This window comes from Nitratidesulfovibrio sp., from assembly GCF_040373385.1.
Classification (GTDB): Bacteria; Desulfobacterota; Desulfovibrionia; order Desulfovibrionales; family Desulfovibrionaceae; genus Cupidesulfovibrio.
In genome coordinates this window covers 666,926-724,596 of sequence record NZ_JBDXXH010000001.1, presented here as the reverse complement: position 1 = coordinate 724,596, position 57,671 = coordinate 666,926, and the positions used below count along the sequence as shown (strand labels likewise).

The following is a 57,671-nucleotide window of genomic DNA, read 5'->3' as shown; positions in this document are numbered from 1 at the left end:
GTCCTTGCCCAGGCGTTTCTTGCGGTCTTCTTCGTATTCCGAGTAGTTGCCGTCAAAGAACACCACCTTGGAATCACCCTCGAAGGCCATGATGTGCGTGACGATGCGGTCGAGGAACCAGCGGTCGTGGCTGATCACCAGCACGCAACCCGCAAAGTTCTCTATGCCGTCTTCCAGCGCCCGCATGGTGTTCACGTCAAGGTCGTTGGTGGGTTCGTCAAGCATGATGACGTTGGCGCCCGACTTCAGCATGCGCGCAAGGTGCACCCGGCTGCGCTCGCCGCCGGACAGCACGTCCACCTTCTTCTGCTGGTCCTGGCCCATCAGGTTGAAGCGCGAGCAGTAGGCGCGGGCGTTCACCTCGCGGTTGCCGAGCTTGACCGTTTCGTAGCCTTCGCTGATCACCTCGTACACGGTCTTGCCGGGGGTCAGCGATTCGCGGTTCTGGTCCACGAAGGCGAACTGCACCGTCTCGCCCACCTTCAGTTCGCCCGCGTCGGGCGCTTCCAGGCCCGCCAGCATCTTGAACAGGGTGGTCTTGCCCGCGCCGTTGGGGCCGATGATGCCCACGATGGCCCCGGCGGGGATGATGAAGTTCATGTCCTCCACCAGCAGCTTGTCGCCCATGGACTTGCTGATGCCCTTGGCCTCGGCCACCACCTTGCCCAGGCGGGGTCCCGGCGGAATGTAGATTTCAAGGTCGGCGGCGCGCTTTTCGCTTTCGTGGCTCAGCATGGCCTCGTAGGCGTTGATGCGCGCCTTGCCCTTGGCGTGGCGGCCCTTGGGCGACATACGGATCCACTCCAGTTCGCGCTGGAGGGTCTTCTGGCGTTCCACCTCGGACTTTTCTTCCTGTTGCAGGCGCTTTTCCTTCTGCTCCAGCCACGAGGAATAGTTGCCCTTCCACGGAATGCCGCGCCCGCGATCCAGTTCAAGAATCCAGCCCGCCACGTTGTCGAGGAAGTAGCGGTCGTGGGTGACGGCAATGACCGTGCCGGGGAAGGTCTGGAGAAAGCGTTCCAGCCAGGCCACCGATTCGGCGTCCAGATGGTTGGTGGGTTCGTCCAGCAGCAGGATGTCGGGGCTTTGCAGCAGCAGGCGGCACAGGGCCACGCGGCGGCGCTCGCCGCCGGAGATGACCGACACGGGCGTGTCGCCGGGGGGGCAGCGCAGGGCGTCCATGGCCATTTCGAGGCGGGCGTCCAGATCCCAGGCGCCCTTGGCGTCCATCTGTTCCTGCACCTTGCCCTGGCGCTCGATAAGCGCGTCCATCTCGTCCGGCTCCATGGGCTCGGCGAACTTGGCGTTGATCTCCTCGAATTCCTTCACGAGGTCGACCACGTCCTGCACGCCCTGCTCCACCACTTCGCGCACGGTGCGGGTTTCGTCCACCAGCGGCTCCTGCTCCAGGTAGCCGATGGTGTGCCCCGGCGCGAGCACGGTCTTGCCGTCGAAGTTGGTGTCCACCCCGGCCAGGATCTTCAGCAGCGACGACTTGCCCGAGCCGTTCAGGCCCAGCACGCCGATCTTGGCGCCGTAGAAATAGGAAAGGGAAATGTCCTTCAGCACCTCGCGCTGGCCGTGGCGCTTGGTGACGCGGATCATCGAATAGATGATCTTGTCCGGTTCGTTGCTCATTGGTCCACCTTTCGGGGTTGTTCTCTGGTCGGAGTTGTTGTCTTGCTTGGGGTTTCCGGGCCGGGGCCTGGCCGCCGGGCAGTTGGCCGGGGGCGCGCCGCGCACGGGGTGCGCCGATCGTGGCGTCGCGTGCTGCGCGGGGCACCGCGCGGGCGGTGCGGCACTGGCGTACGGAAACGGCTCCACTGCCGTGTTCGGGGATATGCCGACGAAACGCGGCCCTTGTGCTTTTGCAGACCGCAGGCATTTTGTCCAGTGTGCGAAACGCCGGACGGGACACGCATGCGCTCGGCACCGCATGCCGGGGCTGCCCGGCACCGCCGCGCGCCCTGCCCCCCTGCCGCTTCGGAAACATCCGTGCTATGCTGTCCGGCGTGACGCCCGTCACGGCACATGGCCGCGTCCGGTCCTACACTATCTACATATCCGGCCCTGACGGCAGTTCCGGCCCAACAACAGTCCCGGTCATGACGACAGTCCCGGCCCAACAACAGTCCCGGCCCTGACGGCACATCCGGCCACGCCTTTCCGGCCAGCCGCCACGTGCGCGCCGGATGCAGACAGACACACGAAACCCCACGGGAGGCCCCATGCATCTCGCCCCGTCCACGTCCATACACGACCTTGTTGCCGAACATCCCTACATCATCGACGTGCTGGCCGACTTCGCCCCCGCCTTCGCCAAGCTGAAGAACCCGCTCCTGCGCAACACGCTGGGCCGGGTGGCCACGTTGCAGCAGGCGGCGGACATCGCCGGGCTGGAGGTCAACGGGCTGATGTTGCACATCGCGCGCGGCGTGCTGGACCATTCCGTCGAAGCGGTGACCATCGTGCCCAAGGGCGCGCCCGGCACGGGCGCAAAGCCCGCCATCCAGGCACAGGCATCGCCCTGCGCCACCGCCTGCGGCACGCCGTGCGATGCCGGACAGCCAACCGCGTCCGCCGCCGCGCCCCTTTCCGACACCGCCCGCATGGGCACCCTGAAGGACCTCATCCGCGAACTGCACGCCGGGGCGGACCCGGCGGCGCTGAAGGCGCGTTTTGCCGCCGCCGTGGGCGACATTTCCGGAGGGGACATTGCCCGGCTGGAACAGGCGCTGGTGGCCGAGGGCCTGCCCGAAGCCGAGATAAAGCGCCTGTGCTCGCTGCACGTGGACCTGTTCAAGGGGGCGCTGGACGAGGCCCCGGCGGTGTCCGCGCCCGCCGGGCACCCGGTGCGCACCTACATGGACGAGAACGCCAAGGCCATGGAACTGGCCGACGAGATCATCGCCCAGGTGGACCGCATGCACCGCACCCCCGGCGACCGCACCTCGCCCATCGACGAGATGGCCTGGTCGTTCAGCAGCCGCTACGTAAAGGAACTGCTGGAAGACCTGGGCCACATCGAAGTGCACTACACCCGCAAGGAAAACCAGCTGTTCCCCCTGCTGGAGGAAAACGGCATCGAAGCGCCGCCCAAGGTCATGTGGGAAGTGCACGACGACATCCGCAGGCTGTTCAAGGCCGCCCGCGCGGCCATGGAAAACCTGGCCGCCACCACGGCCGCCCTGGCCGCGCGCGACGCGGCGGAAGCCGTGCAGGACATGGTCTACAAGGAAGAGAAGGTGCTCTTTCCCATGGCCCTGGAATCGCTGACCGAAGCCCAGTGGGCGCGGGTGCGCCACGGCGAGGACGAAATCGGCTACGCCTGGGTGACGCCCGGCGACCAATGGACCCCGCAGACGACCGATCTGACCGATGTGGCCAGCGCCACCGCCGCCAGCCAGACGCAGGGCGCCCGACTGGTGCACCTGGATACCGGCGCGCTGGCCCCCAACGTGCTCAACCAGATGCTGCGCAGTCTGCCCGTGGACCTGAGCTTCGTGGATGCCGACGACCGGGTGGCCTACTATTCCGACGTGCCGCACCGCATCTTTCCGCGCAGCGCGGCGGTTATCGGGCGCAACGTGCGCAACTGCCACCCGCCGAAATCGGTGCACATGGTCGAGGACATCCTGGCCAAATTCAAGGCAGGCGAGCGGGACACGGCGGAGTTCTGGATAGAGATGGGCGGGCGGTTCCTGCACATCCGCTACTTTGCGGTGCGCGACACAGACTCCACCTACCTTGGCTGCCTGGAAGTGTCGCAGGACGTCACGGACATTCGCGCCCTGACCGGCCAGCGCCGCCTGCTGGAATGGAGCTGACCGCACACCTCGTGCCGGCTCGCCGCCCGACTTCAGCAACTGGCGAAACGGCCAAGAACTGACGGGAATTGGCATAGCATCAGGAAGGCCCGGCGGGAAACCACCGGGCCTTTTTCGCGCCCCGCCATGAAGAATCCTTGCGCATCGGCTAAAGTTGTGCCCTAGTTTACCGAAAAAGTCCTGTACACTCGTATGGTGCCCGCCGTCTGCCCTCACCCCGCAACGCACCGTCACAAACCTATCCTCATCCCTGGGGGGACCGCCCGATGACCATACGCCAGAAACTGATCTACGGACTCGGCACGCTGACCCTGCTCAACCTGGTCATGGGCGTGGCCATGGTACTGGCCCTCGGCAACATCAACAGGCTGGTGGACGAACTGGTCTCCGAGCATGTGGAACTGGAAGAAACCGTGTACGCCATGCGACACGACGTAAGCCAGCTGCGCCGCTACGAAAAGGACGCCCTGCTCAACATCGCCAATGCCGAACGGCTGCGCGGTTACCTGCCCCGGCACGAAAAGGCCGCCACCGACCTCGCCGCCCACACCGAAGCCGCCGAGCGCATGTTGCGCGTCATGCCGGAGTTGACCGACCTGCTGCGCCAGGTGACCGCCATCCGCTCGCTGAGCGGGCCGTACCTATCCTCCTTTGCCAGCCTGACGCGCGAGGCCCCGGCGGCCGGGCTTTCCGCCGAGCAGGCCAACATCCGCTTCGACGCCGGGCGCGAACAGGCTCACAAGCTGGAACAGGCCCTCGACGAACTGACCAAGGTCACCATCGAGGCCACCCGTGAACACGCGGAAGAAACCAACGACACCGGGTCCATGCTGCGCACCGGCGCGGCCGTGGCGTTCTCCTTGGCCGTGCTGCTGGGCGGACTGATGGCCGTGGGGCTGTACCGCTCCATCCAGGCCCCGCTGGCGGCACTGACAGACTTCGGCACGCGCATCGCGGACGGGGACTTCGAATACAAGAGCTCGTACCGCTTCACGGCGGAAATGGGGCAACTGCACGAAACCATCACCCACATGGTGGACGCCATCCGCGAGCGGGTGGCCTACAACCGGGCCATCATCAACCGCGTGCCCGACCCCATCATCGTCACCGGCCCGCGCCGCAACATCCGCGCCCTGAACAGCGCCGCCTGCACCCTGCTGGGCCATGCCGAAAACGACCTGATCGGCAAGCCGCTGGGCAGCTACCAGGGGACCGAAATCTACGGCACCGAGCCTCCCATCGACCGGCTGGCCCGCACCGGCGAATCCGAAACGCAACTGGACTTCACCCGGCAGATGGGCGGCGAGACGCGCTACTTCCATTCCCGCGCGGCCACGGTGCGCAAGCCCGACGGCACGCTGGTGGGGTACATGGAAATCCGGCAGGACATCACCGCCGTGAAGCGCGGCGAGACGGAGGCACTGGAACGCAGTGAACGCATTGCCGGGGTGGCCCGCGATGCCGACGCCATTGCCACCACGGTGGCCGATGCGGCCAACCAGCTTTCCGACCGGGTGGGCGAGGCCGCGCGCGGGGCCGACAGGCAGTTGCAACGCAGTTCCGAATCCGCCACCGCCATGGATGAAATGGCCGCCACGGTGCGCGAGGTGGCCCGCAATGCCTCGGACACCAACCGCACCACGACGGAAATGTCCGAACGCGCCAAACAGGGCGCGAACATCGTGGAAAAGGTGGCCGCCGCCATCGAAGGACTGGGCAGCCATTCGCGCGAACTGCGCAACGAAATGGAAAAACTGGGCACCCAGGCCAGCGACATCGGCAACGTGCTGGGGGTCATCAGCGACATTGCCGACCAGACCAACCTGCTGGCGCTGAACGCGGCCATCGAGGCGGCCCGCGCCGGTGACGCCGGGCGCGGCTTTGCCGTGGTGGCCGACGAGGTGCGCAAACTGGCCGAAAAGACCATGAACGCCACCCGCGAGGTGGAGGCGGCCATCGGGGCCATCCAGCAGTCCGCCCGGCGCAGTGCCGAGGCCACCGACGTTGCCGTGCGCGGCGTGACCGACAGCCAGTCCCTGGCCAACGAGGCGGGCGGCATGCTGCAAGAGATCGTGCAGGCGGTGCAGCAGGCATCCGACCAGGTGAACTCCATCGCCACCGCCGCCGAGCAACAGGCCGCCACCGGCGACGAACTGAACCGCATCATCGCCGAGGTGAACGAAATCTCCGGTTCCACGGCCACGCGCATGTCCGAGGCGGAAGCCGCCATCGCCGAGCTTTCATCGCAGGCAGCCGCCCTGCGGCGGCTGATGGATTCCATGAAGTGATGCAGGCCGCGTGACCAACGGGTGCGGGCGCGGATGAGCGCGCGGCCCCCGGAGGCATTCGGGACATCCGGCACCCGCAGGCATCTGGATACGATCCCGGACGATGCCAGACGATGGCATACGGCGACGGACGGAGACGGACGGAGACCACTCCCACAAGAAAAGACACAAGGCCCCCGGCACACGCCGGGGGCCTTGCCGTTTGGAGGGGCGGCACCGCCACCCGCTATCCCGTCCCGCATACCGCTCTTCCGAAATTTCGCGCGGTGCCGTATAGAGGCGACACCGTTCTCCGCACCATCGGCAACCACTGGTGCGCGCGCTTTCGGACGGCCCGCGCCTCTTCCCGTGTCCGCCCTCCGGCCAAAGGACTCCGCATGCGCCGCATCGTCATCCTTGTGCTGTTTCTGCTTGCTGGCTGCGCCTACGTGCACCTGCTGCGCGTTCCGGAATGGACGGCCAGCCTGGCCGTCACGCTATGCGCGCCTGTTTTCGAACTGACTGCCGGACACATCTCGCCGCGCACGGCCAGCCTCTTTCTGACCGGGGCGCAGGCGCTGATCGTCCTCGCGCTGCTTGCGGGGCTGACGCTGGCGTGGCGGCACGCGTGGAGCCGGGCGTGGACATGGGCGGGGCTGCCGGACGGGGTTGGTGTTGCCGTGGGCAACCTGCTTAGACAACCGTCATTTTGGCTTGCCTTCTGCGGGGTTGTCCTGCTCTGCACCATCATCGCCGTAACCCTGTTCTGGACGTCCGTCAGCGACTTTCTCGGCGGACCGCTTGCACCGGGCGACGATGCGAGCAGCACCAGAACCACCCCGCTGGAAATCATCTACAAGCTGTCGCTGATCATCGGCGGTGCAACGGCCTTCGGCCTTGCCGCGTGGCGCGGCTGGTGCCACGACGTGCAGACCCGCACCACTGCGCAGGGGCACATTACCGACCGCTTCATCGAGGCCGCAAAGCTGCTCGGCAGCGAGCAGATGGCCTCGCGCCTGGGCGGCATCTTCATGCTCTGGCGCACCGGCAAGGATTCCAAAAATGCAGACGACAAGCGCGCCGTGCTGGACATGCTCTGCGCCTTCATCCGCGAACCCACGCCGGATGCTTCGTGCGATGGATATTCCCGGACTGGGGGTGAAGATGGGAGCAAATCCGCCCCGGCCACTCACGAACGCGCCACCATGCGCAATGACGTACGGGCCGCCGTGACATTGCTTTCCAAAGAATCCACGGACGCCTTCCCGCTCCCTTCCGGCTACCGGTTCGACCTCACCAGCGCGCAACTGCCTGGGGCTATACTTTTCCAAGCTAAATTCATTACCGCCAACATGGCAGAGACCAATCTCATCGGTGCCAGCCTTGTCGGCGCCGACTTCACAGCTGCCAACCTTGCGCGGACCAACTTTGAAAGAGCAAGACTAACAGGGGCGATTCTCCGAGGAGCTTACCTCAAAAAGACAAAATTCAACCAAGCAAACCTTGAAGACGCCGATTTAACTCTAGCAATTCTAGCCGAGGCCGATCTTTCGGAAGCAGAAATGTCTGAGGCTAAGCTTGTTCAAGCCACTCTCACTAACGCCAATCTGGCACGGACAAATTTCACCCAAGCGGACCTCATGTCCGCAAAGCTTACGCGCGCCGATCTTACTGCCGCAATACTTACGAAGGCTGTGCTCACCGCTGCAAACTTAGTAGAGGCCACGCTCATAAATGCAGATCTTACCGAAGCACGACTCACGTTTGCAAACCTCAAGCGCGCAAACCTTGAAGGGGCCGACCTTCTAGAGGCAAATCTTTCACAATCAGATTGCAGGCAAGCGGACTTCAGAGAAGCTTTTCTCACTCATGTCAATCTTGAGACAACAAACCTCGCACAGGCTCAATTTGTAGCGACCGACCTCACGCAATCCACACTCAACGAGGCAAACCTCACGCGCGCCAATCTTACAAGCGCCAACCTCACGGAAACCACCTTCAGAAGGGCCAACCTCACTGCCGCCAACCTCACCACCGCCAACCTCTCACGCGCCTACCTCTGCAACACCAACCTCACTAATGCCAACTTCATCGGCGCATTCATATATGGCGACATCGACGCTGCTGGCCGCCCCTCCCCTATCCCCTTCACCCGCGAACACTGCGCCGATGCCGCCACCATAGAAGGCGCCATCTTCACCGGCGATTTCTCCGACTGGCCACGCCCCGAAACCGCATCCGACGGCACACCACCCGCGCCCCCGGCGCCCCCCACATCCCCCGCGACCCCGCCCCCCGGCAAGGACTAGCACACCTCTCTCCCTCAACCTTTACGCCCATGCAAAGGCCCCCGGCATGCCGGGGGCCTTGTCATTCCGCGCCACGCGCGCCACTCGCGCTGGGCATCACCGCCCGCATCCATCATCCACGCGCGGTGCCGTGCCTTAACGAAACCCGGTCCAGCGGTGCCCTTGCACTCCTCTGTTCCGTGTCCTCTGCTCTTCCGTGTCCGCCGCTGCCCCTGTGTTCAACGGCTTCTTGCCAGCCGTAGCCCCTGCCTGCCGCTGCCTCTTGTCCTCTTTCCTTCGCCCCTCCCCTACAACCCCAGCACGTCCAGCATTGCCAGCCGCAAATCCTCCACGCTTTCGGCGCGGATGATGGCATCGGCCTGGGCATAGGTGATGGCATTCAGGTCCAGCGCTTCCGGTTCGGGCGGGCGAGGGGTAGCCTCTTCCTGCGCCAGTTGCGCGTACACCGCGTCCAGCGCCGCCTGCGCGGGCTGCGCCTCTTCCAGCCTCCACTCCGAAATCATCACGTCCCAATCCGTCTCCGGGCCGCACGCCAGTTCCCACGCGCCTTCCGGGGCATCGGGGTACAGGCGGCACAAGGCCTCGTGCATGCGTTCGTTGTGCATTGCTCTACCTCACGCGCTGTAGGGTCAACGTCGCCGTCCCGCCTGAGCCGCTCTGCGTCGTGGCCGTGGATTGCGTCACGATGCGCACGATGTCGCCCGCTGCAAGCGTCCGCACCACACGGGGATGCAAAAAAGTCCAGTATGTCGTGGGGGCATAGGCTATCGACGCGGAAAGGAGGCTGCCGTTCACGGAAATCCACGCGAATGCCGAACTGTTCGTCCCGCTGAGAAGGGTAAGCTTGGCCTCGATCTCGTACGTCCCAGCCTCGGGAACGATGATGGACAGCGAACCGTCGCCCGCGTCGGGCCATGCTTCCCCCCCGAACTGAACTCTTCCGCCAAGGGCGGCGACAGTGGTGTTCACATTGGCGGGAAACGACTGGCCACTGGTGGTCGCACCAACAAGGCAGAATCGCCCCACTTCGGGGCTGACAACCGCCGCCATGGCATCCAGCCGGTCCATCACTTCCGCAATATCCACCGGTTCCGCGCCCATGGGCGCGTGATACGCCTTGATGCAGCGCACCACGCCGTAGCTCTTGCCGCGTGTTTCCGCCGCCACGCGCGGCGTGCCGTTCACGCCGTCGGCAACGGCACCACGCACCACGCCATTGCCCACAAGCACGGGAATTGTGGGGTTGTTGACCGTGAGATATTGCCCGCCGCCGGACGGCACCTGGTCATTCTGGTGCCGATAGAACGAATGCCAGTGCCCCTGAAAGGCATCGGCAAGGTAGCCGCCCACGACCACGTCGGGGGCCAGCCCGCGCCCAAGGTCCGCCGCGCGGCTCAGCGTGCCCCGGTAATCGGGCAGGGTGGCGGAAAGGGCTTCCGGCCCCCCGGTCAGGTAGGTGACCAGTTCCGGATACGCCGCCCGCGTCACCACCTGCCCGGCGCACACCAGAAAGCCCGCAGGCACCGTGTTCACCGGAAAGTCGAGGATGGCCCCGATGGGCACGAACGCGGCGGACCCCGCCACATCTTCCCGCGCATCCGCCACGGCCTGGATCACCTCGCCATGCAGTTGCTGCACACCGGTCAGCGCGGCATCGGCGCTGGTGGCGGCGGTTTCCGCCCGTTCCGCGCAATCCGTGGCAAGTGCCGCCTGATCTTGCGCGGCCAGCGCCGCCAGTTCCGCACGGCCCACGTTGGCGGTAATGCCCTCCAGCAGGGCGTCGGGCCGTGTGGACTGGTCGGTCAGGGGCACCTTGACGCAGCGCCCCACTTCCTCGCGCAGTTGCTGGGCCATCAGGGTCAGCCGGTCAAAGCCGTGCTCCAGCATTTCCGCGTCCAGCACGCCGGTGTTGCGCAGGTCCATCTCCTGCGTGAAGGGCTGGTCCAGCCACAGCGTCAGGTGTTCGCCCGCGCCCACCACGCCGGGCGCGCCCGGTGCGCCCGGCATGGTAATCACGCTGCCCCCGCCACCCGGCAGCGCGGCGGCCACGTAGTCGGTGCCGTACGCCAGCACCCTGTCGCCGCCGGTCCCGCTCACCACGGCCCGCACGTCCTCGGGCCGCAGGAACGGGAAGGTCACCGGCCACTCCGTCTGCGTGCCGTTGCCGGTGTACTGTTCGACGGTGTTCGTCGATACGATGGTCATTGTCCGCTCCTTTGCGTTCCTGATGGCACTGCCCTGGGGGCAGTTTCCAACCCCGGATACCGCCCGGGGCCGGTACCATGGCAGGAAGGCCTACATCAGAAGGTTGCCCGCGCCCTGCACGGTGTTGCCGATGATCATGCCGCTGCGCCAGCCCTGGCGCACCCGCGACCACGGGTCGTTGGCCATGCCCATCAGCAGCGAGGCACTGCTGTCCGCCCCCGCCGCCTGATATTCCAGGGCCCGCTGCCGCCGTTCCGACTGCCGCCGCACGTCCAGCACGTCGACCTCGGCGGCCAGCGACTGGTCCTGCAACACGTCCAGCGCACTGCCCGACCCGGCGTCCATGCCCGACGCCGCCAGCAGCGAGCGCACCCCCGCCTGCTGCGAACGTGCCTGACGCTTCAGTGCCCGTTCGGTGCGCTCGGCGTCGCGCTGGGTCTCCTCGATCTGGTAATTGGCCTGCAAGGCCGCGTTGCGCTGGGTGGCCGCCTGGTATTCCTGCTGCGCCTTGGTGGCGCTGGCGGTCCGGTTCGAATCCATCAGGGTGTAGCCGCCCTGCAGAATGGCCGCTGCCACCAGGGCCTGGGGCAATCCGCACATGTCATCCTCCCGTGTTGGTCGGTTGTTCCGGCGCAACGCTGGCCGCAGGGAAATCGCCGGAAGTAAAGGGATGGAACGGCGCGCCGCCATGCCCCAGCGGCATGGGGTGCGCTGCCACGGCAAATCCGCACCGGGCCAGCCAGCGCGCCGTGGCCGGGCGCCCCGCCAGGGCCGGGGCGTGGATCATGTTCACCAGCCGGGGCCATGCCGCGCGCATGCGTGCGGCAAACAGCGGCCCCAGCCGGGCCAGCGCCCGGCCTTCCGCATCCAGGTCCGGGGTGCCGAACAGCCACGGTGCCGCCGTGTCCGGCATGCCGGGAAAGGGCCGCGCGCCGAACAGGGCCACGCACCGCCCGCCGCGCAACACCGCCCAGCGCAGGGGCGACAGGGCGAAGGCCCGCGCCGCCTCGGCCACGGCGCCGCGCGGGCCAAGGGCCTCCAGTTCCGCCCGGTCGCGCGGGCGCAAGCGGGGCAGCACCTGGCGCAGGTGCTGGCGACGCGCCGGGACCACGTGCAGCCGGGTGCGCCCATTCGCGCCGGGCCGGGCAAAGCCCGTGCGCACCGTGCCCGCCGGGCGCCTTGCGGGCACGGGGGCCGGGGATGCCGGGACTGCCGGGGCTGGGGGGGGCGGAACAGCCGGGGAATCCGCAACGGCGTGGGCGGAGCGAGTGACGTGAACGGGGCGAGTGGCGTGGACAGGGCGAGTGACATGGGCGGGGCGAGTGACGTGGACAGGATGCGCGCTCATGCCTCGCCCACCTCCACTTCGCTGATCACCGCCAGCACCGTCAGCGGCAGCGGGTCGTCCTGCCGCACGTGCAGGCTGCCCTGCGTGCCCAGCCGCGCATCCAGGGTCACCTCGCGGTCGCCGTCGAACAGCGGCAGCGCCTGCCCCGGCGGGTCCTGTGCGGTGCGGAACAGCACCTCGCGCAGGTGGTCCGCGTCCGGCCCGGCCTTGAACCCCGACGAGCGATACAGCCGCACCCGCGCCCGGCCCACCCGGCGCACCCGGCCCTGGGTGGGACCATCGCCCGCCACGAACTCCTGCGTTACCGGGGCAAGGTCGCTGGCATAGCCGAGCCCGGCGTGGATCACCGAGGCCGGACGGTCCAGTTCGATGTGCCCGCCCGCCACGGTGCGCGGCGGATGCACCCAGCCATCGGCCAGTATGGACACCTCGCGCCCTTCCAGGTGTTCCAGCCCGCCCAGCGCGGCCACGGGCGGCCCCTGATACGACAGCCCGGAATCCACGAAAAACGCCGGGGCCGGGGTATCCGACTCGAAGGCCGGGTCCAGCCGCTCGATGTACCGCCGCGGCGCGCCGTTAACGTCGCGGCGCACCACCAGCCACAACTCGTCGCCCCCTGCGGGGTCGGAAGGCGGGCCGGGCACCACGCACAGCGCCTCCACCGCGCCGCCGGTATCGTGGCGATGCCAGCCCGCCACCTGATGCTCGGCGATAAGGGTAAGCCCGGCCATGGTGCCGTCGTCCATGGCGCACCACACCACAGAATGGGGCGACTGCTGGTAGGCCCAGTCCACGATGTTGCGGCCCCGCAGCATGTGTTCGGCCAGAATGGTCTGGTCCGCGCCGGAATAGCCGTCCACGTCCAGGCTGTAGCGAAAGTCGCGCACAGCCCGGCCCCCGCGCTGCACGGCCAGCACCCCGTCGCCCACGGCCAGGGGCGGCAGTTCCGCCGAGCCGCGCGCCGACTGGAATTCCAGCAGGCACGACAAGGGCGAGAACGGCTCGCTGCCCTGCCCGGAAAGGGTCCATTCGCCGCCGCCGGTGCCCACCAGCAGCTTGCGGGCGGGCATCATCCAGCGCACGGCGCTGACCGTTTCCGAGGCGATGGTGACGGTGACCGCGTCGTCGGTCTGGAGCGGACGCGAGACGTCCATGTTCTCGTAGCAGCCGGTACGGCTGGCCCAGATGGTTTGCGGATGGCTGCGCGACCCGGCGAAGCACAGCCGCTGTTGCCAGAACTGCACCGACGAGGGGTAGTCGTCCGCCCCTTCGAAGGGGTTGCGGTGCTCGGGCGGGCCTTCGGCAAAGTCCGGCGTGCGGCCCGTATCGGCATAGGTTTCGCCCGTGGCTGCGGTGCCCAGCAAGCCGTACACCGAGGCCCCGCCCCCGGCCTTGTACACCCGGTATTCGCTGGCCCCTTCCACGGCGTCCCAGGCCAGGTTGACGGCGGAACCTTCCGCAGGAGTCCCGGCGGTGACGCCCAGTTCCGCTGTGGGCAGGCTTTCCTCGCCGGTGTCCACGGACACGGCGGTGATCACGTAGCGGTGCAGGCGGGTGCCGGACGGCGCCCCCGTGGAGCGCAACCCCGTGGGCGTGGCCACGCGCGGGCCGAAATCCACCGTCACCAGCCGCCAGTCGGCGTGGCCGTGGCGCTCCAGCTTGCGCGGGGCGGCATGGGGCGTGACCAGGTAGAGCACGTCGGCGGACTGGCACCAGCGCAACGTGGGCAGGTGTCCCGCCGCGTAGGGGGTAGGCACCGTCAGCGGCGCGCCGTCACCCCCCAGCACCAGCCCCCCGCGCCACCACACCCGCAGCCGTTCCGGGGCGAACTCCAGCACGTAGGCCTGTTCCTCGTTGAATACGAAGGGCACCAGCCGGGGCGGTGTCGTTTCGTCGGCGCACGGCCCCATGAAGCGCAGGCCGGGCCGCCGGAAAGCCGGGCCATGCGGGTGCAGCAGCATGTTGCGCAGCACGCGGCAGCCGCTGGCGTATCGGGCCTGATCGCCCCGCGCGGCCATGAGGGGCGACAGTTCGCCCGCGTTGAAGCTGTTCTGGATCAGGGTGGTGCGCGCCATGGGTTACCTCGCCAGAAGCCAGGGGTTGATCTCCACGGGGTCGGACGCGCCCTCGGCGGCGTCGGCCACGCGGGCGGCCTCCAGGGCATCCCCGAAACGCTGGAGCATGGCCTGCTCGGTGCGCGAGCTGTTCATGAGCGGCACGGCCAGCGCGGCGGCCAGACGGCGGGCCAGCGCCTCGACGAACAGGGCCGGGAAGCGGGCCGGGTCGGTGACGCGCACGGTCAGCACCGCTTCTGCCGGGGCCGCGTCGGTGTACAGGGTGCGCGCCTCCACCACCTCGAAGGGCGGCTCGCTGCGCAGGCGGCGCACCCGCAGGCAGTCGCCGGGCAGGCGGTAGGCGCAGGCAAAGCCGAAGGGCGGCACCGCAGCCAGCGGGGCCAGCGAGGTGTAGCGGGTGGCGAAGTTCCAGTGGTGGTGTTCCAGCAATTCGTCGCGGGCTTCCGCGTAATAGCGGGAGCACAGGTCCGCCTCGCGCGAGGGCTGGTCCAGGGCCACGATTTCCGGGGCGCCCAGGTAGCGCAGGGCCTTGTTGCAGATGGACACCTCGCTGGTCTGGGGGGAACTGGCGACCGCATTGGGGGTAAAACCGGCGCTCATGACCGCCCCCTGCCGCGCGGGCGGCCCCCGACGGTTCTGCCAGTTCCGTCAGTTCTGGGGGTTCTGGGGGACCCGGTTACTCCGCTGACTCCGGTATCCTCCGCCGCCACGCGCTGGCGTTCGCGCAGGTGGCGGGCCGTGGCCCGGCGCATGGCGGCGCTGGGCGGCAGGTCGGGCACCGCCGGGGCGGGGTCGGCGGCACCTGTTGTGCCAGACGCGCCAGACGCACCGGACGCACCGGACGCATCGGGCGAACCGGACACATCGGGCGCATTGGGCGCGCCCATCACGGGAGCTTCGTCCCTCTGGCCCTCCGCTGCGCGCAGCATGCGCCGCAGGGTGGCCTCGTCGGTGGACGGGTCAAAGGCCACCCCCAGCAGGGCCAGCCGGGCGCGCAGGGTCGCCAGGCGGAAGCGGCGCACGTCCGCGCGGGTGGGCGGTTCGGCGGGTTCGGACGTTTCCGCCACATCCGGGGAGCCGGGCAAGGCGGGCGAAGCGGGGGCCGCCGCCGCACCGGGGACGCACCCTGCCGGTTCCTCGTGTACCGCCGGTTCCTCGTGCACCGCCGGGACGTGGCCCGGCGCTCCATCCTTGGTCATGTCATTGGTCATGGTGGGGCACCTCCGTGCCATGTTCCCCGCCCGACCCGCCGTGGTATGGCGGGTGCGGGCGGGGGTTGCGGTCCGTGGCCGCGCTAGCGCGGCAGGTAGTCGAAGACGACGTCCACGGTGCCGGAGGCCCCGGCGTCGTCGGTGCCGATCACCACGCGCACGTGGCGGCGGCAGTCGGAGGGCAGGGGCAGGCGGCCCAGCACCTCGCCCCCGGCCCAGGTGCGCCCGCCGGGGGTGCTGCGCCGGAACGACACGGGCAACGCGGCAAAGGCGGTGCCGTCGTCGCTGTCTTCCAGCATCAGGGTAAGGCTCTTGCCGTCACCCAGGGTGACTGGCGTGGCGGCCACGGCGGCGACCTCGGCTGCGCCCATCATCGAACCCGCGCGCTGCGGGCCGCCGTTGCCCACGGCCTGGGCGTTCCTGGGCAGTTCCTGCCCCTTGGCCAGATGTTCGCCATGCACACGCAGCATGTGTCCGTACATGCGTCTCTCCTTGTTCATCGGCACCGCCGGGCGGTTGCCGTCATGGTGTTGCGGAAGTGGAAGGGGAACGGCGCGGTGCCGCTACAGGGCAAGCACCTGTTCGGTGCCATCCTTGAAGTTGTAGGAAGTGACGATCTCGATGCCGTTCCAGTGGGTGATCTGGCGGTCCATGTCCTTGCCGCCCGGCACGATCTGCAAGGCACCGGCCTTGTAGCGGTACAGCAGGTTGCGGGCGCGCTCGTGCATGAACAGGTAGGTGGAACCGGAGGTGGCGCGCACCTGGGCCAGCATGTCGTCGATCATGGCCTCGGTGGGCACGTTGTCGCGGTTCACGTTGACGATGGCCGCCACGCTGTGGGGGTTGGCGATCTGGATGCCCAGGTACGACTTCAGCCGCAGGCCGAAGACCAGCACGCCCTGGTACTGGCCGCTGGTGGCCTTGTAGAGTTCGCCGCCGTTGATGGACTGCACGTCCAGCACGGTGCCCTGCTTGAAGCATTCCGGGCTGTACAGGCCGCAGGTTTCGCCTTCGACGAAGCGCACGGCCAGCATGGAATAGCAGCCGCCCGCCTCGGCCCCGGCGTCGGTGACCTTGCCGTGGTCCAGGGCGAAGGCGCGGAAGTTGTCGTAGATGATGCGCTGTTCCGCCGACATGCCCGAGCGGCGCAGCACCTTGGGCATCTTCTTGGAGAAGTACTTCTCCTTGCCGCCGAACATGCGGGCGGTGTCTTCCGGCACCTCGATCTCGCCGCCAAGGATGGACAGATCCACCTTGCGCAGGTTGCTGGTCACCTCCACCGAGGGCAAGGGCGCGTTCATCTCCACCCAGCCCGCGCCCTGCACCTCTTCCACGTCCTCGTACATGTTCCACAGGCCGTGGCTGGCCTCTTCGAAGGGAACGATGCCCAGGATGGGGGCCTCCTCGGTCAGCCCGTCCACCTGCTGCGGCTGCGTGGATGCCTGTTCGTTGCTCAGTTCCTTCAGCGTCTTGCCCATGCCGGATGCCTCCTGGCGGTTAACGTTTGGCGAACACGACGGTCCGCAGGAAATCCTCGGTGCTCATGGCCTCGCCGCGCGCGCCCGCCGGGCCGGTGCCCGCGCCCAGCGAATCCTCGCCCATGCGCTCGCCCACCAGGGCCATCAGTTCGGCAAAGGCGGGATGGTTGCCGAGCCCGGCGCGCACCAGCGGGGCCAGCCGCCCCTCCATGCGGGCGTCCAGGCCGCGCACGGCGCGGCGGGCGGTATCGATGCGCTCGTCGTAGCGGCCCTTCCACAGGGTGCGCAGGCCCGCCTCGCAGCCGTCGGCGGCCAGGCCCCCCGCCGCCTCGTGCTCGGCCACGTAGAAGTTCACGGCGGCGCGGGCCTGTTCCGGGGTCAGCCCCTGGGCGGCGCACAGTGCGCGGAAACGGTCCGCCGCAGCCGTATCCACCGTGAGGTGGTCCGGCAGGTCGAAGGCGTAGTCTGCGGCGTTGCGCGGGGCGGCGGGGCTGCCGGGCGCAGCAGGCGAATCGGGGGAATCGGACGGGCCGGGCACGCCGGGCAGGCCGGGCAGGCCGGGGACGGTGCCGGAATCGGCGGGAATGGCGGGGGCCACCGATGCGGTAGCCGGGTTCGCCGGGGCGGAAGGGCCGGACATGCCAGATGGGCCGGATGCGCCCGATGCGCCGGATGCGCCGCCCGCCATGATGGGTGATGGTGCCGGGGCCAGTGTCTGTTCCATGGTGTTCTCCGTTGCTGGGTTGCAGGCGTGCGTGGTGAAAGCGCGTCTGTTGAAGATGCGCCCGTTGAACGCGTACCGATGCGGCGCGGGCGGAATCAGTCCCGCCGCCCGCCGGTGTTCAGTTGTTCCCCGGCCCAGCGCCGCGCCCCTTCCAACTGGATGCGCAGCAGGCTGGCCGGGTCGGCCATGGCGATTTCCGCCGTGCGGTCGCGGGCATAGTCGTACAGGGCCGCTGCCCCGTGGATGGCGGGCTCTGGCCGGGACAGGCGGTCGTTGGCGCAGGCGGCATCCAGCCAGTGGCGCAGCACGCGCACCCCGACCCCGCCCTGCGTGCGCAGCACCGCCGCAAGGTCGTCGAGATAGGCGGCAAGACGGGTGGTTTCCTCGCGCCGGGCACGGCGGGCCTCTTCCACCTCCGGCCCCAGCAGGTCGGTCAGCAGGCCGTCCGCTCCATCGGGGCCATTGAGGACACCGGGGCCTTCGGCATCCGCCATGGCGGTGCGGGCCAGCAGGTCGGCCAGGATCATGTCGGGCTGCGGAATGGGGTCGGCCTGCGGCGCAGAGGCGGCCCGCTGCACGGAATCAGGGTGACGCCCGCCGTCCGCCGTACGGGAAGGAATGGGGGAGGAATGGCGGCTCATGCGAGCGCCTCCGTGCCCCGGCCCGCCGGGACAGGCGGGACAGAAGGCCGGGAGGGCGCAGAAGGCGTGACCGATGCGGCGGCACCGACACCCCCAGTTGACGCCCCGCTCCCGCCACTGCCGACGCCCCCGCTCGACGCGCCGTCCCCTCCGTCCACGCCCAGCACCCTTGCCAGTGCACTGGCGGCACCCGCCGCACCGCGCGCCACGGCAGCCCCCTGCGCCGCCTGCACGGCCTCGCGTTCCGCGCGCAGCCGCAGCACCTCGGCATCGGAGCGCACCACCCGCGCGGGCACCCCGCCGATGGCGGCCAACTCGTCCACGGCCTGCTCGAAGTCGATCTTGTCCAGCACGCCGGGCGCGGTGGCCGACAGGGCCGTGACCTCCGCCGCGAACTGGCGGATGGACTGCGCCGCCCCCATCCGCTGGGCCTGGGCCAGCGCCGAGACGTATTCCACGCGCATCTCCAGCCCTTCCAGCTCCGGCGGGTTGGGCGGCAACGCCCCGGCCCGGCGCAGGATGCCGTAGGTGCGCGTCAGCAGCGGATCGAGCAGTTCCGTCTGGTGCCGCTCGATGACCGGGCCGAGCATGAGCAGCTTTTCCTGCCCGCGTTCGGCCACCTCCGCCGCCGTGACGTTGGAGCGGCCATCCGCCGTGAACATCAGGAACAGGTCGTTGAAGAACCCCTCGCGCACGGCCTTGCGCACGTCGTCGATCTTGCGCGTCACCGCCGCGATGTCCGGGTTGATCTGGTAAAGCGGGGCCACCGCCTCGGGCTGGCCCGGCGCCACGTAGTTCTGCGCGCCGGGAATCAGGTTGAGGCGCTGCTTGAAGCCGGTGGGCACGCGCATGGGCGGGTTGACCACCTTGTGGATGGCCAACAGTTGGCTGCGGGCCATTTCCTGCAACATCTTGACGTCGGGCAGCACGTCCATGCCGGGCGAGCGCCCGTACACGTCGCTGCCGGTAACGTCCCAGCGCGCGGCCAGATGCGGGAATTCCTCGAAGCCGCCCTCGTGCAGCAGGTCTCCGGCGGCACCGTCCGCCTCGAACACCAGCGACTCGAAGGGCATGTGCAGGTTGCCGTCATGGCCGGGGGTGCGCACGGCGCGGGGCCGCACCAGATGCACCACCTCCACGTGGCGGTTGGGTTCCTTGCGCAGCATGCGCCGCGTGCCGCTGGACAGCCGCGCCTCGCCGTAGCGTTCCGCCAGTTGGCGGGCGGTCATCAGCATGCGCCGCGCCACGGTGTCCACGCGGCCCGCCGCATCGCAGGCCCAGGCGAATTCGCCGCAGGTCAGCGCGGCGAAGCGGGTCAGCCGTTCCGGGTCCACCTCATGGTACAGGTCGGCGGAACCGAAGGCGGCCAATTCCGTATAGAGCGCATGCGATGCCTGGTAGAAGTTGCTGCGGGCCAGCGCCCAGTACAGCCGCTGTTCCACCGCATCCAGCCAACGGCGGGCCGGGCCGGATTCCGCGTCGGCCCCGTCGGCCAGCCGCAGGCGGAACCAGGGCCGCGCGGGCGAGGTAAGCCCCCCCTGCATGCCCGCCGCCAGAATGCGCACGGCGCGGGTGGCCGTGGCGTCGATGACCCGCCCGCCGCGCGTGTCGGCCGAGCCGGTGGAGCCGCCCGTCACGCCGGACGAGCCAGCCCCGGCGCCGGAAGCGGGAGCGCCCAGCGGGTCGCGCCCGTGCATGCGCCCGCGCCGGGGCAGGACGTAGGCGGCGATGTCGCGCCACGCCTCTTCCCACGGCGCGCGCTGCCGTTCCAGAAAGTCCACCGCCTCGCGGGCGTCGCGCAGTCGTTGGCTGGTCATGCCAGGCTCCTCACAATCCCAGCAGCGTCTTGCGCTGGGTATCGGGCGTGCCGGGCACGCCCAGCGCCCCGGTCAGGATGGTGCCCTGCCTGCCCCGCGCACGCAGCGCGGCGCGGCGGGCATCCTCGCGCGCGTCCTCAACGGCCTTGGCCTCCTGCTCGGCCACCTCGTCGGCGGCGGGGGGAGCGGGGGGAGCCGGGGGTTCCGGGGCCTTGTACGATTTGCCGCCACCACCCATGGCATTGCCTCCTTGCTTCGGTGTGCGGACGTCTCGCGGGGCCGGACCACCCGACCACCACGGCCGCGCCGCGTGAACCGGTGGTACACCCCGCTTTTCGGGCGGATGCGACCGGAAGGGGGTTGGAAGGGGGGCGTAGCGGTGTACGAAGCATGCGCGGGCATGACGCAAAAAAAACGCACGGCCCGCCCAGCGTGAAAAATGCCGGGAATGCCCGGCAGGAAAGGAGGGGAAAGAGGGGCAAGGAAAGGCAACAGCCCGAAACAATGGGGGGAATGCAGGCAGCGATGCGCTTGCGAACGGATACGGCACGTGGCGCCGAAAAGGCGGGACATGTGCGGCGGCATGCACCCGTGGGTTAAGAAGAACCGCTTCCCTACCGATACAGATGGATGGCGCAGCGGCTCCGGTCACGCACGGGTACGTGCGGATCGGGGACGCATTGGCCGGGCTGCGCATTGGCTGCGGTACGCGTTGGCCGGGCACATGCGGACCGTGGCCGCAACGCAGGAAAAACGGCCAGGAAGCACGCATCATGCGGGGTGCCGTACCCAGGTAGGGGGCTTTCCCGCCTTGGCCGCACTGCCGATCCCTGCTAGCTGTATTTGTTTTCCGTAGACATCCGCGTACTTCAGAGGCTGGAATGCCCATCCGCCACGCGGTCCTGGCCGCGCTTTTCGCCGTTTTCGTCCTGCCTGCGTTTCCTGCCCCGGTCACGGGAGCCGGGACACGGTACGAACAGGTGGGCGAACACTACGACGTTTCCATCAGTTACCCCGTGCTGCACCACCCCGCCGTGGATGCAGACATCGGGCGCATCGTCTGGAAACTTACCGACGCCTTCCGCCGCGTGGCCGGGCACGGCCTGCCCCCGCAGTCCGCCGCAGGGCCGCGCCCTCTTCGGCCCGGCCTGCCAGCCGAGGCGAACGGACCAGAAGAGGCGGACGGGGCCACACCATCGCATGGCGGCACGTCCAACGCCGCGCCGCAGGGCGCCCCGCCGGCAATCGCGGACATCTACACCCCGGCCCGACGCGACTGGCTTAGCGCCACCCACCGCATTTCCCGGCCATCGGCCAACGCCGTGTCGGTGATCTTCGAGGTGCAGACCGGCCTGTGGGGCCGGGAAAACGCCACCGTACAGCATGACCTGCTGGCCGTTAGCTACGACCTGGCGGCAGGGCGGCGCATCGAACTCGACGACCTGTTCGGCGACGACGACTGCGCCGACGCCGTGCTGATCGCCCATCTGCGGCGGCGGATCGGCGGTGCCCCTCACGTTGGGGAAGACGGTGGGACCGCCCCGTCCGGGACCCGACCCGGCACGTCTGGCCGGGCGTCTGGCCTGGCATCTGGCCTGGCGTCTGGCCTGGCATCTGGCCTGGCGTCTGGCCTGGCATCTGGCACCGTGGCCGAAGGCAGGCAATTGCTCATGATGTCGACGGGCGCGAGGGGTTTGGGCAACGCGAGCCCGGACAATGCGCAAACCCCGGTCGTCTTCTGGCTCACCCCTCGGGGTCTCATGGTGCTGCCCGGCTCGTGCTGCTGGCAGAACGCCTCCGTCGGCGGTACCTCCAGCGTGCCAGGCAATTTTCCCATGGACGGCCACAGGACTCCGGCAGATCCGCCACTGGAGGTGGAGGTGCCCATCGAGCCGCTGTTGCAGTGCGCGCCGCACCTCTCCTACTGGGGCAGGGCGCGCTGACGCGGCGCGCGTCCGGTCGCACAGGGTCGCACAGGGTCGCGCCCGATCGCGTCCGATCGCATGGGGCCTTGCCGGGTGGGGGCGCATGCGGTATCTCGCTCGTGGACATACCGGAGGTCTCCCATGCCGCGCGGCCACGCGCCCCGTACCCCGATCCCCACCCGTCTCCACGCGTCCGGCCCCGCCCGGAGCGTGCCGCGCACCCTGCTGGCCGCGTCGCTGGCCGCCGCCCTGCTGCTGCCCGTGGGCATGCCCCAAAGCATCCCCCCAACCCTGACGGCAGGCGTATCCGGCTGCTTCCTGCCCATCGCGAAAGACGCCCGCGCGGACGAGTCCGCCTCGTACCAGCCCGGCTTCCGCACCATGGGTATCTGGATTCCCGAAACCGGCGAACGGCTCGACGTGGCCGTGTGGTACCCTTCCGTCCGCGCCCCATCCGAAATCCACCTCGGCGACTGGACGCTGGACGTGGCGCGCGGCGGCAAGGAAGTGCCGGGCCGCTTCCCGCTGCTGGTCATCTCGCACTGCACCGCAGGTTCGCGCCTAGCCCACCACGACACGGCAGAAGCCCTGGCCCGTGCGGGCTTTGTGGTGGCGGCACCCACCCACCCCGGCGACAACAGCAACGACACCTCGTCCCTTTTCCTGCCCGAGCAGCTCACGGCCCGGCCCAGGCACATCAGCACCACCATCAGCAGGCTGTTGCGCGCCCCGGAAACCGCCCCCATGATCGATCCCACCCGCATCGGGGTCATCGGCTTCGGCACTGGCGGGGCCACCGCCCTGTTGCTGGCGGGCGCCCGTCCCGACGGCGGCCGCTATGCGGGCTATTGCGAACGCACCACCCCCGGAGACCCCTACTGCACCAAGTGGGCCTCCGAACGGCTGGCCCGCCTGCCGGAGGCCCTGCGCCCGCTGCAATCCGGCCCCGGGGCCACGGAATCCGCCGTCCCCCCCGCAACGCCATTCCCGCCCAGCCAGACCTCACAACCCTCGCAGGCCCCCCAGGCCCCCCAGGCATTGATGACGGACGTCCGGGTACGTGCCGTGGCGCTGGTGGCCCCCGGCTACGGCATGCTCTTTCCCCGTGCATCGCTGACCAGGGTCACCGTTCCCGTGGCCATCCTGAAGGCCGATGAGGATGAGGTGAACCGCGCCCCCCTGCACGCCGACGCCCTGCGCGCCGCCCTGCCCCGCCCGCCGGAATTCACCGTGCTGGCCGGTGCGGACCACTACGCGCTCATGGCCGCCTGCCCCCCCACCCTGCAACGCGACCTGCCGGAACTGTGCGGCGGGGTGGACGAGGACACCCGTCAAACCATCCACCGCATCCTCAACGCCCGCCTGGTGCGCTTTTTCCTGTCCACCCTGGGCGAGGCTGGCCCCCCCCTGCCCGCGCCGCCCCCGGAGCCGGAACCCCAAGCATTGCAGGTGCAACAGCCCCCCCTCCCGGCAACCAACGCCACCTCGGCCAAAAGCAAGGCCAAGGGCGACAGGGACGAAAAACGGAAAAAGGACGGCAAGCCGCGCAAGCAGGACGCCCCCGCACCACGCTGATCTGTTCCGGGAACACGACCGGACACCCCAAGCCGGTGAATATTCGGCCAGCGCAACGCCGGGCCAGGGCAAAAAACGGCCCGAAACGGCCTTGGCAGGGCCAATTCTCTAGAGTTCCCAACATCAGCTAATCGCCTTGAAAAGCTGCTGTTTTACCAAAATCGCGCAAGGCCCGGCCACAGGTCGCGCCACGGGGGGCCTCGCAGGGGCACCCCACCATCGTGCACACTTTGCAACATACTGAAATGTAAGCGCTAAAAAAATATTTCTGCGTACCATTCCGCACCCTTGACAGGGGCCGCCCGAATCAATAAAGCCTGCACACGTGGCGATACGCCATACAACACCATCCGAAGGACTCACGGTAAACATCACCATGCGCGGCGACAACGTTCGGCGTGTACCTTGCCCCTCCATATATTTCCGCAATGTAACCACATCCCGGCTGCTGGCATCGCTGCTGGCGCTGCTCGTGTTTGCCGTACCCACCGTCACCGAGGCGGAGCGCGGCGACATGCCCGATTCCCTGTCCGGCCATGGCCGGGCCGCAGTGAATGGCGCTGGCGATGCCCGCCGCGTGGCCCTGCACTCTTCCGAGGTGCAGGCCCAGGCGGATGACGACGGCTGGATCGACATGCCCGGCGGCTCGCGCCCGGCCTACATCGGCATCCACGGTGGCACCGTGCCGGTCAGCCTGCTGGCCACGCGCGGCGGCAGCACCATGGTGGCCATGGTGGGCGAAACCGGCAGCGACTTCCTGTACGTGCTGCGCGGTGGACGCAACCAGTCCGCCGCCAACGGCAGCGACCAGGCCGATGCCGCGTCCGAACTGCTGGCCGCAGCCAAGGCTTCCGACGGCGCCACCGCCTCCACCGTGACACTGGATGCCTCGCGTCCGGCCAACATCCCCGGCCCCCACACCGCCGCCATGCCCGAGCCCGGCGCCAACGGCACCGTGCTGTTCGCCTCCACTCCAGAAGGCAGCGTGCCGGTCATCTACGCATCGGGCCGCTCGTTCGAGTCGCTGGACATCGCCCTGGCCGACTGGACCCCTTTCGGCCTGACCGAAGACCACGTGGGCAGTGACGGCAAGGGCAAGATCGTGGCGAACAAGAAGGCCGCCAAGAAAGCCAAGGGCAAGCAGGTGGCCCGCTCGACCAAGCCCGAGCAGGCGGACAAGGCCCGCGTCGGCAAGGCCAAATCCGGCAAGGCCGACGGGACGGAACCGGGCAAGTCCGACAAGGCCCCGCGCCTGCCCCGCAACGAGAAGGGTCCGGTGAGCATTCAGGACGCCTCCGACAGCTTCATCGCCGCGTAAACACCCCATCCCCGCACTTCCGACGCCCCCGCCCAGCGGGGGCGTCTTCGTTTGCGCGCCCACCTCTCCTTGTCCCCCGCCGCTACGCAGCCCCCCGTCCAGCCCTGTCCGCACCGACATGTCCGCGCACCCTCGGGACGGCCATGCGCCCCCTTTGCCACCCCGCTGCGGTCCGCACCGCCCCGCATGGCAGGTGTATGCACATCCTCTCGCGCATGGCGGGTCGGGCATGCCGCCCGACGGCCCAGGCGCGGAAGGAGCATGGCATGGACTGGAATGGCATAGGCACCACGGTGGCCCGGGTGGCCCCGTTACTGGGCGCGGCACTGGGCGGCCCCGTGGGTGCGGTGGCGGGCGCGGCGGGGGCGCTGCTGGGATCGGCGCTGGGCGTGGCTCCGGAACCGGCCAGCGTGGCCGCTGCCCTGGGCGACCCGCAAGCGCTGGCCACCCTGCGAGAACTGGAGGTGCGCGAACGGACACGCCTGCTGGATTGGCAGGCCGAGCAACTGCGGGCCGAACTGGACAACACCCGCGATGCCCGCGCGCGAGAGGTGGCCCTGGCCCGTGCCGGGCACGGCGGCGCGTGGGTAACCGGGCTGGTGGCACTGGTGGTGGTGGCCGGATTCTTCGGCATGCTGCGGGTGGTGCTGGAGCAGCCATCGGTAAGCGAACCGGCCCTGCTGCTGCTCGGCTCGCTGGGCACGGCCTTCGGCGCGGTGGTCAACTACTACATGGGCTCGTCGCTGGGATCCTTCCGCAAGGACGAGTTGCGTTCCCGCGCCGGGGAGGGCGCCCCGAGATGACCACTCCGGATGACACCGCCGAGCAGTGTGCCGAGCGCCGGGGCGAAGGCTGGCGGCTGGACCGCCGGGTGGGCGTGCAGGCGCTGGCGGCTGCGGCCACGGCCTTTGCGGGGGCGGTGATGCTGGCGGGTACGGTGCAGGCCCGGCTGGATGCCATGGAGGCCCGCGCGGCAGTTCTTGACGGCGATATGCGGGCCGCCCGCGAAACCGCCATCTGCGTTGCCCGCATGGACGAACGGCTGGTCGCCGTGCAGCGCGCGCTGGAAGAAATGCGCACCGATCTGCGCCACCTGCGCGCCGAGGCCCGCGTGCCCGCCGCCACGGAAAGGGAGGCCCGATGAAGACCCCGGAATGCGACGGCGCGGACACCGCCCCCCGGACCACCGGAACTGCCGTGGCTTCGCGGCGACCTGCGGATGCGCAGAGGGAAGGCGAAGAGCGCTCTCCCCGGCTGGGGGTGCGCCAACGCCGCTTCGTGGAGGAATACCTGGTGGACATGTCGCCCGTGCGGGCCGCCGAACGGGCGGGATACGCCCCGGTACGCGCCGCGCGCACGGCCGCCCGGCTGCTGGGCGCCCCCGCCGTGCAACAGGCGGTGGAGCAGGCCATGGACCGCCGCGCCGCACGCACCGGGGTAACCCAGGACCGCGTGGTGCGCGAACTGGCCGCCGTTGGGTTCGCGGTGATGACCGACCTGTGCCACTGGTCCGACGAGGGGGTGCGACTGCGCGATTCCGTGGAACTGACCCGCGCGCAGGCCGCCGCCGTGGCCGAGGTGCGCGAGGCGTCCACGGCGCGCACCGCACGGGGCGCACGCGCCACGCGCCCGGCACGCACCACGGAGGAAGAACAGCCCGAAGCGCCGGTGCGCGGCGGGGTGCAGGTGAAGCTGCATTCCAAGCTCAAGGCCCTGGAAATGCTGGCCCGTCATCTTGGCATGTTCGGGACGGCCACGGGCGCTGATGGTGATGCGCCCCCTGGCGGCGGCGCGCGTCCCGAACTTCCGGGGGAATTGCGTGCCCGCATCGACGAACTGTACCCGCTCCGGGCCGCCGGTTCCGTCCAGGGCCACGGCGGAGACTGCGTGGATGGCGGAGAGGGCGCGGGCGGTACGGATGATGGGGACGAGGAAGACACGGAAGACAGGGAGGACGACGGCTTCGACGGTGACGGCTGGGGCTCCGCATAGACAGTGCGGGCGGCAGGGACGCCGGAGGCATTGCGACGGCGGAATGGCGGGACGCCGGGAAAGGCGATGGGACGGTACCGCGCGAAGGCCGCCCGAATGACGCGCTCCGCATGATGCGCGTCATGCCCGGATGGACCGACCTTGCCCGTGGCGGAAACTTTTCCGTCACGGGCAACCCGGCGTCACCATGCGCACCTTTCGGCGCTACCCGGCGGCGCGGGTCCGAGCCCCCGGAAAAATAATGGAGGGTTGACGAGGGCAGCCGTACCAAAAGTATAGTCGGCCATGCGTCACCGGCGTTCCGCTGGGTGAATGCCGGACGCAACCGCAAGGAGCGACCCATGAAGGACCCCATGCCCGACCAGGTAACCTGTACCTTCTGCGGACGCAGCTTCGATGCGTCTCCGGAACAACCCCAACGCGAACTGCGTACCCTGCACGACGAACACTTCTGCCTCGACTGCGCCTGCCATGCCGACCCCGCCATCCTGGCCGTGGTCGGCGAAGACCGCCTGCTGGACATCATCGAAAACTGGTACGGATAGCGGGCCCACCCGCCAGCCGGTTAGCACCGGCCCGCAGCCCGCGCCACTCCGTCGGGGCGCGGGCGGGTCTTGCCGCACGCCTGGGTTGCTGGCGCACCCGAACGCATGCTTGCGCATGGCGCAGCAGGAAAATGACCGGGTGTCCGACGGCGGATACCGCGCGGGCAACAGCGCCGGATTCAGAACGGACTCAGCGCCGGGGTTCCAGTCGCAGCCCCACGGGTTCGCCCACGCTGGCCAGCAGGCAGGTTATCCGCACGGGCCGGGGCACCCCGTCCGGGGTGGTCAACACGCCATCCATGCGCAGGATGGTGGACACGTAATGCCCGTCCACCATGCCGTCGTACCGTTCCATGGTGGCGCGTCCGTCATTGATGAAGGTCAGGCTGGAAGGCGAACCGTACTGGCTGGCCAGTTCGATCTGGGCGTAGGCAAGGCAGACCTCCAGATCCTGGTCCGACACCTCCGCGCGGGCGGCAGGCACGATCATGCCCCACAGCGCGGCGGCCAGGGCCAGAACACGCACCAGCCGGGCCAACGTGCCCCCCGGCGCGCCGAACGCGCGTTGCGCCCCCCAAAAAAGGGGGGACTTGCCGCTCGCGGCGGCGGTTGCCGCCGAGGGTCTTGCCGTGATGTCTCGCATGGCAGCCTCGCGCTGGGGAGATGACACGCGGGACCGGCGTTTCCGACCGGGCCCCGTTCGCCATGGACAGGATGTGATGCCCTGGATGATGCACGGACACCGTCGGTCCATTCCGCGTGCCTGTTACTGTACCATGCCCTGATGATGGGGCGCGACCGCGTCCAGGTCAACCCGCATTTTCGGCATGACGGGCCACGGCTACTTGCAGATGCCTTCCCGCCGGGCGGACTCCATGCCCGTGCAGTCGCCGTTGGAACAGCCCGTGGCAAAGTCCGCGCAGGCGGCGACAATCTCGTCTTCCGCCAGTTCCACGGCCGCCCGATAGTTCCATGCCCGGTGCTGGGCGGAATCCAGTTCAATGGACCGGGCCAGGTCCTTGCGCGCGCCCAACTGGTTGCCCATGCGAAAGGCCACCAGCCCCCGCCAGGCATAGTTCTCTGCCGAGGGGTGCTGGCGCACGGCGCGGGTAAGGTCGTCGAAGGCCTCGTCCCACAGGCCCATTTCGCTGTAGGCAAGCCCGCGCCGGGCAAAGGCCTGCCAGTAGTCGGGCTGGAGTTCGATGGCCTTGTTCAGGTAGGCCACGGCCTTTTCCGGCTCGGTGCAGGTTTCGCCGCCCTTCCACAACACATGGGCCATGGCGAAGTACTTTTCCGCCTCTGGGGTGACCTTTCCGGAAATTCCCATGGGGTTGTAAGGCTTCAGCGGTTCTTGCGAGGCGCAACCCGTCAGGGAGAACGCCAGCAGCAACAGCGCCGCCAGCAGCAGCGAACGGCCCGTGGCATGGGTACGCGCCCTGGAAAATGGTGCGGTGGTGGCGGTGCGGAACAACGTGAACGGCATGTCCGTCTCCTGTATGCGGTGGGCCGTGCGGCCCGACGGTGATGAGGGGATCATGGATGGCTGGAAGGAAGATCGTTGTACAAGGGCACGCCCGCGCGCGATTCGCAATGGCGCCTTGCGACCGGGAATGTACTGATGCCGCTTGCGGGCCAATCGCTTTCGCCCGACTGGCAAAACTGACCGGCAAAACTGACCGGCAAAACTGGCTGGCCGTGTAGGTCGACAACGTCGCGAATACCCGCCCATCCCCCAAAGAGCAAGCGGGGCGGACCACCCGGCCCGCCCCGCACGAAAGAACGATGTCCGCGCCTGCGCGCGAGCCCCTAATACACCACGTTGTACGACATCACCTCTGGCCGGTGGAAGTGAAATTCCACGCGCCGGTTCTTGCTGCGGCTTTCGGGGCTGGTGTTGGGCTCCATGGGCCGCGTGTCGGCATAGGCGATACCGCGCAGCCGGGTGGGCTTGATGCCGCCGTGCTCGATCACGTAGCGCACGGCAGCCGCCGCGCGCGCGCCGGAAAGTTCCCAGTTCGAGGGGTACGGGCTGCCTGCGGCCACTTCGCCGCTGTCGCTGTGGCCGCGCACCATCAGGTACAGGTTGTATTCGCGCAGGATCTTGATGACCTCGTCCAGCACCTTGCTGCCTTCCGGCATCAGTTCCGCCGAACCGGCCTTGAACATCACATCGCTGTTCACCCGCAGCAGCACGCCCACGTCGTCGGCGCTGATGCCGCTGGCATTCTGCGGAATGGCGTCGGCCATCATCATCTGCTTCAGCTTCTGGGCGATGGCGTAGTGCGATTTTTCGGTTTCCGACACCTTGAAATCGCGCGTGTCCAACTTGTCCACCCCCTGCACGAAGGGGTTGTTGGCCACCGGAGAAACGTTGCTCGAATCGAACAGGGCCCGCTCCGTGGAAAAATACCCCGCCAGCGCCTGCTTGGTCTCCGGCGGGGTCATGTTCAGAATCCACATCAGCAGGAAGAAGGCCATCATCGCCGTCACGAAGTCGGCGTAGGCAACTTTCCATGATCCACCGCCAGCCATGGCGTTCCTCCCTGTATGGCGCGCCGTGCGCGGCGAGCGGAATTTCCGCCGCCGGACACGCGGTACGTCAGCTCTTCAGCTTTTCTTCCATCTCGGCAAACGTGGGCCGGAAGGTGTGCGGAATGGCCCGGCGCCCGTACTCCACCGCGATGATCGGCGTGGACCCCCGGATGGCGGCAGCCACCGCCTCCTTGATCACCGCAAAATACATGTGGTGCTCGTGGTTGGTCTGCTCGATCTTGGCGCCCATGGGGCCGAACACGCCGTAACAGAACAGGATACCGATGAAGGTACCCACCAGCGCGGCGCCGATGTGGTGACCGAGCACCTCGGGGGGTTCGCTGATCTTGCCCATGGTCAGCACGACGCCAAGCACCGCCGCCACAATCCCCATGCCGGGCATGGATTCGGCCATGCGGCCGATGGAGTGGGGTGCGATGGATTCCTCCTCGTGCATGGACTTCATGTCCACTTCCATCAGGCTGTCGATCTCGTTGGGATCGCCGGTGGTCAGGTATACCCGCAGCGTGTCGCCGATGAAATGCACGGTGTGCTTGTCTTTGGCTATGGAGGGGTACTTGTTGAAGATGGAGCTGCCTTCCGGCTTTTCGATGTCCTGTTCGATGCTGATCACCCCTTCGCGGTGCATCTTGACGAACAGCGAATTGAGCAGGCCAAGGATTTCCAGATACTTGGCCTTGCTCATGCCGGGGTCGCCCATGATCACCTTCATGCTCTTCATCACCAATCCCAATGAATACTTGGTATTGGAGATGATGAACGCGCCAAAGGCCGCGCCAAGGATGATGATCATTTCCGCAGGCTGGAACAGCACGTGCAGAACGCCGTGCGACATCAGGTAGCCGCCGATGATCGAGCCGAAGACGACAACGAAACCGATTATGACGAACATGGCGTGGTGTCAGTTCCTGTTGGCCTGCATGGCGCCGCACGAATGCGCGGCATCAAGTTCCGCAAGCAGATGCTCAAGGTCAAGGCCGGGCGAGGGCGCGGGCTGTAGGCCCCGGCCCATGCGGGCCACCTCGTCGCACCAGCGGGTCAGTTCCTTTACGCCGTAACGTCCCACATCAAACATGCGGAAGGCCTTTTCGGCCTTTTCCGGCACGCCGCGCGACGTAATGTGCAGCCCCAGCAATACCGCGCCGGGCACATGTTCCCCATGCGTCACGCGCGCACCCAGGAAAAGCGTATAATTTCGGTCCGGCGCGCCAACGATGGGGGACAGCAGCTTGAGATACACGTGCAACCCCACGGTGGGCAGATCAACGCGCATCCGCCCTTCCGACGTCAGGCCCAGACATTGCGCGACATCCATCGAAAGGCGCAGGCGCATCCCCCGCGTGCTCACGTCCGTCAGGGCAATACCACCCGCACCAGCCAGCCCCAGCACGTCGGGCGCACCCAGGTCTTCCAGCGTCAGGCGGCCATCGGCACCATTCCGACCGGACCACAGGGCCACTTCGCGCAGAAAGCCCGGCGGGGCGTCCACCCTGTAGTTGTTCCTGCGCTCGGGCTCGTCCATTCCGCCTGTCCCGGCTGACACGTCTGGGTTGACTGGACCACTGCCGACCAGGCTCCAGCCGGTTGCCGGTCGGACTCCGGCCATGCTTCGGACATGCCGTGCCCGATTCGGAATGCCGTGCCCGGTTCGGACATGCCGTGCCCGGATGCGAACGGCTGGCCAGTTGCCGACGTCGTCCATTCCACGGCTCCGCACCCGGTGCCCGGATGGCACGAACCCGATGCGGGCAGGCAGACGCCGGTCCGCACACTGTGCATTTACGCAATTGTAGCCGAGAACGCACCACATGGAAAGTGGGGGAGGCCCCAATGCCACCATACTCCGGCGGGGCACTGCGCATCGCACCCGCTGACCTTGCCCCGGCGCGACAGACGCCCCCCTGCCGCACATTTGCAGTTGCATGGTTATATATAAAAAGCTATAACGCTTTCCATGAATACCACTCCCGCCCATTCCTTCGTGCGCCTGCGCGATGCAATGCTGGCCCTGGCGGCGTGGCTGGACTCTTCGCCATGCGCGTCCGGGCAGGCAACCTGCGCCGCTGGTACGACTGGCCCCCACGCCCTGCGCGCGCTGTGCGCCACCGGACTGCGCAGCCTTGCCGCCAACGCCGAGCAGTACGACCGGCTCATCGTCCGGCCCAACGCCTTTGCCGCGCACTTCGCCGCCACGGTGGCCATGCTGGCTTCCACGGCAGCCCAGGCGAACCCACCGGCCGGGCCAGCGGACGGTCAACTGGACGATGCCGCCTTCATGCTGGTGGAGGACATGGCCGCCCTGTTCCGTGAACGCAGCCTGCGCGCGCCGGAAGACCCCCCGCACGATGCCGAACAGGCCCTGCTCGACCATTTCGAGCGGAGCGGCGAATGGTTGCCCGCCGATGGCACCACCATCACCGACTGGTACTACGTCCGCCTGCCCGCCCTGGTGCTTGCCCAACTGCTGCGCCGGGCAGAGGCCGCCGCACGTGCCACCTGCCCCCCAGGCAGCTAGAAGCAGCACCCCGCCGTCATCCTCTCCCTCCCCCGCCCCCGCGCACCGGCTGTCGTCCATGGCCGCCCCCCCCTGCCCGACGGGTTGCACGCTGCCCGTGCCCGTCGGGCGGTACTCCATTCGACCACGCAGCACCCCGGCGCATCCACCGGGGCCGTGCGCCGCCATATCCGTTCGGCTCGTTCGCCCGCACCTCCCCCCCTCACGGGTTCGCCCACACCTCCCCCCTCTCGCGGGCTCGCCCTTTGTGGCGTTACCCGTTGCGTTCGCCAGCGCGTTCTGCCAATACTGGATGAAGTTCCACGTTCACCCCATGCAGCACGAGTGCACTCCATGCCCGCTTCGCGCCACGCTCAGCCCGGGCGTTTCCAGACCCACGACTCCGCCACCGGCAGCGAACCGTCGCCGGGCTGCGAGACAGGCCACGACCCGGCCCTGGCAGGCACGGTGCCCGAGACGGCATCGGAAGCGGCATCCGACCGGGGAACGGGCCGCACCGCTCCGCGCGGATTCCGGCCCGGCTCGTTGCGCTGGCTGCTCCCCGCCTTGCTGCTTGGCGGCTGCGCCCTGCTGGGCGCCATCACCTTCGCCGATCCCTATGCCCTGCCCGCCACCCCGCCGGTGCAGGCCCTGCTCATCAACTCCTACGACCAGCGCATGCACTGGGTGCGCGAACTCACCGCCGAGGTGGAGGCCGACCTGGCACCGCCGGGCGGCAACGTGCTTTTGCGGGTGGAGAACATGGATGCCAAGGCGGTGCACGACGATGCCTACTTCGCCGCCTATGCCGCCATGCTACGCGCCAAGTACGCCACGGTGCGCCCCGCGCTGCTGCTGTGTTCCGACGACCATGCCCTGAACTTCCTGCGCCGCTACCGCGACGCGCTCTTTCCCGGCGTACCCGTGGTTTTCGGCGGCGCCAACAACTTCACGCAGGCGCGCGTGCAGGGCATGACCGGGGTGACCGGCGTCACCGAGGAACACTATCCTTACGAGACCGCGCAATTCCTGCTGCGCGCCCACACCGGCGTGGAAGAAATCTTCGTCATCAACGACTACACGGAAAGCGGCCGCTCCACGGCGGCGGAACTGGCCGAAGCGTTGCGCCCGCTGGAAGGGCGCGTTCGGCTGCGCTGGAATTCCGACGTACCCATGGACGACCTGCTGCGGCAGGTGGCCGCCCTGGGACCGGAAACCGTGGTGCTGCTCGGCGTGTACTATTCCGACGCATCCGAACGCATCGTGACCTACGAGGAGGCGGGCCTGCGCATTGCCGCTGCGGCCAGGGTGCCGGTGTACTGCACCATGGGCTTCAACCTTGGCGGCAACATGGTGGGGGGCAAGCTGATCACCGGCCAGTCGCAGGGGCGCATCATGGCTGAACTGGGGCGGCGCATCCTGGCGGGCGAAGACCCGGGGGCCATCCCCGTCCGGCGCGGGCCGGGCGAATTCCGCTTCGACTACACCCAGTTGCGGCGCTGGCGCATCAGCGAAGCCTCGCTCCCCCCCGACAGCGAGGTGGTGGAACGCCCCTTCTCCGCCTATCGTGCCTATTCCCGCGAAATCCATGTGGCCGGGTTCTTCGTGGCGGCCATGCTCGTCACCATCGCGGCGCTGGTGATCGTCATGCGGCACAGGGCACGAACAGAGGCGGAACTGCGCAAGCTGCGCAACCTGCTCGGCAACATTCTTGATTCCATGCCCTCGGTGGTGGTGGGCGTCTCGCCAGAGGGGCGCATCATCCAGTGGAACCGCCAGGCGGTGCTGATGTCCGGCGTGGAACCTGCCGAGGCCCTGGGGCGCAGCCTTGAAGATGTCTTTCCACGCCTAGCCCCGCAACTGCCGCGCGTGCATGAAGCCCTGGACAAGCAGACACCCGTGCGCGGTGAACGGATGACCCGCACCGACAACGGCGTGCCCCGGTACGAGGACGTCACCGTGTTCCCCCTGGCCGCCAACGGCATGGAGGGCGCGGTAATCCGCCTGGACGACGTGACCGAGCGCGAACGGGTGCGCGAAATGATGATCCAGACCGAGCGCATGCTGTCGGTGGGCGGGCTGGCGGCGGGCATGGCCCACGAAATCAACAACCCCCTCGGGGGCATCCTGCAGGCAGTGCAGAACGTGCTGCGCCGCGTAGAACCGGGGCGCGCCGCCAACGACGAGGCGGCCCAGGCCCTGGGCTGCACCGTGGAGCAGGTGCGCGATTACCTGGAACGGCGCGGCGTGCTGCGCATGGCCGCCGGGGTGCGCGAAGCGGGGCTGCGGGCCGCCCGCATCGTGGCCAACATGCTCAATTTCAGCCGCCGCAGCACCTCGTCGCACATGGAATGCGACATCGGCACGCTGGTGACCACCGCCGTGGACCTTGCCGCCAATGACTACAGCTTTCGCAAGAATCACGATTTCCGCAGGCTGAGGGTGGACGTCCGGATCCCGCCCGACCTGCCACGGCCCGCCTGCCTGGCCACCGAGGTGGAGCAGGTGCTGCTGAACCTGCTGCGCAACGCCGCCCAGGCCCTGGCAGGCTTCATCCCGCCGGACGGCGCGCCCCCCACCATCACCATACGGGCCGAACAGCACCCGGAAGGGGTGGCCATTTCCGTCGCCGACAACGGCCCCGGCATGCCACCGGAGGTGCGCACCAGAGTCTTCGACCCGTTCTACACCACCCGCCCGCCCGGAGAAGGCACCGGGCTCGGGCTGTCAGTGGCGTTCTTCATCATCACCCAGAACCACAAGGGCACGTTCAGCGTGGCTTCCGAACCCGGCCAGGGTGCCACCTTCACCTTCACGCTGCCGCTGGGGGGCACGTCATGAGCGCCGCCATCCCTCGCGCCCGAAGGTGGCCCCGGCTGGCACGCGCCCTGTCGTGCGCCTGCCTTTTGGCCTGCATGCTCGCCTGCCTGTGCGCAACCCCGGCGATTCCCGTTGCCCGCGCCGCCGATGCCGGGACGGGGACGGAGCCCCGTCACGCCGATGCCGCGCCACTAACCGCCCCACTGGCCGCCCCACTGGCCGCCCCACTGACCGGGACGCTGACCGGGACGCGGGGCACCGTACAGGACAATGTTCAGGCCAACGCCACGCCGGAAGCCGTGGCCCGTTCGGTGGCCGATTCCGTGGTCCAGACCCTGGCCGATGCCATCACCGCACGCGGCGTACAGGATGGCCGACACCTGGTACTGTTGCTGCATTCCTACGAGCAGGGCATGGGCCGGGTGCGCGAAATCACCGACACGGTGGAACGCATGTTGGCCCCCACGGAGAACCACATCGCCCTGCGCGTGGAAAACCTGGACTCCAAGCGCGTGCACACCCCGGAATACCTTGGGGCCTTTGCCGCCGTGCTGGCCCTGAAATACGCCGGGCGCACCCCCACCCTCATCCTGACCAGCGACGACGATGCCCTCGACTTTCTGGAGGCGCACCACGCCGCGCTGTTTCCCGGCGTGCCCGTGCTGTTCTGCGGAGTGAACCATTTCCACGACAGCCTGGTGGCGGCCATTCCCCGCCTTTCGGGCGTGCTGAGCACCTTTTCCGCGCGCGAGACCGCGCTGGCCCTGCTGGGGATGCACCCCGGCACGCGCAACCTCTTTCTCGTCAACGACCACACGGAGACCGGGCAGGCCGTGGCCCGCGACATGCGGGGGCAACTTGCGGACCTGCCCGGCGGCGTGCAGGTGCACGAATTCCCGCCGCTGCCCTTCGACGACCTGCTCTCGCGACTGGCCACCCTGCCGCCGGACGCGGCCGTGCTGCTGGGCGTCTATTTTACCGACAGCGTGGGGTATGCCACCACCTTCGAGGACATGGGCGAACGCATCGCCGCTGCCGCCCACGTGCCCGTGCACTGCCTTGTCGATTTCAACCTGAACGGCGCCACCGTGGGCGGCAAGGTATCCGGGGCGGCCTTTCAGGCAGAGGCGCTGGGCCGCATGGCCTTGCGGGTCATTTCCGGCTCGCGCGTCGAAGACATTCCCGTGCAGGCGGAAGGGGTGAACCGCTTCGTGTACCGTGCCCCCGCGCTGGCGCGGTGGGGCATATCCGAAAGCAGCCTGCCCGCTGGCAGCACCGTGGTGGACCGCCCCTTCTCGCTCTACCGAACCTACCGCGTCCACATCAACGTATTGATCCTGTTCGTGGTTTCGCTGGCGTCCACCATCCTCGTGCTGGCCCACATGATGCGTCGCCGGGCCGCCTCGGAACGGCAGTTGCGGCGGTTGCGCAACCTGCTGGCCAACACCCTGGATTCCATGCCCTCGGTCATCGTCGGCGTATCACCGGAAGGACTGGTCACCCACTGGAACCGCCACGCTGCGGACGCCACCGGCCAGGCTGCCGGCGAGGCCGTGGGGCGCCCCCTGGGCGAGGTGTTTCCCCGGCTGGAAAAGCTGAAGCCGCTGGTGTTCGAGGCGCTGGAAGACGGCCAGGTGCGCGACGGACAGCGCCTGCTGCACCCAGATGGCGACATGGTGCGCTACGAGGACGTGACGGTCTTTCCCCTGGTGGCCAACGGCACGCAGGGCGCCGTCATCCGCGTTGACGACGTGACCGAGCGCGAACGCATCCGCGAGATGATGATCCAGACGGAAAAGATGCTGACCGTGGGCGGCCTTGCCGCGGGCATGGCGCACGAGATCAACAACCCTCTCGGCGGCATCCTGCAGGCGGTGCAGAACATGCGCCGCCGGGTGGAAACGGGACGGCCCGACAACGAATCCGCCGCCCGCGAGGCCGGGCTGACCCTGGGCCAGGTGCGCGGCTACCTGGAGCGGCGCGAGATATTGCGCATGCTCGACGACATCGCCGCTTCTGGCGCGCGGGCCGCGCACATCGTGGCCAACATGCTCGACTTCAGTCGCCGCACCGACGGCGCATTCATGCCGCAGGACCTGCACCGGCTCATCGAGAACACCCTGGAACTGGCCGCCAACGATTACGACCTGAAAAAGCTCTACGACTTCTGCACCATGCGCATAGTGCGCCAGTACTCCCCCATGCTGCCGCCGGTGCCCTGCCTGCCCACCGAGGTGGAGCAGGTACTGCTGAACCTGTTCAAGAACGCCGCCCAGGCCCTTGCCACCATGCCGCCGCCCGACGGCGCGCCGCCCACCCTGACCATCCGCACCGAACGTCACCACGACCTGGTGGCGGTGACCGTGAGCGACAACGGGCCGGGCATGACGCCCGAGGTGCGCGCCCGCGTCTTCGATCCCTTCTACACCACCAAGCCCCCCGGTGAAGGCACAGGCCTTGGCCTGTCGGTGTCGTACTTCCTGATCACCCACAACCATGGCGGCAGCTTTGCCCTGCACTCCGAACCGGGCAAGGGGGCGCATTTCACGTTCACCCTGCCCCTGCGGCAGCGCTAGGACCGTTGCTAAGGGCGTAGTCGGCATGGGAGGGGTGCGACCTGGATGGCCAGGAACGGCGGACGGCGCGGCAAAGGCCCACGCGCGCGCTATCTCCAGTGCCCCCGTGCCCGCATGCATGCGGAATCCGCGCAGAATCTCCCATCCCCCCACACACCGACAGGGCCTGGACACGCCCCATCATGCCGCGCCGCGCCTGCGGGGCGTCCCCCAACGCATCCTCCGCCCCCCACCTTCCGGCGGCAGGTGCATGGACAGCCCCCGCTTGCATGCACATATTCCGGAAAGCAGAGGTCCATTCGACCGTCGCGTGGCCGCGACACATTGAGTCCGAGGCCCATGCCCCTTCCGGGAACAGGGCGAGCGACCTGCCCCCCTACGCAACGGACACTTCGGGCCTCAGCGACGGACATCACCTGCCGCATGGCAAAGGACATCCCATGATCGCCCAGATCGCCCCGACTGGCCGAACCGGCCGAACCGGCCGAACCGGCTGGACCGACTGGACCGGCGGGACCGGCGGGACCGGCCTGACCGGCCAAAACGCCCGCTTTGCCCTCCGCCCGCCGGACATCCCGCGCCTGCGGATCTGCCTTCTCGTCTGCCTGCTCCTCATGGGCGTGCTGCTGGTCACAGGGTGCGCCCCGCGCATGAAGGCAGACGTGCAGGCCGTGTCGGCCCCCGGCTTTCGCAAGGCCGGACAAAGCTACGTGCTGGTGCCCGGCACCGCGCTTTCCACGCTGAACGCCATCAACGCCGACATGTTTCGCCAGTCCACCCAGCGGCTGCGCGCCGTGCTCACAGGGCACGGCTACCGCGAGGCCGCCAGCCCGGAGGCGGCGGACATGGCCGTGGTGGTGGAATGGAAGGTGGACGGCCCGCACGAGGTGCCGGACCCGTCGTATTCCTCACGACCGACCGTGGGCATCGGCGTCGGTTACGGTTCGTGGCCATGGTACGGCGGGGCCTACGGCAGCCGCTACGGCGGCTGGGGCTACGGCGGCTATCGCGGGTTCGGCACCGGCTACGGCTACCCACCGCCCATGACGGTGGTGCATACCCGCACCCTGTCCATAGAGGCCCGCGACCTGCGCTCCGGCCATGGCGCCGTCCAGGAAACGCCATCTTCGAGCCGGGCCGGGCAGGACATGATCGGACAAGACATGATCGGGCAGGACACGACCGGTTCAGGTGCAACCGTGCGGAAGGCACCGGGGCCTGTGGCCCCTGGCCAGCAGGGCGCACCACCGCCCGCCCCCCTCATGCCGCCGGGCAGCGCGGATCCCGCTGGCGAAGCCGCACGCCCGGCACCCCCCGCAGGCACTGCTTCCGCCCCCCCCACGGACCTGCCCGAGTACGCCCGCCCGCCCTACGGCACCCCCTTGGGCACGATGGAGGGCCTGCCCTCTCCGAGCGAACTTACCGGCCCCGTGCTGTGGAAGGTGGTGGTGACCAGCACCGGCAGTTCGCGTGACATCCAGAGTGCCCTGCCCGCGCTTACCGTGGCGGCCTCGCGCTGGATCGGCATCACGGCCAACGTCAAGGTGGCCGTGGACGACGAATTCAACGTGACCATTCAGGGGCAATAAAGGCTGCCGTCACCGGGGCAAAAGCAATGCAGCGTGGCCGGGCGGCAATCTGCCGCCCGGCCACGCAAGTTCCGGAAGTCCGGGCACTGCCACACCGGCTTCCGGTGCCGCACGGGCCGGGCTTCCGGCTAGTGCCCGCGCCCCGGCCCGTCGCCACGGGCGCTATGGGCAATGCCGTCCCCGACCGTTCCGGAAGAATTTTCTGCTGCGCTGCCGGGATGGTATACTCCGCACGGGGTTGCTTCATGCCCTCCCCAAAACCATCGCCGTACCGCGTCGGGATCGGCCCGGTAGGTACCGTCCGAGCATCTGCGGGCAGGAAATCCATCCTCGCGAATCCAACGCTTCACCGCGCCCTGCCCCGCGCCCACGGCGCGGCCAATGGCGTCCAGCCCCACCAGCACGAACGGCTGCCCGTGCATCCCCCCCCGCCCCTGTCCCGGGACGGAATCGCGCGCCGTCTCCCGGCCCGCAACCGCCCGGTGGATACCTGTCCGGCATCCCCAGGGCAGCGAGGCCTCCGGCCGGCCCCCCAAGACCCCGGATTCCTCGCATCCGCAGATGCCGCGAGGCATCCGGGCCACCTCCGGAACGTGATCGTGCAAAGACAGTTGTCGCTGTTGCTGCGCGCCCTGCATGCGTCCTTCCTCTCTGTTTCGCGGCACCTCGACCGCGTCTGACGTTGCTTCACGGGCGCCCGACACCGGCCGCCTCCACCACGCACCGGCCCGCTTACCTCAATGCATGCGCCATGACGGCATGCCCGGCACGCCACCGGCCATATCCGGAGCACGCCGCCACGGCAGCGACAATGCGCCAGCATCGCCACCGGCATGTTCATCGGTCCCGCGATCAAGGGGTTCCGACCGGGCGCAGTGCGCACCGGGCAGTGGGGCATCGTCCCGCACGCCGGGAAACGCGGCGGAAAATACGGCGGGTTGCAGAGCCGCACGCACGGGCCGATGTGCAGGCGGATGTGCAGGCGGATGTACGGGCGCCCCCGAACGCTGGTCGTTCTCCACGGCCTGGACCAGCCACGCCGCCACCACGGCGCAGGCTTCCCCCCCCTGCGCGCAGGCCAGCAATTCTCCCTCCACGTGCACCAGCATGCCGCGCCGCAACCGCGCAAGGCACCATGCGGCCTGGTCGCCGGTGACGCGCACCCGGTGCCGCTGGCCCGCGTCGTCCTGTCCGGCGCCCTCGGTGCTGACGGAAAACAGCACGCAATCACCCGATGTACCGGCTACGGGCCGGGGCGCGGCCATCACGCGCCCGAGCAGCATCACTCTGTTCACAGCCGCCATGCGGCATCCTCCTCTGCGACGGTCCACGTCGCACCAGCCGCGTCGCGTTGCTCACGCGGGTCGGCATATCCCGTACCGGCGCGGGGCGCGCCGGACGGCGTGCTCGCCGTGTGGCGGCCAACCGGCATGAATCCCCTCGCCGGTAACGACCGTTCGCCCTTCGGCGGGCCTCAGAATCCAAGCACCATGTCCGGCATGCGGAACAGGTCGCGGCCATAGCAATCCGGCGGAATGTCCCCCGAGGCCCACGGGTCCTCGAACAACCCGTGATCCATGCCATGCGCCGCCGCCTCGCAGCCGGGTCCGCAAAACCTGTCCCGCAGCGTGGCGGGGGTGAACCTGCGCCCGCACACCGCGCAGTCGCGTGGCTGCGGCCGGGCCTGCCCGGCGGCGGCCAGCGATACGCACTCCCGCGAGCAGTAGCGGCGATGGGCGCGCCCCGGCGGCATGGCTCCCCCGCACAACTGGCAACGTTCGGGGCGTTCCAGGGTCCGCGCCGCCGCATGGCAGGCCCGGCTGCAATACCGCCCCCGACCGTGCAGCAGCCGAGCCGGATTGACGGAAAACGGAGTACCGCAATGCAGGCAAGTCACTATCGGCATGACGCACCTCCTTCAAAAAAACGGTTGCACGCCTCCAGTGCGCGCAGCCGGGCGCGCGCAGTCTCGGGCGTGGGGTGGCGGGCCTCGTCGTGGCTTGCATGGTACAGACCAAGCAGTCGCCGGTGCTCGTCAACCTCGATGAACATCATGGGCAGCCGCCGGTCATGCAGGCTGCATCCCTCGGCACAAGCCGGGCACAGCACCACGCCAGCCACCACCGCGGCATCTTCCATGCCGGACGAGCTACCGCATACGGCGCACCGGCCACCGCGTGACATCGCGTACATTCCCAACCCTCTCGTTGCCCCAGAACCGGAACCATCCACGTGGAAACCTCCCGGTCGGACGACAGCTGTATCAGTTATCCTATTGAATCGCCGTTTCGCCGCTCCCGCTGGCAACCGGCCCGATCTCCCACCCGCTTCACCACCCAGATCGGCAGGCCACACGGCGCCGCACAAGGACATCAAGGGTCGCGACCTGTCGTGCGCACAGATATTTCATACTTCGCACACAAACGTCAAGAGTATCGGTACACCGATGGCAATTTTTCATGGACATCCGCACAGAATGTGCTAACATCACATGCATGAACGAGTACGATTCCACGGGAACCGACTGGGACGAGCTTCGGGAGTACGTCATCGACGCGCTGCACAGCGTGGGTGGCGTGAAGCGCCTTGCGGAAATCGCGGGGGTCAGCGAGCGCACCGTCTACGCTTGGAAGAACGGCGAGCGGTTTCCCAGCCGCACCAATCTCGCGCGGCTCACCGAGCACCTGGACCGCATTTCCGTCACCGGCGGGCCGTCGCACCGGCGCGGCCTGCACGAACGCATGCTGCGCCCCTACGGGGAGACCCCGCGCCCGTCCGCCGGGCAACCGGAGGCGCCGGAAGAAGCCCGGCGTCTGGCCGAAGAATTCGTCCTGGTGGACAGGGCGGAGGCACGCCCCAGCGCGGGCGGCGGCTCGTTGCAGACCGGCGGGCGCCCACAGGAGCAGCATGCCTTCCGGCTGGACTGGGTGCTGGGTCGGGCACGGTCCACCACCGGCCTGTGTCTCATGGAGGTCATGGGCCGTTCCATGGAACGCACCCTGCACGACGGCGACCTGGTGCTGGTCAACCAGCACGACCATGCACTGGCGGAAGACCGTATTTACGTGCTGCGCGTGCAGGACGAGATCTACATCAAACGGTTTTCCCGCACGCCGGGGCGCTATCACTTCCGGGGGGACAACCCGGAATTCGCCTATCAGGACATCGAGATCGACCCGCGCGACGACACCCTGCAATGGGAAGTCATCGGTCGGGTCATCTGGGCGGGCAAGGAACTGTAGCCCAGCGTCCAATCTTGCCGCCCGTCCGGTACCGGCATGCCCACAGCGGTTGGTCGTGCCCGTCGCGCCCCCTGCCACCCGTCACGCCCCGGCCACAGCCCCCGGATACCACTCCCGGTGGCCTCGTTCCCCATCCCTTGCGGCGCACTCTGCTGGACCACTCGCACATTTTGTGCGAATACGTTTTCCACATCGGAACACGGAGGTCCCATGCACGCCACCCCCATTCTGCCCGCGCCGCATTCGCCTGCGCCCCAGGCGCTTCCCTGCCCGGCACAATCCGCCGTCTCCACGGATTCCTGCGCGCACGCCAGCACCTGGCGGACCGAGCCGCCGCAGTCCCACCGCCACCGCCCCAATGTCGGCGACCGCCCCGTGTGGTCCGAAGGGCGCGGCCCCAACCCCGCGCCGTCGTTCCTGATCCGCTGGCACCCCGTGGACGGTGCCACGCGCCACGACCCCGCCGCCACAAACGCCGAGGCCCTGGCCCTGGCCCGTGACGCGCGCGATGCGACAGCGGCGGAAGCCGCCGTGTATCGCCTGTGGAGCGTCCTGCCCGAATGATCTGGCGCCCCGGCCAGCCGGACTGTCCCCCGGGTTCATCTGGCCGACGCGGCGTTGTCTGCCCCCCATCGCCCCCCCCGGCTTCCACCGGACACCCACCGGGTATTCACCGCCCACGGGGCCACCACCACTGCCAGCCATCCCTGGCACGTCATCGGCCAGCGTATCCCTGCGCAGGGCCAGCCCCGCCCCTGCATGGCTCCCCAGGCCCGGATTTCCGCGCCGCCATCCCCCGTCGCCATCGCCCCCCCTTACCGTGCCCCCCACCTCGTTATTTCCCTCCTTCTGGACAATATTCCCCGCACTCGCCTATACTGCCCCACGTATCCCCGCCCGGCCTCGCGGGCATCCCTACGGCCGGAAGGAGCCCCGCCATGCCCACCCCCTCGGGCCCCATGCTGTTCCGCCATCTTTCCGTCTTCCAGCGGCTGCTCATCGGCACGTTGCTCATCGTCGCCTTCAGCATCGTGCTCGGCTACAGCACCCTGAGCCTTATGCGCGACATGGCCGAAGACGCCAACACCGTCTATCGGCACACCTTCATCGCCACCAGCAGCCTGCAACAGGCCAAGGAAAGCGTGGAGCGCATGCGTGCGGCCATGCGCGAGCAGATCATCGAGGTGGATGAGTCCATCAAGGCCGAACAGATGACCACCCTGCGGCGCGAGGAACGCCTGTTCCACGACTGCATGGAGGCCGTGCGCGTCAACTTCCGGGGCAACCCGGCCCTCATCGACGCCATGGCAAGCCGTTACGACGACTTCCTGTCCATGCGCGACAGAGCCATGGCCCTGGCCGAAAACCGCGAGATACAGGAAGCGTGGCGGCTTACCGAATCCTCGCCCGAGAACCCGGCCGATCGGCTGGTGCACGCCATCGACGACCTGATGCACGCGGCCCGATCCACGGCGGAACATTTCTTCCAGTCCTCGGTGGCGGAAAACCATACCATGCAGCTCAAGGCCACTGCGGCGTACGGGCTGTTCTGCGCCATGGTCATCGCCATCACCTATCTTGTCAGTTGGAGCATCCGGCGACGCCTGCTGGCCCTGACCAGCTGCGTCAAGGCACTGGCCGACGGCGACCTGGACGTGCAGGTACCCTACGGCGAGGAACGCAACGAAATGGGGGCCATGGCCCGCTCGCTGGAAGTCTTGCGGGGCGTTTCACGCCAGATGGAACAGCAGCGCTGGATCAAGGCCCAGATGTCCGAAACGGCCACCGCCCTGCAACAGGCGGGTGACCTGGATTCCTTCGGCCAGCGCCTGTCCGCCGTGGTCGCGCAAGTTTCCGGCGCCCCCTACGCGGCGCTGTACGTGCCCAACGACGATGGCGTGCACCTGGACCTTGTGGCCTCGCTGGGGGGCATCGTCGGCGGTCCGCCCGCCAGCATTGCCAAGGACGATGGGCTGGTTGGCCGTTGCGCGGCCATGCGCGTGCCGGTGGAACTCACGCCGCCGGAAGGGGAAACCCTGCGTTTCGCCACCGGGCTCGGCGACGTGCACCCCGCCTCGTTGCGGGCCTATCCGCTGCTGCTGGGCGAACGGTTGCTGGGCGTGCTGGAACTGGCCACCCTGGGACCGCTGCCCCCGCGCGCCGCCACCCTGTTCGAGGACATGCTGCCCATGGCCGCCCTGTCGCAGGAAGTGCTGGAGCGCAACCTGCACACCCGCAGCCTGCTGGAGCAGACCCGCACCCAGGCAACGGAACTGGAGGAAAGCCGAGAACTCCTGCGCCGCAGCGAGGCCTTCTTTCGCGCCGTGTTCGAAACGGCGGGCATCGGCATCGTCAGCGAACGCAAGGGACTTGGCATCGACAGGGCCAACCCTGCCTTCATCGATTTCATCGGCATCAGCGAACCGGAACTGCGCGGGCGTGACCTTGAGGACTTCTTTCACCCCGACGACCGGGAAGCGCTGGAAGCCCTGCTGGGCCGCCTGGACCCCGACAAGCCGGAATATGCCCACCTGCAATACGGCAGCCCGGAGCATGCCGGGCAGGATGCCGAAGGTCCGGACCCGACGCGTTCCACCCTTACCGTACGGGCAGAGCACCGCTACCTGCGCCCCGACGGCGAGGTGCGCTGGGCCGACGTGCGTTGCGCGCTCATCGGCGACAAGGACATCACCCCCCGCCGGGTCACCCTGATCAACGACATTACCGAGCTCAAGGAGCAGCAGGCGGAACTGAAGGATACCGAGGCCTGGTACCGGGGCATCGTGCATTCCGCCCCGGACGCCATGGTGGTGGTGGACGGAGAGGGGCGCATCGTGCTGTGCAACCCGCAGCTTGAACGGCTGCTGGGCTACGAGACGGGCGAACTTGCCGGGCAGTTGGTAGAACAATTCCTGCCTGAAGAAGTACGCGAACGCCACGTGAAGCTGCGCAACGACTTTCTGGCCTCGCCGCTCCAGGTCATCGGCCACGAGCGCGAGGTGGTGGGCGTGCGCAAGGACGGCACCCGCCTGCCGCTGGAAATCAGCCTCAGCAAGCTGCCCCCGTCCGACAGGCACCCCATGAGCGCCTGCGGCGCCCTGCGCGACATATCCCAGCGCAAGCGCGCAGAGGCCGAACTGCGCCGGGCCAAGGAAGTGGCCGAAGAAGCCACGCAGCTCAAAAGCGATTTCCTGGCCAACATGAGCCACGAAATCCGCACCCCCATGAACGCCATCATCGGCATGGCCCACCTGGCCCTGAAGACGGAACTGGATCCGCGCCAGGCGGACTACGTGCGCAAGATACGCGCCTCCGGGCAGCACCTGCTGGGCATCCTCAACGACATCCTCGACTTCTCCAAGATCGAGGCGGGCAAGCTGACGGTGGAGCACACCGAGTTCGAACTGGAAACCGTGCTCGACACCGTGGCCAACCTCGTCTCGGAAAAAACCGCCGCCAAGGGGCTGGAATTCGTGCTCGACGTGGCGACCGACGTGCCCCCCATGCTGCGGGGCGACCCGCTGCGCCTGGGTCAGATTCTCATCAACTACGCCAACAACGCGGTGAAATTCACCGAGCACGGCGAAATCGTGGTCCGGGTGGAAACGCTGGAAACAGGCGATACCGATGTGCTGCTGCGCTTTGCCGTGCGCGACACGGGCATCGGCCTCACCGACGAGCAGAAGGCCCGGCTGTTCGTCTCGTTCCAGCAGGCGGACACCTCGACCACCCGCAAGTACGGCGGCACCGGCCTTGGCCTTGCCATCGCCAAGAAACTGGCCGACCTGATGGGCGGCGACGTGGGCGTGGACAGCACCCCCGGCGGGGGCAGCACCTTCTGGTTCACGGCCCGGCTGGGGCTGGGCACCGGGCGGAGGGCGCTGGTACCGCGCATCGACCTGCGCGGCCTGCGGGTGCTGGTGGTGGACGACAACCCCCAGGCCCGCATGGTGCTGGCCCACTTACTGGAAGGCATGACCTTCCGCGCGGTGGAGGCGGACGGCGGCGAGGCCGCGTTGCGCCTGCTGCAAGAGGCCCAGACGTCGGGCACTCCCTTCGGCATGGTCTTCCTGGACTGGCAGATGCCCGGCATGGACGGGCTGGAGACGGCCCGCAACATCCGCGCCCTGACGCCGGACCTGCCCGTGGCCATCGTTACCGCGCACGGGCGCGAAGAAATTTTCGCCGCGTCCGAGGGGGTGGGGGTGGCCGCCGTGCTGGTGAAGCCGGTACAGCCATCCCTGCTGTTCGACACGGTCATGCGCCTGCTGGGCGCGGTGCTTCCCGTGCCACGGGCCGCCGTGCCGCCGCCGGACACCCGGCCCGCCATGCTCGACGGCGTACGGGGCGCGCGCGTGCTGCTGGTGGAGGACAACGAACTGAACCGCGAGGTGGCCATGGGCCTGCTGGCCGAGGCGGGCCTGGTCCCCGATGCGGCGGAAGACGGGGCGCAGGCGGTGCGCATGGTCACTGAGGGCGGCTACGACCTGGTGCTGATGGACGTGCAGATGCCCGTCATGGACGGATACGAGGCCACCCGGACCATCCGCCGCACCCAGGGGGCCAGCAGCCTGCCCATCGTGGCCATGACCGCCAACGCCATGCAGGGCGACCGCGAGGCATGCCTGGCGGCGGGCATGAACGACCACGTGGCCAAGCCCATCGACCCGGACGAACTGTTCGCGGCGCTGATCCGCTGGCTGCCCCGGCGGGCCAGTGCGGAGGCACGGGACGAGACGCAACTGGGCGAAACGGCGGACACACCCGCCACCGGCATGCCCCCCGGCGCGCCATCAGACACAGCGCCCGGCGCATCCCACGGGATGCCGCCCGTGCCCCGCCCAGATTTGCAGGACCGGCAGGACTTGCAGGACCGGCAGGACTTGCAGGACCGGCAAGACAGGCAGGACGAGGCCCGGCTCGTTCTTGATCCCGAGGCGGGACTGCGCCGGGTACTGGGCAAGCAGGCCACCTACCACACGCTGCTGCGGCGCTTTGTTTCCCAGCACGCCGACGCTGCCACGCGCATCGCCGGGTTCATCCAGTCCGGCGACGGGGCAGCGGCCACGCGCGAGGCGCACACCCTGAAGGGCGTGGCTGGTACCCTGGGCGCACGTACGGTGCAGGCCCATGCCGCCGACCTGGAAGGGGTGTTGCGCCACGAGGCCCCCACCGCGCGCGCGGCAGAGGTGCTGGCGCTGCTGCGCACCTCGCTGGATGAGGCGGTGCGGGCCATGCACCGCCTGCTGGATGACGCGCCCCCCGGCCCGGAGGGCACCACCAGCCCCCATGCTCCCGGGGACGCGGACGGCAATGCGCCAAACGCCGCGCCGGATACGCCCGCCGGACCGGACAGGAACCTGACGGGCAGTGACCTGCCAGAAGGGCCCCCGCACGCCGTGCCCGACACGTTGCCAGACACGTTGCCAGACACGCTGCTTGACCGGCTGGAAACGCTCATCGAGGAAGACGACAGCGAAGCCGTCGACCTTTTCAACACCCACGCAGAGGCCCTGCGCGCCGCCCTGGGGCAGGCCCTGGTGGTCGGCATGGGCGAGGCGTTGCGCGCCTTCGAGTTCGAAACCGCCCTGGAAATGCTGCGCTCGGCCCGGCCCGCGCGCGAAGGCTGAGCGGGCGACAAACAGCCGCACCGGGAGTCAGGCCGCTGCTCGCCCCCCCTCCAGCCCCCCTGCCTTCCGGTCCCACGGTCCCACTGTCCCACTGTCCCACTGGCCCTTTCCGTAACGAGTCCCCATGCCCGGCACGAATGTCACCCCAGCCACGCGAGGCAGCCATGACCGACACTCCCCTTCCCCCCCTTCCTGCTGACGACACCCGGCGCACCGTGCTGGTGGTGGACGACACCGCCGACAACCTGACCCTGCTCAGCGACCTGCTGAAGGACGCCTACCGGGTCAAGGTGGCCAACAGTGGAGAAAAGGCCCTGCGCATCCTGTCCTCCGGCAGCCCGCCGGACCTCGTGCTGCTGGATATCATGATGCCCGGCATGGACGGCTACGCGGTGCTGCGCAAACTGAAGGAGTTGCCCGGCACGGCGGACGTGCCGGTGATCTTTCTCACCGCCCTGTCGGAAGAGGACGACGAGCGCATCGGCCTTGAACTGGGGGCCGTGGACTACATCACCAAGCCGGTCAGCCCGTCCATCATGCTGGCCCGGGTGCGCACCCACTTGCAGGTAAAGGCCGCCCGCGACTTTCTGAAGGACAAGAACGAATTCCTCGAGGACGAGGTGGCCCGCCGCATGCGCGAACTGGCCGCCGTGCAGGACGTGACCATCATGGCCATGGCCTCGCTGGCCGAAACGCGCGACAACGAAACCGGCAACCACATCCGCCGCACCCAGCACTATGTGAAGGTGCTGGCCCAGCATCTGTCGGACCATCCGCGCTTTTCCGCCGCGCTCACGCCGGAAGACATCCCCCTGCTGTTCAAATCCGCCCCCCTGCACGACATCGGCAAGGTGGGCATCGCCGATCGCATCCTGCTGAAGCCCGGCAAGCTCACGCCAGAGGAATTCGAGGACATGAAGCGCCACCCCGCGCTGGGGCGCGACGCCATCATCGCGGCGGAGAAACAACTGGATACGCCTGTCTCGTTCCTGCGCCACGCACGCGAGATCGCCTATTGCCACCACGAGAAGTGGGACGGCAGCGGCTACCCCCTGGGGCTTTCCGGCGACGGGATTCCCGTTTCGGCCCGGCTCATGGCCCTGGCCGACGTATTCGATGCGCTGATCAGCCGCCGGGTGTACAAGCCCCCGTTCGATATGGAGAAATCTGTCGAGATCATTCGCCAGGGGCGCGGATCGCACTTCGACCCGGACGTGGTGGACGCCTTTCTGGCCAACCTGCAAACCTTCCGCGACATCGCCGACCGCTACGCCGACTCGGAAGAAACGCTGGAAGAAACCCGCGCGCGCACCGAGAAGGACTACCCGCCCTCCGGCGCGCAGGGCTGAAGCAGCGCCCCGCGAACCTGGGCACTTGCGGGGCCGGATTGAGCGAACGGGGGGCGAACGGGCGCAGGGAGCAGGACGGAAGGATGGAGCCGGAGGCACCGCGCCTTCGCGGGCGAACCCGCCCACTCCAGGCCGGCCTTGCACCGGTCGTGGCCGTTTGCTAGACCAAGCGGGCGTTCGGGCCTTGCGCCCCATCCCGCGCCCCGGCGCACACCCCGACCCACCCAACCATGCCAGACACGCCCACCGCCCCCACGCCCGACGACACCCAGCCCGGAGCCGTCCTTCCGGATGCCACCCGGCACGAGGCTCCTCACCCCGCGCCCCCCCATCCCGAATCCATCCCGCCAGAGGTCGCCCTGCCAGAGGTCGCTCTGCCAGAGGTCGCACTATTCATCCGCACCTACTCGCGCTACGGCGGCGTGGAGCATTTCTGCTACCGCTTCCATGAATACCTGCGCGCCCACGGCGTGCCCGTCCGTGTGCTGTGCGGCGAAATGGCCCCCGACGTGCCCGGTGCCAAGGCCCCAACCCTGCGCCGGGACGGCGACGGCCCGAAGGCCGATCCCGACGCCGCGCCGCTGGCTGTGGACATCCGGGTGCTGGGGCTGTGGCGGCCCGGCCGGTTCATGAAAAACCTTGGCCTGCACCTGGCCGCCACCCGCGCCCTGCGCGAACTGCCGCCGACCACCATCAGCGTCAGCTTCGGCAACATGGCGGGGTGCCACATCCACAGGTCGGGCGGGCCGCACCGCGACTTCATGCACAACAGCCTGGCGGCGCAGCGCTCGCCCCTGCGGCGGTTCACCAAGGCGCTCTCGCGCCTGCTGAACCCCAACAACCTGCTGATGACCGTGCTGGACCGGAAAATCTACAACCACCCGGCCACCCGGCGCGTCATTGCCATCTCGCAGAACGTGCGGGCCGCCGTGGCGCGCCAGTTTCCCCATTCCCCGGCCACGGTGGTGGTCATCCCCAACGGGGTGGACACCCGGCGCTTCAACATCCGGCGCTTCACCGACCTGCGCGGCGAGGCCCGGCGCATCGTGGGCCTGCGCGAAAAGCACCGGGCCATCGGGTTCTGTTCCAGCAACTTCGAGCTCAAGGGACTGGACCGGCTCATCGCCGCGCTGGCCCACCTGCCCGAGGAATACGTGCTGGTGGCGGCCGGGGGGCGACGCAGCCGCAAGTACGCCGACTACGCCGCATCGCTGGGGGTGGAGAAGCGGGTGGTGTTCCTCGGCAAGGTCAAGGCCGCCGACATGCCGCGTTTCTACGCCGGGCTGGACGTGCTCTGCCACCCCTCGTTCTACGACACCTTCGGCAACGTGGTGGCCGAGGCGCAGGCCATGGGCGTGCCCACGGTGACCACCCGCGCCACGGGCGCCTGCGACCTCATCGACGATGGCCGCACGGGCCGGGTGCTGGACCAGCCGGATCCGTGGGCGCTGGCCAACGCCATCTTCGACCTGCGCGACGTGGAGGCCGGCACCGACTTCGGCAGCGTGGAGGACGACGAGCAGGTCTTTGCCCGGTACCTTGAGGTGATCGAAGCGGTGCGCGCGGAACTGGCCGACGACACAAGGAATTGATACCGAACGCCGATCCACGCCTCGCACGGCGCATGGCGCACGCACAATGGCCGCCGCTCCCTCAGAGCGGCGGCCATTGTGCATCGATACCCGGCGTCACCAGCAGGCAGGAAACATCGCCCGCGCCTATTCCACGAAGCCCTCATGCTTGCCGCGCGGCGGCCTGCGCATGAACCACACGCAGAAGAACAGCAGCACAAAAATGGCCCCCTGCGAAAAGAAGGCGTCGTTGAAGGCCAGGGCGGATGCCTCGCGCTGGAGCAACTGGTAGATCACCACGCGGGTGCGCTCGGCCAGATCGGCCACCTCGCCAAGCTGCATGGCCAGCCCGTTGCGAATCTGCTCGAAGCTCAGCTCGTAGGCGGGCGAGAGGGGCGTCATGTCCTCGGCCAGCACGCTGTGGTGGTACTGGGTGCGCCGGGCCAGCAGCGTGGTGACAAAGGCCACCCCGAACGAGCCGCCCAGGTTGCGCAGCAGGTTGTACAGGGGCGATGCGGTGTTCATGGCCTCGCGCGGGACGTAGGCGAAGGTGACCACCGACAGCGACACGAAGAAGAACGGCATGGCGATGCCTTGCAGCACACGGGCGAAGGCCGCCGTACCGAAGTCGATGTACAGGTTGAACCCGGCCATGATGTGCAGCGAATACGCGCACACCAGCATGCCGAAGGCCAGCATCCAGCGGGCGTCGATGCGTTCGGTCAGCTTGCCCGCCACGGGCATGAACACCAGGGCCAGCATACCCCCCGGCCCCAGCACCAACCCCGCGAGGTAGGCGGTGTAGCCCATCAGCCCTTGCAGGAACAGCGGCAGCAGCACGATGGACCCGAAGAAGGCGAAAAAGCCGAAGAACATCACCGCGTTGCCGATGGCGAAACTGCGGTTCTTCAGGATGCGGAAGTCCAGCACCGGCCTTGGGTGGCGCAGTTCCCAGAACACCAGCCCCACAAGCGACACCGCCGAAACCACGGCCAGCGCGGTGATGAAGGGCGAGCTGAACCAGTCGTCCTGCTGGCCCTTGTCCAGCACGATCTGCAACGCGCCGATGCCCGTGGTCAGCAGGGCCAGGCCCAGGTAGTCCACCACTTCGCCGCGCTGGCGGCGTTCCATGTATGGCGGATCGAACAGGAAGGCCCCGGCAAGGTACAACGCCAGCAGCCCCACCGGCAGGTTGATGTAGAATATCCACCGCCAGGTGAAATTATCCGTCAGGTAGCCGCCCATCAGCGGCCCCAGGATGGGTCCCAGCACCACCCCCACGCCGAAGATGCCCATGGCCATGCCGCGCTGCTGGGGCGGAAAGGTTTCCATCAGGATGGCCTGCGACATGGGTTGCAGCCCGCCGCCGCCAAGCCCCTGAAAGATGCGGAACAGGATGATCTGGGCCAGGCTGGTGGCCGCGCCGCACAGCAGCGAACTGGCGGTGAACACGGCGATGGACAGCATCAGGAAGCGCTTGCGCCCCATCAGCCGCGCCAGCCACCCGCTCATGGGAATGACGATGGCGTTGGCCACCAGGTACGAGGTGAGCACCCAGGTCACCTCTTCCTCGCCCGCAGCCAGGCTGCCCTGGATGTGCTTGAGCGAGACGTTGGCCACGCTGGTGTCCAGGATTTCGATGAGCGTGGGCACCATCACCGCCAGGGTGATGAGCCAGCGGTTGACCGATTCGGGTTCTTTCGACATGCCGCCCTGCCGTCCCGGCTACTGCTTGCGGACCGGCTGGGCTGGCTGGGCAGGCTGGACTGGCTGGTTCGGGGCAGTGGCGTTGGCCTTGCCCGTCGTCATGCCCGGCGTCATGCCGGACACGGAAGCCGTGCCGTTGGCGGCGGGCTTCGCCGCATCGCCCGCGTCGCCCCCCCTGGTGTCGCCCGTTCCCTCGATGCGCCCGGTGGGGCCGTCCGCCCCGGCGGCACGCGGGGGCACCTCGGAAACGCCCCTGTTGGTGAATATCACCGGCACCACGCTCATGCCCACGCGCAGGGGGGGCATGGTGGCGGGGTCGTAATCGGTCAGGCGCAGCCGCACCGGAATGCGCTGCACCACCTTGACGAAATTGCCCGAGGCGTTCTGGGGCGGAAACAGCGAAAAGGCCGCGCCCGTGCCCGCCATGATCGATTCCACCTGACCTTGCAGCACCAGGTTGGGGTAGGTGTCCACGCGGATTTCGCAGGGCTGGCCGGGCTTCACGTCGGTAAGTTCGGTTTCCTTGAAGTTGGCCGTCACCCACAGGTGGTCGGGCGACATGGGCACCACGGCCATGACCGGCTGCCCACGCGTGACCATGCGGCCCGGCTCCACGTTCTTCTTGGTCACGTAGCCGTCCACGGGGGCACGCACGATGGTCCAGTCCAGATTCAGTTCCGCCTGGCGCACCTTGGCCTGCTGGGCCTCTACCTGGCGGGCGCGGATTTCCGCCACCACCTGCCCGGTACCGGCCAGGTCCACCTCGGCGCGCACGCGGCGCATTTCGGCCTCTGCCGCCGCACGGGCCTTGCTGGATGCCTCCAGCTTGGCACGGGACGATTCCAGCCGGGCCTTGGCGGCATCATCGGCGGTACGGGCGCGGTCCACCGCCTCTCTCGAAACGGCCCCCTGCCCCACCAGGGCCTCCAGGCGGCGCCGGTCCAGGGCGGCCTGGGCCTGCTCGGTGGACAGGCGCTCCATTTCGTAGCGGGCGGCGTCCTCTTCGTCGCGGGCCTGGGCGGCCCGGCGCTTGGTGGCTTCTTCCACGGCCTGGGCACCGGTCACCCGGTGCACGGTCTGCGAAAGTTCCAGCGGCACGCCGCGCTGCAACGCGGCAAGCTGGGCGCGCGCCTCGGCCACGGCCACCTGGTACTCGGTGGGGTCAAGCCGGGCCAGCACCTCGCCTTCCCTGACGAACTGGTTGTCCTCCACGGGCACGTCCACCACGTAGCCCGCCACGCGCGGCGATACCATAAAGATGCGCCCATCCACCTGCGCGTCGTCGGTTTCCACCTTGCCAAGGCCATGCCAGTACCAGATGCCCGACGCCAGAACCATGACGCCAAGCAGTATGCCGAGGATGCGTTTCTTGCTGTTCATGCCGTATCGCCGTGTGGACACGCGCGGACGCGTGGTGAGCGTGTGGGAAAACCGGCCATGGCGCACGCGCGGAACAGCCGGGATTCTGTCGTGGAGCCCAAACGGGACATGCCGGACCGTCGGAACCCGTTCCGTCCATGGAAGGGTTCCGGGAGGTGGCGTCGGAATTGCCGCTTTCGGGACCGGCAATGCATAGCGCATGCCGTGCCGGGGACGCAACCGGGCAATGCCGGTCACGGCGGCAGGCACCCGCACTGGCAAGGGTAATCGCCCAGGCATGGCCTGCCAGACATCAGGCGGACATCCGGCGGCATCCGGCGGACATCAGGCGGACATCCGGCGGCAACGGCCTGTCCCGGGGCGGCGGAAGTGAACAGGCGGAAGTGAACAGGCGGAAGTAAACAGGGCGGGCGTTCAGTCGAGCATGGTCGTCACGCGTGGCAGCCGAACGTTTCAGCCGGGCGTGGCGGCAGGACGCGCATCGGCCGGCCCTTCACCGCGCGGCGCGCCCCGCGTTCCGTCACGGTCCTTGCCGTCCCGCGCATCGGGGTAGGTGGAGTGCAACCCGTACCGGGCAAGGCACCGTTGCAGTTCGCCTTCGCCGTGCAGCGCGCGCAGCGCGGCTTCGAAGGCCTCCACCACTTCCGGGGCCGTGCGGCGCGAAAAGGCCACCGTATAATCCACCCGGTTGTGCCAGCCCGCGTAGCGCAGGTTGGCGATGCGCAGCAGGGCGATGGTGGCAAGGCCGTTCTCGCGGTTGGAGAACACCGCGTCGATGCGCCCCTGCGCCAGCTTGAGGAACCCGGCGTCATTCTCCGACGCTATATCCACCGTCATGGGCACCTGCCGCGCCAACTGGTCCAGGATGTCCGCCGTCAGCGAAGGACCGTACACGCCCACGCGGTACCCCGCCACGTCCCGGGGGGTGACGTAGCGCAGGGGATTTTCCATGCGCACGAAAAATCCGTATTCGACGCGCACCAGCGGTGGGCAAAAATGCAGCCATGCCTCGCGCCCCGGCACATGCCCGATGGTGAAAATGCCGTTCGCCGTGCCGGTGCGCACCTCTTGCTGCGCGCGCGCCCACGGCAGCAGGCGAAAGGTGCAGTCCACGCCCATGCGCGCACAGGCCATGGTGATGATCTCGGCCACGGGGCCGGCCACCCGTTCGCTGCCGTCACCGCGTTCCAGGTAGTTGAAGGGCGGATACTGCTGGGTGACGAAGACCAGCCCGGAGGCAGCGGGCCGTGCCGCCTGTCCCGCCCGTGCAGGGGCTGGCTGGACGGGGGCTGCCTGGGCCGGGCCCGCCTGGGCGGCCAACGACATCACCGGCAGCGTCAGGAGCAGGCAGGCGACAAGACATGCCGCCATGCACGCGAAACCGCACCCGGCATGACGGATGACACGCCGGGCCACAGACCCCGCGCAACCGCGCGTCCCGCCAGGGGGTAAGGCTCCGGTGTCCACCATCCGGCGAACCGGCGCAAGCCGCGTCCCCGCCATGCGATACCCATCACTCTGCACGCCCCTGCTCCTTTCCCCAACCCCGCTTCCACCCCGTGCCTGTCCTGCCCCCTGTCCTGCCCCCTGTCACACGTCACCTGTCGGGCCAACTGCCCCGGTCTTCACCGGGGTAGCCGCCATGACGCGCCGTCGTGTGGCGCGTTGTCCCCCCTCATGACGTCCCCACGGGCAGATGCACGATGAACTCCGCCCCCTTTCCGGGTTCGCTGTTCACCTCGATACGCCCGCCGTGCTTGCTCACCACCAGGTTGCGGGTGATGGCCAGTCCCTGGCCGGTGCCCCGCCCCACTTCCTTGGTGGTGAAGAAAGGATCGAAAATGCGCGGCAGCACCTCTGGCGCAATGCCCGTGCCGTCGTCGCGCACGCGCACCAGTACCTCGCCATCCACGAACCGGGTGGAAATGGTGATGTGCCCCAACGCCCGTTCGGCCCCATCCGTGGGCAACGCCGCGCCCGTACCCGGCGCCGCATCGCGGCTGCCGGGCAGCGGGTCGGCAAGTGCAGCGCCTCCGGTCCGCAACCGATCCCCCACGGCGTGGGCGGCGTTGACCAGAAGGTTCATGAACACCTGGTTCAGGTCGCCCGCGTGCCCCATCACGTGGGGCAGGTCGGGCGCAAGGTCCAGATGCACCTCGGCCACGTACTTCCACTCGTTGCGACACACGGTGACCGTGTTGGCCAACCCGGCATTGACGTCCACATGCACCTTGCCCCCGGCATCGGGGTGCGAGAATTCGCGCAGGGCCCGCACGATGCCGGAGACGCGCTCCACCCCGTCCTGCATCTGGCGGACGGCCACGGGCAGTTCGGCCAGCACGAAGTCCACGTCGGTCTCCTCGCGCAGCCGGGCCGCCTTGGCCAACAGATCCTCCCCGCCAGAGGCAACGTCTGCGGGCGTTCCGCACGCGGCCACGGCCTGGCGCAGCAGCGCGTCGTACCCGGCCATGGCCGCATCCAGCGCGCTGGCTGACGTACCCAGAAAGCGCACGTTGTCGCCCACGAACTGGATGGGGGTGTTGATCTCGTGCGCGATGCCCGAGGCCAGCTGCCCGATGGATTCCAGTTTCTGGGCCTGCAACAGCTGGGCCTGCAACAGCAGCCGCTCGCTGACGTCCTCGATGGTGCACACGAAATGGGTCACCACGCTTGCGCCGTCGCGCAGGGGCGCCAGACGGCATTCCGCCTCGAACGACGTTCCGTCGCCGCGCCGCAGCCGGGTGCGCCCGCTCCACGCCTTGCCCTGGGCGCGGGCAGCCAGCAGCGCGGTGAACCCGGCATCGCCGTTGCCGCCTGCGCCGCCGCCAACCGTTGCGGCATCCTCTCCGGCGGCGCCCCCAGTAGCGCCCCCAGTAGCGCCCCCAGTAGCGCCAATATCCGCCAGGCGGCGGTCCACCGCATCGGCGCGCGGCCAGCCGGTGATGGCCGCGAACGCCGGATTGGCGTAGCGGATGGAACCTTCTCCATCCAGAATCAGCAGGGCGCCGGAAAAATTCTCCACGGCCTGCTCCAGCAGGCGCCGCGCATCCTCGGCCCGGCGCCGCGCCGTCAGGTCGGTGAACACGCCGATTATGCCACCTTCGCCCGCCGCGCCGCCGCCGAACACGGTCTTGACCACGCTGAAGTGGCGCACCGCCCCGTCGGCGCAGCGCAGGGCCTGCTCGCCAAAGCGCGTGCCCCCCACGTGGCGCAGCTCATCGTCGTCGCGCAGCGCGGCGGCGGCCACGTCCGGCGGGTACACGTCGGGAAAGTCGCCCGGCGGTCGGCCCCGCACGTCCTCTCGCGCGCTGCCCAGCACCACCCGCGCGAAGCTGTCGTTGCAGTCCACGAAGCGCCCGGTGAAATCGCGGTAGAAGATGGGGTTGGGAATGGAGTTCATCAGCGCGCGCAGGAAGGCCAGGCGGCTGCGCGCTTCTTCTTCGGTGGCGGCACGGCGTTCCAGCTCGCCCAGGTAGTCGGCGTTGAGGCGGGTCAGTTCCGCC

The 57,671-nt window shown here is 68.5% G+C and carries 45 protein-coding genes (2 of these 45 running past the window's edge); 19 read left to right on the top strand and 26 right to left on the bottom strand.

From position 1 onward, the window contains the following. A protein-coding gene (gene ettA / locus ABWO17_RS02995; protein WP_353115906.1) for an energy-dependent translational throttle protein EttA crosses the window boundary here: on the bottom strand, nt 1-1,638 show its 5' portion. Its footprint begins 45 nt before the window's first position; only the first 1,638 of its 1,683 coding nucleotides appear in the window; its start codon is at nt 1,636-1,638; the stop codon falls past the left edge of the window. A 590-nt stretch (nt 1,639-2,228) separates the two neighbouring features. On the opposite strand from ettA, the gene ABWO17_RS02990 reads away from it, so the two are divergent. From ABWO17_RS02990 to ABWO17_RS02980, 3 genes are all read left to right on the top strand, one after another. Continuing rightward, complete coding sequence (locus ABWO17_RS02990; protein ID WP_353115905.1) at nt 2,229-3,827, top strand: DUF438 domain-containing protein; 1,599 nt, start codon at nt 2,229-2,231, stop codon at nt 3,825-3,827. Between the two features lie 266 nt (nt 3,828-4,093). Further along, nucleotides 4,094-6,115 carry a methyl-accepting chemotaxis protein gene (locus ABWO17_RS02985; protein ID WP_353115904.1) on the top strand — a complete coding sequence of 674 codons (2,022 nt, stop codon included), beginning with the start codon at nt 4,094-4,096 and terminating at the stop codon, nt 6,113-6,115. Between the two features lie 377 nt (nt 6,116-6,492). After that, entirely contained in the window at nt 6,493-8,403 is a 1,911-nt protein-coding gene (locus ABWO17_RS02980) for a pentapeptide repeat-containing protein (protein WP_353115902.1), read from the top strand. Nucleotides 8,404-8,690: 287 nt separating this feature from the next. Here the strand turns inward: ABWO17_RS02980 and ABWO17_RS02975 are convergent, their stop codons facing one another. The 13 genes from ABWO17_RS02975 to ABWO17_RS02915 all read right to left on the bottom strand — a co-directional run bounded on the left by ABWO17_RS02975 (nt 8,691) and on the right by ABWO17_RS02915 (nt 20,140). Then, nucleotides 8,691-9,008, bottom strand: a complete 318-nt coding sequence (locus tag ABWO17_RS02975) for an XkdW family protein (RefSeq protein ID WP_353115900.1) — start codon at nt 9,006-9,008, stop codon at nt 8,691-8,693. A gap of 4 nt (nt 9,009-9,012) precedes the next feature. Next, complete coding sequence (locus ABWO17_RS02970; protein WP_353115898.1) at nt 9,013-10,608, bottom strand: tail fiber protein; 1,596 nt, start codon at nt 10,606-10,608, stop codon at nt 9,013-9,015. A 90-nt stretch (nt 10,609-10,698) separates the two neighbouring features. Beyond that, nucleotides 10,699-11,208 carry a virion core protein, T7 gp14 family gene (locus ABWO17_RS02965; RefSeq protein ID WP_353115896.1) on the bottom strand — a complete coding sequence of 170 codons (510 nt, stop codon included), beginning with the start codon at nt 11,206-11,208 and terminating at the stop codon, nt 10,699-10,701. Nucleotide 11,209: 1 nt separating this feature from the next. Next, complete coding sequence (locus tag ABWO17_RS02960; protein WP_353115894.1) at nt 11,210-11,797, bottom strand: hypothetical protein; 588 nt, start codon at nt 11,795-11,797, stop codon at nt 11,210-11,212. 155 nt (nt 11,798-11,952) lie between these two features. Further along, a complete protein-coding gene (locus tag ABWO17_RS02955; RefSeq protein WP_353115892.1) occupies nt 11,953-14,031 on the bottom strand; it encodes a phage tail protein in 2,079 nt (692 codons plus the stop codon). A 3-nt stretch (nt 14,032-14,034) separates the two neighbouring features. Then, nucleotides 14,035-14,631, bottom strand: coding sequence for a phage connector family protein (locus tag ABWO17_RS02950; protein ID WP_353115890.1), 597 nt, complete (start codon nt 14,629-14,631; stop codon nt 14,035-14,037). Further along, complete coding sequence (locus ABWO17_RS02945; protein WP_353115888.1) at nt 14,628-15,242, bottom strand: hypothetical protein; 615 nt, start codon at nt 15,240-15,242, stop codon at nt 14,628-14,630. The genes ABWO17_RS02950 and ABWO17_RS02945 overlap by 4 nt, the downstream gene beginning before the upstream one ends. Before the next feature lie 83 nt (nt 15,243-15,325). Then, the gene (locus ABWO17_RS02940; protein WP_353115886.1) at nt 15,326-15,724 is read right to left on the bottom strand and encodes a hypothetical protein; all 399 of its coding nucleotides are present in this window, start codon (nt 15,722-15,724) and stop codon (nt 15,326-15,328) included. Nucleotides 15,725-15,805: 81 nt separating this feature from the next. Next, nucleotides 15,806-16,720 (bottom strand): major capsid protein, encoded by a 915-nt coding sequence (locus tag ABWO17_RS02935; RefSeq protein ID WP_353115884.1) that lies wholly within the window; start codon nt 16,718-16,720, stop codon nt 15,806-15,808. 19 nt (nt 16,721-16,739) lie between these two features. Further along, nucleotides 16,740-17,444 carry a hypothetical protein gene (locus tag ABWO17_RS02930; protein ID WP_353115882.1) on the bottom strand — a complete coding sequence of 235 codons (705 nt, stop codon included), beginning with the start codon at nt 17,442-17,444 and terminating at the stop codon, nt 16,740-16,742. A 95-nt stretch (nt 17,445-17,539) separates the two neighbouring features. Continuing rightward, nucleotides 17,540-18,085, bottom strand: coding sequence for a hypothetical protein (locus ABWO17_RS02925; protein WP_353115880.1), 546 nt, complete (start codon nt 18,083-18,085; stop codon nt 17,540-17,542). Next, nucleotides 18,082-19,902 (bottom strand): portal protein, encoded by a 1,821-nt coding sequence (locus tag ABWO17_RS02920; protein ID WP_353115878.1) that lies wholly within the window; start codon nt 19,900-19,902, stop codon nt 18,082-18,084. The genes ABWO17_RS02925 and ABWO17_RS02920 overlap by 4 nt, the downstream gene beginning before the upstream one ends. Before the next feature lie 10 nt (nt 19,903-19,912). Further along, nucleotides 19,913-20,140: a hypothetical protein gene (locus ABWO17_RS02915; RefSeq protein WP_012612216.1), complete on the bottom strand. Its 228-nt coding sequence runs from the start codon at nt 20,138-20,140 to the stop codon at nt 19,913-19,915. Between the two features lie 643 nt (nt 20,141-20,783). On the opposite strand from ABWO17_RS02915, the gene ABWO17_RS02910 reads away from it, so the two are divergent. The 7 genes from ABWO17_RS02910 to ABWO17_RS02880 all read left to right on the top strand — a co-directional run bounded on the left by ABWO17_RS02910 (nt 20,784) and on the right by ABWO17_RS02880 (nt 27,257). Continuing rightward, the gene (locus tag ABWO17_RS02910) at nt 20,784-21,845 is read left to right on the top strand and encodes a hypothetical protein (RefSeq protein WP_353115876.1); all 1,062 of its coding nucleotides are present in this window, start codon (nt 20,784-20,786) and stop codon (nt 21,843-21,845) included. Between the two features lie 123 nt (nt 21,846-21,968). Next, entirely contained in the window at nt 21,969-23,402 is a 1,434-nt protein-coding gene (locus ABWO17_RS02905; RefSeq protein ID WP_353115874.1) for an alpha/beta hydrolase family protein, read from the top strand. A gap of 325 nt (nt 23,403-23,727) precedes the next feature. Further along, the gene (locus ABWO17_RS02900; protein ID WP_353115872.1) at nt 23,728-24,720 is read left to right on the top strand and encodes a hypothetical protein; all 993 of its coding nucleotides are present in this window, start codon (nt 23,728-23,730) and stop codon (nt 24,718-24,720) included. A 266-nt stretch (nt 24,721-24,986) separates the two neighbouring features. After that, nucleotides 24,987-25,523: a hypothetical protein gene (locus ABWO17_RS02895; RefSeq protein ID WP_353115870.1), complete on the top strand. Its 537-nt coding sequence runs from the start codon at nt 24,987-24,989 to the stop codon at nt 25,521-25,523. Further along, nucleotides 25,520-25,864: a hypothetical protein gene (locus ABWO17_RS02890; RefSeq protein ID WP_353115868.1), complete on the top strand. Its 345-nt coding sequence runs from the start codon at nt 25,520-25,522 to the stop codon at nt 25,862-25,864. Before ABWO17_RS02895 ends, ABWO17_RS02890 begins: the two co-directional genes overlap by 4 nt. Next, on the top strand, nt 25,861-26,712 hold the full coding sequence (locus ABWO17_RS02885; protein ID WP_353115866.1) for a terminase small subunit: 852 nt from the start codon (nt 25,861-25,863) through the stop codon (nt 26,710-26,712). Before ABWO17_RS02890 ends, ABWO17_RS02885 begins: the two co-directional genes overlap by 4 nt. A gap of 341 nt (nt 26,713-27,053) precedes the next feature. Beyond that, nucleotides 27,054-27,257 (top strand): hypothetical protein, encoded by a 204-nt coding sequence (locus ABWO17_RS02880; protein ID WP_353115864.1) that lies wholly within the window; start codon nt 27,054-27,056, stop codon nt 27,255-27,257. Nucleotides 27,258-27,447: 190 nt separating this feature from the next. Here the strand turns inward: ABWO17_RS02880 and ABWO17_RS02875 are convergent, their stop codons facing one another. The 5 genes from ABWO17_RS02875 to ABWO17_RS02855 form a co-directional block, all read right to left on the bottom strand. Then, nucleotides 27,448-27,900: a hypothetical protein gene (locus ABWO17_RS02875; RefSeq protein ID WP_353115862.1), complete on the bottom strand. Its 453-nt coding sequence runs from the start codon at nt 27,898-27,900 to the stop codon at nt 27,448-27,450. A 198-nt stretch (nt 27,901-28,098) separates the two neighbouring features. Beyond that, entirely contained in the window at nt 28,099-28,740 is a 642-nt protein-coding gene (locus tag ABWO17_RS02870; protein ID WP_353115860.1) for a tetratricopeptide repeat protein, read from the bottom strand. A 323-nt stretch (nt 28,741-29,063) separates the two neighbouring features. Further along, complete coding sequence (locus tag ABWO17_RS02865) at nt 29,064-29,789, bottom strand: OmpA/MotB family protein (RefSeq protein ID WP_353115858.1); 726 nt, start codon at nt 29,787-29,789, stop codon at nt 29,064-29,066. Nucleotides 29,790-29,856: 67 nt separating this feature from the next. Beyond that, entirely contained in the window at nt 29,857-30,702 is an 846-nt protein-coding gene (motA, locus tag ABWO17_RS02860) for a flagellar motor stator protein MotA (protein WP_353115856.1), read from the bottom strand. Between the two features lie 9 nt (nt 30,703-30,711). Beyond that, a complete protein-coding gene (locus ABWO17_RS02855; RefSeq protein WP_353115854.1) occupies nt 30,712-31,332 on the bottom strand; it encodes a hypothetical protein in 621 nt (206 codons plus the stop codon). 432 nt (nt 31,333-31,764) lie between these two features. Between ABWO17_RS02855 and ABWO17_RS02850 the strand changes: the two genes are divergently transcribed. The 4 genes from ABWO17_RS02850 to ABWO17_RS02835 all read left to right on the top strand — a co-directional run bounded on the left by ABWO17_RS02850 (nt 31,765) and on the right by ABWO17_RS02835 (nt 39,289). Continuing rightward, the gene (locus tag ABWO17_RS02850; RefSeq protein ID WP_353115852.1) at nt 31,765-32,325 is read left to right on the top strand and encodes a hypothetical protein; all 561 of its coding nucleotides are present in this window, start codon (nt 31,765-31,767) and stop codon (nt 32,323-32,325) included. Between the two features lie 333 nt (nt 32,326-32,658). Then, nucleotides 32,659-35,145, top strand: a complete 2,487-nt coding sequence (locus ABWO17_RS02845) for an ATP-binding protein (RefSeq protein ID WP_353115850.1) — start codon at nt 32,659-32,661, stop codon at nt 35,143-35,145. After that, nucleotides 35,142-37,700, top strand: a complete 2,559-nt coding sequence (locus tag ABWO17_RS02840) for an ATP-binding protein (RefSeq protein WP_353115848.1) — start codon at nt 35,142-35,144, stop codon at nt 37,698-37,700. Before ABWO17_RS02845 ends, ABWO17_RS02840 begins: the two co-directional genes overlap by 4 nt. 440 nt (nt 37,701-38,140) lie before the next feature. After that, nucleotides 38,141-39,289, top strand: coding sequence for a hypothetical protein (locus ABWO17_RS02835; protein WP_353115846.1), 1,149 nt, complete (start codon nt 38,141-38,143; stop codon nt 39,287-39,289). Nucleotides 39,290-40,026: 737 nt separating this feature from the next. Here ABWO17_RS02835 and ABWO17_RS02830 read toward each other — a convergent pair. The 3 genes from ABWO17_RS02830 to ABWO17_RS02820 form a co-directional block, all read right to left on the bottom strand. Beyond that, complete coding sequence (locus ABWO17_RS02830; RefSeq protein WP_353115844.1) at nt 40,027-40,593, bottom strand: single-stranded DNA-binding protein; 567 nt, start codon at nt 40,591-40,593, stop codon at nt 40,027-40,029. A gap of 170 nt (nt 40,594-40,763) precedes the next feature. Continuing rightward, on the bottom strand, nt 40,764-41,195 hold the full coding sequence (locus tag ABWO17_RS02825) for a hypothetical protein (protein ID WP_353115842.1): 432 nt from the start codon (nt 41,193-41,195) through the stop codon (nt 40,764-40,766). Next, entirely contained in the window at nt 41,186-41,428 is a 243-nt protein-coding gene (locus ABWO17_RS02820; protein WP_353115840.1) for a hypothetical protein, read from the bottom strand. Before ABWO17_RS02820 ends, ABWO17_RS02825 begins: the two co-directional genes overlap by 10 nt. 356 nt (nt 41,429-41,784) lie before the next feature. Here ABWO17_RS02820 and ABWO17_RS02815 point away from each other — a divergent pair, with 356 nt between their 5' ends. The 5 genes from ABWO17_RS02815 (at nt 41,785) to ABWO17_RS02795 (ending at nt 51,102) form a co-directional block, all read left to right on the top strand. Then, nucleotides 41,785-42,531, top strand: coding sequence for a S24 family peptidase (locus ABWO17_RS02815; protein ID WP_353115838.1), 747 nt, complete (start codon nt 41,785-41,787; stop codon nt 42,529-42,531). A 210-nt stretch (nt 42,532-42,741) separates the two neighbouring features. Beyond that, a complete protein-coding gene (locus ABWO17_RS02810) occupies nt 42,742-43,095 on the top strand; it encodes a hypothetical protein (protein ID WP_353115836.1) in 354 nt (117 codons plus the stop codon). Nucleotides 43,096-43,469: 374 nt separating this feature from the next. Then, nucleotides 43,470-48,161 carry a response regulator gene (locus ABWO17_RS02805; RefSeq protein WP_353115834.1) on the top strand — a complete coding sequence of 1,564 codons (4,692 nt, stop codon included), beginning with the start codon at nt 43,470-43,472 and terminating at the stop codon, nt 48,159-48,161. 164 nt (nt 48,162-48,325) lie between these two features. Further along, nucleotides 48,326-49,510 (top strand): response regulator, encoded by a 1,185-nt coding sequence (locus ABWO17_RS02800; RefSeq protein ID WP_353115832.1) that lies wholly within the window; start codon nt 48,326-48,328, stop codon nt 49,508-49,510. Between the two features lie 230 nt (nt 49,511-49,740). Beyond that, on the top strand, nt 49,741-51,102 hold the full coding sequence (locus ABWO17_RS02795; RefSeq protein ID WP_353115830.1) for a glycosyltransferase family 4 protein: 1,362 nt from the start codon (nt 49,741-49,743) through the stop codon (nt 51,100-51,102). Between the two features lie 126 nt (nt 51,103-51,228). On the opposite strand, the gene ABWO17_RS02790 is transcribed toward ABWO17_RS02795, so the two are convergent. The 4 genes from ABWO17_RS02790 to ABWO17_RS02775 form a co-directional block, all read right to left on the bottom strand. After that, on the bottom strand, nt 51,229-52,788 hold the full coding sequence (locus tag ABWO17_RS02790) for a DHA2 family efflux MFS transporter permease subunit (protein ID WP_353115828.1): 1,560 nt from the start codon (nt 52,786-52,788) through the stop codon (nt 51,229-51,231). A gap of 18 nt (nt 52,789-52,806) precedes the next feature. Continuing rightward, nucleotides 52,807-54,168, bottom strand: coding sequence for an HlyD family secretion protein (locus ABWO17_RS02785; protein WP_353115826.1), 1,362 nt, complete (start codon nt 54,166-54,168; stop codon nt 52,807-52,809). A 453-nt stretch (nt 54,169-54,621) separates the two neighbouring features. Then, nucleotides 54,622-55,539, bottom strand: coding sequence for a substrate-binding periplasmic protein (locus ABWO17_RS02780; RefSeq protein WP_353115824.1), 918 nt, complete (start codon nt 55,537-55,539; stop codon nt 54,622-54,624). A 304-nt stretch (nt 55,540-55,843) separates the two neighbouring features. After that, nucleotides 55,844-57,671, bottom strand: partial view of a cache domain-containing protein gene (locus tag ABWO17_RS02775; protein ID WP_353115822.1) — the 3' portion only. The gene runs 1,169 nt beyond the window's last position; the window shows 1,828 of its 2,997 coding nt (coding positions 1,170-2,997); its start codon lies off the right edge, out of view; the stop codon is at nt 55,844-55,846.

Coding starts and splice junctions, on each gene's coding strand:
- ABWO17_RS02955 (WP_353115892.1), bottom strand. CDS start 14,031: ATGGCGCGCACCACCCTGATCCAGAACAGCTTCAACGCGGGCGAACTG.
- ABWO17_RS02920 (WP_353115878.1), bottom strand. CDS start 19,902: ATGACCAGCCAACGACTGCGCGACGCCCGCGAGGCGGTGGACTTTCTG.
- ABWO17_RS02815 (WP_353115838.1), top strand. CDS start 41,785: ATGAACGAGTACGATTCCACGGGAACCGACTGGGACGAGCTTCGGGAG.
- ABWO17_RS02870 (WP_353115860.1), bottom strand. CDS start 28,740: ATGCCGTTCACGTTGTTCCGCACCGCCACCACCGCACCATTTTCCAGG.
- ABWO17_RS02915 (WP_012612216.1), bottom strand. CDS start 20,140: ATGGGTGGTGGCGGCAAATCGTACAAGGCCCCGGAACCCCCGGCTCCC.
- ABWO17_RS02835 (WP_353115846.1), top strand. CDS start 38,141: ATGATCGCCCAGATCGCCCCGACTGGCCGAACCGGCCGAACCGGCCGA.
- ABWO17_RS02780 (WP_353115824.1), bottom strand. CDS start 55,539: ATGGCGGCATGTCTTGTCGCCTGCCTGCTCCTGACGCTGCCGGTGATG.
- ABWO17_RS02855 (WP_353115854.1), bottom strand. CDS start 31,332: ATGGACGAGCCCGAGCGCAGGAACAACTACAGGGTGGACGCCCCGCCG.
- ABWO17_RS02875 (WP_353115862.1), bottom strand. CDS start 27,900: ATGCGAGACATCACGGCAAGACCCTCGGCGGCAACCGCCGCCGCGAGC.
- ABWO17_RS02830 (WP_353115844.1), bottom strand. CDS start 40,593: ATGGCGGCTGTGAACAGAGTGATGCTGCTCGGGCGCGTGATGGCCGCG.
- motA (WP_353115856.1), bottom strand. CDS start 30,702: ATGTTCGTCATAATCGGTTTCGTTGTCGTCTTCGGCTCGATCATCGGC.
- ABWO17_RS02985 (WP_353115904.1), top strand. CDS start 4,094: ATGACCATACGCCAGAAACTGATCTACGGACTCGGCACGCTGACCCTG.
- ABWO17_RS02825 (WP_353115842.1), bottom strand. CDS start 41,195: ATGCCGATAGTGACTTGCCTGCATTGCGGTACTCCGTTTTCCGTCAAT.
- ABWO17_RS02785 (WP_353115826.1), bottom strand. CDS start 54,168: ATGAACAGCAAGAAACGCATCCTCGGCATACTGCTTGGCGTCATGGTT.
- ABWO17_RS02820 (WP_353115840.1), bottom strand. CDS start 41,428: ATGGAAGATGCCGCGGTGGTGGCTGGCGTGGTGCTGTGCCCGGCTTGT.
- ABWO17_RS02850 (WP_353115852.1), top strand. CDS start 31,765: ATGAATACCACTCCCGCCCATTCCTTCGTGCGCCTGCGCGATGCAATG.
- ABWO17_RS02905 (WP_353115874.1), top strand. CDS start 21,969: ATGCCGCGCGGCCACGCGCCCCGTACCCCGATCCCCACCCGTCTCCAC.
- ABWO17_RS02930 (WP_353115882.1), bottom strand. CDS start 17,444: ATGGAACAGACACTGGCCCCGGCACCATCACCCATCATGGCGGGCGGC.
- ABWO17_RS02795 (WP_353115830.1), top strand. CDS start 49,741: ATGCCAGACACGCCCACCGCCCCCACGCCCGACGACACCCAGCCCGGA.
- ABWO17_RS02970 (WP_353115898.1), bottom strand. CDS start 10,608: ATGACCATCGTATCGACGAACACCGTCGAACAGTACACCGGCAACGGC.
- ABWO17_RS02840 (WP_353115848.1), top strand. CDS start 35,142: ATGAGCGCCGCCATCCCTCGCGCCCGAAGGTGGCCCCGGCTGGCACGC.
- ABWO17_RS02980 (WP_353115902.1), top strand. CDS start 6,493: ATGCGCCGCATCGTCATCCTTGTGCTGTTTCTGCTTGCTGGCTGCGCC.
- ABWO17_RS02810 (WP_353115836.1), top strand. CDS start 42,742: ATGCACGCCACCCCCATTCTGCCCGCGCCGCATTCGCCTGCGCCCCAG.
- ABWO17_RS02925 (WP_353115880.1), bottom strand. CDS start 18,085: ATGAGCCGCCATTCCTCCCCCATTCCTTCCCGTACGGCGGACGGCGGG.
- ABWO17_RS02940 (WP_353115886.1), bottom strand. CDS start 15,724: ATGTACGGACACATGCTGCGTGTGCATGGCGAACATCTGGCCAAGGGG.
- ABWO17_RS02910 (WP_353115876.1), top strand. CDS start 20,784: ATGCCCATCCGCCACGCGGTCCTGGCCGCGCTTTTCGCCGTTTTCGTC.
- ABWO17_RS02965 (WP_353115896.1), bottom strand. CDS start 11,208: ATGTGCGGATTGCCCCAGGCCCTGGTGGCAGCGGCCATTCTGCAGGGC.
- ABWO17_RS02845 (WP_353115850.1), top strand. CDS start 32,659: ATGCCCGCTTCGCGCCACGCTCAGCCCGGGCGTTTCCAGACCCACGAC.
- ABWO17_RS02950 (WP_353115890.1), bottom strand. CDS start 14,631: ATGAGCGCCGGTTTTACCCCCAATGCGGTCGCCAGTTCCCCCCAGACC.
- ABWO17_RS02805 (WP_353115834.1), top strand. CDS start 43,470: ATGCCCACCCCCTCGGGCCCCATGCTGTTCCGCCATCTTTCCGTCTTC.
- ABWO17_RS02895 (WP_353115870.1), top strand. CDS start 24,987: ATGGACTGGAATGGCATAGGCACCACGGTGGCCCGGGTGGCCCCGTTA.
- ABWO17_RS02945 (WP_353115888.1), bottom strand. CDS start 15,242: ATGACCAATGACATGACCAAGGATGGAGCGCCGGGCCACGTCCCGGCG.
- ABWO17_RS02975 (WP_353115900.1), bottom strand. CDS start 9,008: ATGCACAACGAACGCATGCACGAGGCCTTGTGCCGCCTGTACCCCGAT.
- ABWO17_RS02790 (WP_353115828.1), bottom strand. CDS start 52,788: ATGTCGAAAGAACCCGAATCGGTCAACCGCTGGCTCATCACCCTGGCG.
- ABWO17_RS02885 (WP_353115866.1), top strand. CDS start 25,861: ATGAAGACCCCGGAATGCGACGGCGCGGACACCGCCCCCCGGACCACC.
- ABWO17_RS02880 (WP_353115864.1), top strand. CDS start 27,054: ATGAAGGACCCCATGCCCGACCAGGTAACCTGTACCTTCTGCGGACGC.
- ABWO17_RS02865 (WP_353115858.1), bottom strand. CDS start 29,789: ATGGCTGGCGGTGGATCATGGAAAGTTGCCTACGCCGACTTCGTGACG.
- ABWO17_RS02990 (WP_353115905.1), top strand. CDS start 2,229: ATGCATCTCGCCCCGTCCACGTCCATACACGACCTTGTTGCCGAACAT.
- ABWO17_RS02800 (WP_353115832.1), top strand. CDS start 48,326: ATGACCGACACTCCCCTTCCCCCCCTTCCTGCTGACGACACCCGGCGC.
- ABWO17_RS02890 (WP_353115868.1), top strand. CDS start 25,520: ATGACCACTCCGGATGACACCGCCGAGCAGTGTGCCGAGCGCCGGGGC.
- ABWO17_RS02935 (WP_353115884.1), bottom strand. CDS start 16,720: ATGGGCAAGACGCTGAAGGAACTGAGCAACGAACAGGCATCCACGCAG.